Source organism: Streptomyces sp. NPDC056734, assembly GCF_042790455.1.
Classification (GTDB): domain Bacteria; phylum Actinomycetota; class Actinomycetes; order Streptomycetales; family Streptomycetaceae; genus Streptomyces.
In genome coordinates this window covers 1-52468 of sequence record NZ_JBHTZD010000041.1, presented here as the reverse complement: position 1 = coordinate 52468, position 52468 = coordinate 1, and the positions used below count along the sequence as shown (strand labels likewise).

Here is a 52468-nt window from a genome sequence, read left to right as displayed (position 1 = left end):
GAGGCGGCGACCGCGCTGCGGCCCCCGGTCACGGACGAGTCCACCGATCCGCGTGCTCGGGCGCTCATCTCCGCAGGGGCACGCCTGACCGACGACGAGGTACGCTGCGCGCACCGGCAGCGGCTGCGGATCGCGGGTGAACTGCACACCGCGCTCCGCTCGGTCGATGCGATCGCGACTCCCACCGTCGCCGTGACCGCCCCGCCGATCGGCGCCACCGGGACTGTGCTGCCCGACGGGCGCACCCTGCGCTGGCCCGACATCGGCGACCATTTCACCGCCGCCGCCAACAGCACCGGCTTTCCCGCCGTGTCGCTGCCCGCCGGGGAGGTGGACGGCCTGCCCGTCGGCCTCCAGCTGATCGCCGGTCCCTACGAGGACGCCTGGCTGCTGCGGCTCGCCGCACTGCTCGAAACCACCTGGGGGTGACCGGCGGCCACCCCCACCTCACCCAGCCGGGCGAGATCCGGCCGACGGCTCACCCCGACGACAGGACGTGCTGCCCGCACTCATCCGCGGTCAACTCAGTCGCACGGCCTGCCCCTTAGAGGCGACATTCGTGCGAAATTCCCCATCACGGATCGCCTGGCCGGGTAGTGACAGCGACATGGAACAGCGAAACAAGTCCGTGGCCGGCCGCTATCTGGAAGAGACGGACGAACGCAACCGCCTGCCCGCGTACGACCACCTGTGCACCCCGGACTACCGAGAGCACGACCCCGCCATGCCACAGGAGACGGTGGACCTGGCCGAGGCCCGTCGGATCTATCAGGAGCTGTCCGCGGCCTTCGACCTCCGGCACACGGCGGAGAGCATGGTGGCCGAGGACGCCCTCGTGGCCGCGCGGTTCACCGTACGAGGGCGTCACCTCGGCGAGTACGAGGGGTTCCCTCCCACCGGCAGGACCTTCGAGGTGGGCGGCCAGGTCACCCTGCGCTTCACGGAAGGCAAGATCGCGGAAGCCTGGTTCAACTGGGACATGCAGGGTGCTCTGGAGCAGCTCACCCCGCCGGCGGACTCCGTGCCGTAGCGGTGCGGACCGCTCCCCGCCGGATCAGGCCGGACTCACCCGATCTTCTGCAGGGCCCGTTCGCGGCGCGCGGCGATGCTGGAGCCGGATTCCCTGCGTGCCATCCTGCGCAGTACGACCGGCGCCACGAGCAGGCCGAACAGTGCCCAGGCGCCCAGTACGCCGACCGTCTCCAGGTGCCGCCACGACTCGCCGATCTCGATGGCCACGGCGTCGTACGGCAGTAGTGCGGAGCGCATGCCCAGGCCGAGCCAGTAGAGCGGGAACACCTGGGCGACCCACTGGAGCCACTCCGGCAGCGCGGTGACGGGGTAGAAGATGCCCGAGATGGCGATCATCCCGAGGACGGGCAGCTGGATCAGGCCCTGTGAGCGTGCGCTGGTGAACACCGAGCCGAGGATGGCGCCGATCGGCAGGGTGGCGACCATGCCGAGCAGTACGACCCCGGCCAGTCCCAGCCAGGCTTGCGCGCCGAGGTCGAGCCCGTTGATGAGGAACAGCGCGGGGATCAGAAGGATCGCCAGGTCGGCCAGGAGTCCACCGGAGACCGAGAGGACCTTGCCGACGAGGTAGCCGGTCATGCCGTGAGGGGTGGCCTTGGCGCGCAGCAGGGTGCCGTCCTCGCGGTCCGCGGTGAGCAGCTGGCTCATGCTGACCATGCCGAACGAGGCGTTCATGCCCAGGATGCCCGGCAGCGCGAGGGTGCCGAGCAGCAGCCCGGTGCTCCCGAACTCCGCGTCGCGCATGAACCACAGGGCGCCCAGCGTCAGAAGGGGCCAGAGCAGATGGCTGAACAGCTCCGCGCCGTTGGTGAACGACTGCCGCAGCTCGATCAGGCCACGCGTCAGGCCGATGCGCAGCGCACAGGTCATCGTGCAGCCTCCGTCTCGTGCTCCGCTTCGTGCACCAGCGCCAGATACGTCTGCTCCAGCGAGGCGCGGTGGACTTCGAGTTCGCTGATCTCCTCGCCGTACCGCTGGAGGAGTGTGCGTACGAACTCGGTCGAGCGCGGCGTCGACCGGGAGTGCTGCTCCTCGCCGTGCCGCCACCGCACGCGGTCCTCACCGGCGATCTGCCGGGCCAGTTCGTGCGGTGTGCCGTCGGCGATGATCCGGCCGCGGCTGAGGATCACGATCCGGTCGGCGAGCTTCTCCGCCTCGTCCAGATCGTGGGTGGTCAGCAGGACCGTGGTGTCCAGTCGGCGCACCAGCTCGTGGAACTCACGCCTGGCCTCAGGGTCGAAGCCGGTCGTGGGTTCGTCGAGGAACAGCACATCGGGGCGGCCCACGATGCCGAGCGCCACGTCCAGGCGGCGCCGCTGCCCGCCCGACAGCGTTCTGATCTTCTGCTCCGCCTGGGCGGTCAGGCCGACCGCGTCGACGAGTTCGTCCGGCTCCCACGGGGTACGTGCGCAGCAGGCGTAGTAGGAGACCTGGTGGGCGAGGAGTTCCCGGACCCGCCACTTGCCGTGGTCGCGCCAGGACTGGAGCATGACGCCGACCCTGGCACGCCACTGCTCGTCGGCGTGTGCCGGGTCGGTGCCGAGCACCCGCACACGACCGGCCGAGGGCATGCGGAAACCCTCCAGGATCTCGATGGTGGTGGTCTTGCCCGCGCCGTTCGGCCCCAGGAGTGCCACCACCTCGCCCGGCTGCACCCGGAAGGTCACGTCGTGCAGGACGTCGGTGCCGCCGTACCGCATGCGCAGCCCGTCGACGCTCAGGGCGGCCTGTGTCACAGCTCACTCCGTATCCGTGCGATCAGCTCGGCCCGGTCCACGCCCGCGAGGGCCAGGGTGCGCGGGACCGTGCCCACCTCCGCCTGGAGGACTCCGAGCAGCAGGTGGCCGGAGCGCAGGTCCTTCTTGCGGTGCGCGGTGGCCATCCGCTCCATGGCGAGCTTGGACGAGGCGCCCAGCCGGGGGTGGCGTGCGGGATCCTGGGTGGCCCGCGGCAGGTCGAAGTCGCCGAGCGACACTCCGGCCACGGCCAGGCTGTGGGCGAACTCCCGGCGCAGGGCGTCCTTGAGGGCCGCGTGGTCCAGGCCGGCCGCGTGGAGCACGCGCTGTGCGTCGGTGCCGTCCCCGGCCGCCACCGCCAGCAGCAGGTGGTGCGCGTCGATGGTCGCCGAACTGTCCTCCCTGGCCTCGGTCTCGGCCCGGTCCAGGACCGACTGGAGGTATGTGTCGAACCGGCTCATCCCCGCCTCCTCAAGGTGACTCCGGCGGCGATGAGCCGCTTGGCGTGTTTCTTGTAGACCGCTTGGCGCGTGATGCCGAGTGCCTCGGCGACCTGCGGCCAGCCCCAGCCGGAGCGCATCGCCTGTTCGACGGCGGCGTCTTCGAGCTGATCGGCGAGGCGGCGCAGGGCGGCGACGGCCGCGAGTGCGTCCGCGGGATCCTTGCTGGACATGTAAGCAACCGTAGTTGACTAATCGACTCGAAGCAACCTTGGTTGCTAAAGCTGGTCGGGCGGTGCCCGCCGGTGCGGCGCCGGAAGCCTGCCGGACCGTACGGCCGTCGAACGGACCTGTCACCGGCACGGACGGCGGAGCGTGGGAACAGCTCCTCAGGCCGCCTCGGTGAGAGTGGACCTGTCCGTTTCGGGCGTGGGCCGGAGGTGCGTCGCGGGTCGGGCTGCGGCTTGCGGTCCGTCGTGGCGTGGCCACAGGAGGAGGGCGCCGGTGGTGCCCGTCGCGGCGAGGACCGCGAGGACGGACCAGGTGAGGGTGAAGCCGGCGTTCGTGCCGAGCCAGCCCGCGATGGGGTAGGTGATCAGCCAGGCCAGGTGCGACAGGGAGAACTGGGCCGCGAAGGCCCCGGGGATCTCGTGGGGTGCGGCGGAGGCGCGCAGGATGGTGCCGGTCGGTGTGATGATCAACGCCATCCCGGTGCCGATCACGGTCCAGATGATCGCCGTACCGGTCCATGTGGTGAGGCCGGCGGCGGAGAAGGCGGCCGCGGCGATCGTGGCGCCGGTGAGGACTGCGGCGCCGGTCGTCATGACGGTGCGGGCGGCGATCCGGTCGAGTACGCGGGGCAGCGCGAGGGCGGCCAGGAGGGTTCCGCCGCCGGAGGCGGCCAGCATCCACGCGACGTCCGACCGCGAGCCGCCGAGTTCGTCACGGACGTAGTTGACGGTGTTGACGACGACGATCGATCCCGCCGCCGCGACCACGAGGTTGAGCGCCAGGACACCGCGCAGCCGCGGCGTCCTGAGGAACGTCCTGATCCCCGCCGCCGCCTTGTCCCACGCCCGGGTGTGGGCACCGGGACGGGCGTCGGGGATGCGCGTGGGCAGGATGAGCAGGGCGGACAGCAGGAATCCGGCGGAGGTGCCCAGGAACAGCCGGTCGAAGCTGATGAACGCCAGGGCGACCGCCGCCAGTACAGGGCTGAGCAGGGTCTCCATGGTGGCGGCGACCTGGGAGGCGGACAGGGCGCGGGTGTAGTCGGACTCGTCGGTGACGATGTCGGGGATGACGGCCTGGAACGTCGGCGTGAACGCGGCGGACGCGGCCTGGAGCAGGCCGATCAGGACGTAGATGTGCCAGATCTCGGTGACGAGCGGCAGGGCCAGGACCACCGCGGCCCGCACCATGTCGAGAAGGACGAGGAGGGTTCTTCGAGGGAAGCGGGCGACGTACGCGGCGGCCAGGGGCGCGATGACCACGTACATGACCATCTTGACGGTCAGGGCGGTGCCGAGGACGGTGCCGGCGTCCGGCCCGGCGAGGTCGTAGGCGAGCAGTCCGAGGGCCACTGTCGTCAGCCCGGTACCGAACAGGGCGATGATCTGGGCGCTGAACAGGTAGCGGTAGTCGCGGATGGCGAACAGTCGCATGGCGTGTTCCTTCCGTGTCCATGCGGCGGGGCACGGCCCTGGGGCGAGGGCCGTGCCCCGTGACGGGGGGCTGGTGTGGCGCTACGCATCGGTGTCGCTCCCCGGTGTGAGCCCGGCGAGCAGATTGAAGGAGCCGGTGAGGATGTTGAGCGCGACGACGCCCACGACGTCGGCTATCGCACGGTCGCTGTGGCCGTGCTCGCGCAGCGCGGTGACCTGTTCGTCGGTGATCGACGTCGGCTCGCGGTAGATCTGGAGGGCGAGCGCGATGATCGCCGCGGTCGCGGGATCGGCCGAGGTGCCCGCGCGGGCCCGCTCGATCTCCTCCTCGTCCACTCCCATGGCGCGGGCGGCGCTGACATGGGAGTCCAGACAGAGACCGCAGCCCTGTTGCACCTGGATGGCGATCGAGATCCGTTCGCTGGTCGCGCGGCTGAGTTTGGCTCGGCCCATGGCCCGGCTGAGCTGGAGGTAGCCGCCCAGGACAGCGGGCGAGTGGGCCATGGTGGAGACCATGTCGCCGAGTTGGCCGTGCCGGGACGCCAGTTCGGTGAGGAGATCGCGCGAGGCGCCGACCGCTGTGTCGGGCGTGAGTCGGGTCAGACGGGGCATGACGGTCCTTCCGGCGGGGGTGGGGTGAAGGGGCTGGGGTGCGGGTGCGTCGCGGGAGTGCGGGGCCGCGGGCACTGGGCTCGCTGAGCGCCCGCGGCCCGGCCCCTGCCGCTCAGTGATGCGCGTGATGCGCCTGCCGGCCGTGGCGGTGGCCCGTGTGCGCGGGCGCTGCCTGGGGCGTCGCGCCCGCGCGGGGCGGGGTCGCGGTGGCCGGCACCGTGAACTCGGCTGCCCGGACGGCGTCGTCATGCCGGAAGTCCAGGTAGAGGCGGTACGTACCGCCCGACGGCGCGGTGGCCATGAAGGTGATCTCGGGGCCCGGCTCGGTGGTGCCGTCGCCGGGCGCGCCCTCCGGGTGGACGTGGAGGTAGCCCAGGTCGCCGACCCGCAGCGCCACCAGATGCCCGTACGCGCCCAGGTAGGGCTGTAGGTCGGTCACGGGCCGTCCGTCCCGGCTGACGGTGAGCGTCAGGTCGCTCGCCTCGCCGGGGGTGAGTCCGCCGTCGAGGGTGACGGTGTAGGCGCCGACCTGAGCGGTGCGGGTTTCCTCGGGAAGCGGCCGGGGGTCGTACTGTCCGGCGACCGAGGCGTCGATCCCCAGCGTCATGGTCCCGTCGTGGCCGGCGGGGTGGATGTCCGCGAAGAATCTCCAGTCTCCCGGTGCCAGGGCCACTTCGACGCTCCAGGTGCCCTTGCGGTCCATCACCGGGTGTACGTGCTGGAAGCCGGTCGTGTCGCGCCGGACGGCGATGAGGTGCAGTTCCTTCTCGTGCTCGGGCCTGAACCCGGTCACGGGCCGTCCGTCGGGACCGGTCACCCGGAAGGTGACCGTCTGCACCCCGGTGGACAGGATCGTGGAGTCGAACTGGAGGGTGTACCCGCTCTCGGAGACCGACAGCCCGCCAGGCTGGGCTCCACCGTGGCCGCTGTGGCTGGTCAGGTCGTGGCCGGAATTGCTCTTCATGGTGCTCTCCACCCGTGTGATGCGCCGTGCGGCGCTGTCCGTGTTCAAGGAACAGCATACCCCCGGGGGGTATTCCCGCAAGGCGATTCTCCGAGGGACGCATCTCGGGGTGCGGCAGCGGGGTGCCGTCGACGAAGACTCTTGAGGGACCGCCACAACGGCGGAGAGACCACTGCTGGGAAGCGGTTCGTCCTCAGTTGTTGAGCAGTCGCCAGGTGGTGAGGGCGAGTCCGGCTCGTGTCAGGCCGGTGGGCTCGGTGAGTTCGATGCCGAGGATGGTGCCGATCCGTTCGAGTCGGCGGGCGACGGTGCTGTGGTGCAGGTGGAGGAGGTCGGCGGTGCGGCGCAGGGAGCCGGTGGTGCAGTAGGCGTCCAGCGTTTCCAGGTCCAGGCTCTGCGGTGTGTCGGCGATGCGGGCGATCGCGGCCACGTCCGGGTTGTCGCGGGCGGCGTCCTGGGGGACCCGCGCGAGCAGTGCCAGCGCTCCGAGTTCGGCGTGGGGGACGGTCGGGCGGTGCGGGGTGGTGAAGCGGAGGGCTGTCCGCGCCTGGTGCCAGGACAGGTCGGGGCTCGCGGCGGCGCCGATACCCGCCCGTACGCCTGCGGGGAAGCGGCCCGCGTCCACGGTGGTCGCCAGGATGACGCCCACGTCGGCGAGCGGTGCCGCCTTGACCGTGCGGTCGGGGCAGATGAGGGTGGCGACCCGGTCGAGTGGCAGCGGTGAGCGTACGGCGACGGCGTGGACCGGCAGGTCGACGGCGAACCCCAGGAGCCGTAGTGCCCGGGTGCGGGCCGCGTCGTCGCAGTCGGAACTGATCGCGAGTTCGACGAGGGCGGGGTCGGCCATCGTGGTACGCGCCGGGCCGTACCGCTCCATGACCGCGGCCGCTGCGATGGCGAGCCGTTCCAGGAGCACTGCGTCGAGCGGCCCGGGTGGGCCGGGACGTTCCAGTCGTACGGTGCCGATCTCTTCCTCGTCGAGGGTGATCGGCGCTGTGCTGGACGCGGGGTGCGGCGCAGGGGGTGACTGCCGGCCGTCGGGCGAGGTGCGGATCAGTCGCCCCGTGCCGTGCAGCCGGATCCCGACCACGCATCCGGCGAGACCCGCCGAGGCTCGGGCGAGCGCCGGGAGGTCCACCCTCCGGCACATCAGCGTGTCGTAGAAGGCGATGACGCGGATCGCGCCTTGGGCATGCGGGTCCAGATGCGACAGGCGTTCGGCGAGAGCCTCCATGGCGCCAGGATACGGGCCGGCCGGATGGGCCGTTCTGCGCGCCCGAGGGCGCCAATCGGTGCGCAAACCGACCCGCACGCGCGACAACTGGCGGATGAACCCGCGGGGGGTCAACGGTGAGGATGGCCGGTATGGATCCCGAACTCGAAGCGTTTGTCCCCCTGCTGGTGAAAGCCGACCTGACCGATCCGGTAGCCGACCGCGAGCACTACGCCGAGCGGGCCGCCGCGGCACCGGCGCCGGACACCACGGGCCTGGAGATCGAAGACCGTACCGTGCCCGCCGATCCGGACGTGCCGGTGCGGATCTACCGCCCCAACGGCGCGCGGGGCGCCATCGTCTGGCTGCACGGTGGGGCCTGGGTCATGGGCGATCTGGACTCCGATCGCCCCTTCGCCGCCCGGATCGCGGCCGGTGCCGGCACGGTGGTGATCTCGGTGGACTACCGACGCTCTCCCGAGCACCGGTTCCCCGCCGCCCTGGACGACACCTACGCCGTACTGGACTGGGCGGCCGGACACGCGGCCGAGCTGGGCATCGACGCGGACCGGATCGCCGTCGGAGGGCACAGTTGCGGCGCCGGGCTCGCGGCCGCGGTGGCATTGCGGGCGCGCGATCAGCACGGGCCCGCGATCCGCTTCCAGCTGCTCAACCAGCCGCTGCTCGATGACCGTCAGGAGACGTGGTCCCAGCAGCACCTCACCGACACGCCCCTGCACGACCGCGACACACTCGCGGCAGCGTGGCGGCACTACCTCGGCTCCCGACCCGCCACCCCGTACGCCGCCCCGGCCCGCGCCGACGACCTGTCCGGCCTTCCCCCGGCCTACGTGGCCACCGCAGAGTCCGACCCGCTCCGCGACGAAGGCATCACCTACGCGCTGCGCCTGCTCCAGGCGGGCGTCCCGGCCGAACTGCACCACTGGCCCGGCACCTTCCACGGCTCACTGGCGGTCATGTCCGCCGACGTGTCCCAACGGCAGTTCACCGAACTCGGCACCGTCCTGCGGCGCGCGCTGGCCCCGTAGCCGACCGGGCCGGACCCCGAGCCCCACGCCCTGGCCGGCTGAACGACGACCCGCAGACTGGAGACGTACCGGCCTGCCCGTCACCCCGGTCGATCTCTTCGCCTCCTTCCTCCACCTCGACCAGAGCGGCCGGATCCGCGCCGAGCAACCCGTGTTCGACCCCGCGCGGGACGGCTGGCAGCTGATGACCCTCCACGCGAGGACCGACGCCGACGTCCACGCCGACCACTGGGAAGTCCACGCGGCCGCCGACGAGATCGTGTCCTGCCTCAGCGGCGCGATACGCGTCTGCTTGCGCCCGGAACAGCCCGATGACAAGGAGGAGGAGATCAAGCCTGCGGCGGGAACGGCGGCCATCGTCCCGCGCGGGCGATGGCACCGCCTCGCACTCGACGGCCCCAGCGACATCATGTCGGTCACCCTGCCGCGCGGCAGTCGCCTGGAGAGGCGGGACGAAGCCTGGCGGGCATGGCGGCCACCGGACGCGGCGGCGGGTCCAGCGCCCGCGCGGAACGGTCGGCGACCAGCCGCACGACCTCCGGCGGTAGCCAGGCGGGGGAGCCGGACCCGGACCGGGCTCCGTCTCCGTCCTCCGGCGGGCCCGGCCGGGCCCGTCCCCTACGGTCCTCACCCGCGGCGGCGCCCGCCCGTGTCCACGGGTGCGAGCCCGTGTTCGCCGACGGACGACTCGGCGTCGGTCAGGCCGGTGAGGATATGGCCGGGCACGGACCGGGCGCCCGCTCCGGACAGCGGCGGCGGCTGTCCGGCTCCCCCGGGAGAGCACGTCACCCTGTCTCGCGGAGCTGGAGAAGGTACGCGGCGGTCAGTGCGACGCCCCGGTCCTCGTCATCCGACAGCTCCACGAGGGCATGTGACGCCGTCTTCCCCGGAAGGCCCGCCAGCGCCTGGGTCAGGCGCCGACGCGCGGGCGCCGCCACGGTGTCGTGGGTCAGACGGTCGGCGAGCCTGCCCGCGATCTGATCGGCCCTCGCGGTATCCCCGGCCAGCTCGCTCAGCGCGTCGGCCGCGTCGGTGTCGTTCCGGCCCGCCACGATCATGTCGATCAGCGTCGGGACCGCTTCGGCCACCCCACGTGTCCCGAGCGCCAGAGCCGCATGCCCGCGGACCTCGATGTCGGGGTCCGTGAGAGCGCCCCGCAGGTGTGCGGTCGCCGCACCATGGGGCATCTCGGCGAGAGCCTGAACAGCGCGTCTGCGCACCGCGGCCACCGGTGAGCCGAGGCCGTTCGCCAGCAGCGCCGGGCCGTCGTCGCCCGACCGCGCCAGCGCCCAGTGAAGGGCACCGGCGACATTCGGCTCCGTCTCGCTGAGCGCCGCGTCGACCAGGGCCTCCACCGGAACCCTGTCGACCGAGGAGAGTGCCGCGCGCTGGCGGGCGTCGGCGCTCTGCGACCCCAGTGCCTGGAGAAGCGCAACGACCTGGAGGACGTCCTCCCAGCCGGTGGGATCCGCGGCATCGATCCGGCGCAGCCGCGTCAGCAGCTCGGTCTCGGCCGCGATGCGCTCGCGCGTCTGACGGATGAGGTCGTCGACGAGCGCCGAGGGCATGAAACCGGGATCGTCCAGCGCCCGCCCGATCTCACGCAGCGACAGCCCCAGGGACCGCAGGCTCTCGATGTGGAAGATCCGCCGGATGTCCTGCACGGAATACTCCCGGTAGCCGGAACCGGTACGGCCCGAAGGCCGCACCAGACCGAGCGATTCGTAGTGCCGGAGCATGCGGGCACTGACCCCGGACCGTTTCGACACCTCACCGATCAACACGGCTGCCATCGTCCGTCCTCGGGGCGCCGGTGAGGGCTACGACGCGCTTGGCCTCCTCGATCGCCAACGCGAATCCGGCGTCCGGATCGCGCAGCAGCCGCTGTGTCGCGAGCGCGTGCGCCCGTACGCGCGGATCGGCGGCCGTCGTCGCAGTGTGCAGGGCCGGCACGATCACCTCACCCAGTGCGACCAGCGCCTGGCTGAGACTGAGCTGCGTCTGCTGCTCACCGCGCCCGAACTGTGTCGCCAGCACCGTGGCCAAGGCGGTCTCCTCGCCTTCCGGCACGAGCACGACCGCGGCCCGCCAGGCGCTTCTGGCCACCTCGTCGTCGGCGTCGGACAGCAACGCCCGGGTGATCGCCGGCCACGCCCGCCCGTCCCCGATCTTGGACAGTGTGTGCAGCGCCTGACTGCGTGCCTGCGCATGCTCCGAGCGGACTTCGCGGAGCAGCTCGTGCAACGTCAGGGACACCGGCTGACGGGTGAGCGCCCAGGTCAGCATGTCGCGGACGAAGAACTCGGGCTCGCTCGCGCATCGCTCGACAAGCTTGTCGACAAAGCGCGGGTCAGGCACCGTACCGGCCGCCAGGGCAGCCCGCAGCCGTACCGACGGACGACCGTCCTCCAGACCCTGGAGCACCCGTTTCGCCTCCACGTCCCGCCTCGCCATGGTCATCGGGACCACCTCCTTGGCAGCAGTGAAGACCTTGACACGGTGACAAGGTCAAACGAGTCCGGCTACCCGAGCGCCGCATCCGCCGCGCCCGAGTTCAGCGCGCCGCAGTGGCGGACCGGCGGGCGTCGGCGATCCCGCGGATCTCCTCCTCGGTGAGGGCGATCCCGAACACGCCGCGCAGCGTCTCGTCGAGAGCTTTCGAGGGGATACGTCCGAGGGCGCTCGTGCCGTCGGGGCGGGTCGTGACGAGCGTGAGGCCGTCGAGGCTGTGATGGGCCGTCGGGGTCAGACGCTGCACGAAGAGCCGGCTGACGAACGGGGAGCGCGGATGGCTGCCCACGAAGTGGCTGCCGACCACGTAGTCGATCGGATACTGGGCCGTGAGGGTGAAGGTGTGGCGGTCGATCCACTCGGCGCCCCCGCCCGGGTCGCCAAGCGCGCCTTGAGCGCTCTGGTACAGCCACCACTGGTCGATGCCATGGGTGCCGGGACGGCGCTCCAGGCGATGGCGCCAACCGTCGTACTCGACCTGGGCCCCGTCCCTCAGCTCGATCGGCCCCGTCGGCCCGGCGCCGAAACCGACATCGCACAGCCACGTGCGGTCGTCGTCACGGGCGATCACCGCGAGCAGTGCGTGGGTGGGGGGAAGGACCTTCGACGCGCCCAGGCTGATCCGGCCGGTCATGCCGGTGACATGGAAACCGAGGCGTTCCACGGCGGCGGCGAAGAGGATGACGTGCTCGAAGCAGTAGCCGCCGCGCTCGCCGTGGACGAGTCGGGCCTCGATCGAGGGCAGGTCCAGCGGGAGGTGGCGGCCGAGGACCGCGTGGACGTTCTCGAAGGGGATGCCGGTGGTGTGGGCGCGCTGGAGGCCCCGGAGGACCGCCACAGTGGGCTCTCGCGGACCGTCGTACCCGATCCGCTCCAGGTAGGCGTCGAGATCGAGGAGATCGCCGGACCACCGGTCGGGCCGGTGGTCCGTGGGGCGGGGGCCGGGGCGGAGTTCCGAGGGGGCGGTGGTGTCGGCGTTCGGGGCCGGGAGGGCGGCGCCGGTGATGGTGGCGGGCCAGGTGTCCATGACCCCAGCCTCTTCCCTCGACCTAGCTTGAGGTCAAACCGGCGGGCGGCGTGGTGCTTCAGGTTCACCGGCCTGTCTTCGAGCCCGGTCCATGGGCCTGTGCCTGAGTCCGGCCCGTCGGCCTGTGCCTGAGTCCGGCCTACGTGCCCGTGCCTGAGTCCGGCCTACGGGCCCGGGCCCGAGCCCCGGCCCGCCGGCCTGTGCCCGAGCCCCGGCCCAGCGGCCGCCCGAGCCCGGTCCGGCCCACCGGTCAGGCTCAGGCACGGCTGCGACCTAGCCTGCGCTCGCCCGGGAGTGGAGGACCGCCAGTTCACGCCGCTCCGCGCCGCCGCCGTCGGAGAACCCGCCAGCTGCTCGCCCAGTAGGCCACGGACTGGCGGGTCTCCCCGTACCGGCGGATCTCCTCGTGCCCCGCGCGGTCACCCGTCGCCTCGACGGGACACGCACGATCACCGGTCCCCTCGCCTGGACACGAACGGACACCGCTCCCCTCGATCCGGATACGAGCGGCACGGCGGACACCGCTTGGCCGCACCCGCGCCGCGTGGCCCCCCAACCACGACCCCGCTACGGGCCCATGCCCCGGCCTGCGAGGCAGGAGACGCACGCGAGGCAGACGAAGCCGCTCACGCACCACCAGTCGCCGACACCCTCTCCGTCATCGCACCGTGGCTCGGACACGAGTCGCAGCGCACCTCGGTGATCCATCTGCGTGCCGGCTGGCGGACCACCCAGGCCGGAATCGCTGGCCCCCGGGCCAGGGGGGAGCACGTCAGAACTGCCGAATCGCGCCGCCGCCGCCCTACCGCACCGCGCCGGACCCGTCCCCCTCCCGCGCCGAGACCAGGTCGTCGGCGAGGGCGACGAGTGAGGTGCCGGCCAGGTGCGGAAGGCAGTGGCCGCGTATCTGGTCGACCTTCTCGCGCCAGCGCACCGGCAGGGTGCCGGCGCCGTGGAGAGCACCGGCGAGGGCGCCCACCATCGCGGGCATGCTGTCGCTCTGCTTGGCGACCATGCCGGCCAGCGGAAGCGCGGTGACCGGGTTCCCGCCGGTCGACAGGGTGATCGCGAAGGCGGAGGCGAGCGTCTCCGGGGCGACCGTGCCGAAGCTGTAAGAGGCGTTGGCCACCTGGTCGTTGAGATCCGCCACGAGATCCAGGGGAGTGGCGGACGCGGCGGCCAGGTCAAGGGCGCGCGTCACTTGGCGGGAGAGCCAGCTGTCGCGCGGGATCTGGGCGACCCCGACGGCCACCGCCTCGACGGCGTCCGCTCCGGACAGGGCCGCGGAGATACCGGCCGCCATCGCGGCCGCGGCCCACACACCGTCGTCGGCGTGGGTGATCTCCGCGAGACGGGTGGCCACCCGGGCCGCCTGGTCGCAGTGGCCGGCGTGACGGATGCCGACCGGTACCGCGCGGGCCACGGCGCCGTCGTCGTAGCAGGCCGGGTTGTCGTTCCCGGTGGCCGGGGGTGTGAGGCCCGCCTGGGCATTGACGATCGACGAGCGTTCGGCGATCCCCGACCACACCTCGTCGGCCCGGTCCACCACCTGCTGCCGCCAGCCGGTGAAGAGTTCCGCACTCGTCGCGTCGTAGGCGGCGCCGAGGAGGATGTGCGCGGCGACGACGGCGAACTCGGTGTCGTCGGTCCCGGCCAGTTCCAGCGGCTCGGGGCGGCCCAGGGTGAACGGCAGGGGGAAGCGCAGCACCTGGTGGGTGTCGGCCTCGGCGCCGAAGTGCCACAGCCACTGGCGGGGCTCGCCGAGGCGGGCGCCCCGGTGATAGAGGGCGGGCAGTCCGGCCGCGTCGCCGATCGCCAGGCCCAGCAGGGCGCCGCGGGCGCGATCGCGCGGGTCCGGGGCAACGGCGGCGGGTGCGGACATGGCGCGGGACCCTTCCTGGACGGCGTCCTGGACGGCGTCCTTGGCGGTGGGAGAAGTCATGAGCCGGCCTTCCTGGCGAGCAGCGTCGCGTGCAGCGTCCGGGCGAGATCGGCGAGGTCGGTGTCCGCCGTCGAGGCGATGCAGTGGCCCCGGACGACGTTGATCCGTTGACGCCACTGCTCGGGAACGGCCTGCGAACCATGGAGCGCGCCGGCCATGGACCCGGCCATCGCGGCGATGGTGTCGGCGTCGCGGCCGATGTTGGTGCCGCCGAGCACTGCGGGCACGTACTCGCCCCGGGCCGCGACGAATACGCCCATGGCCAGCGCCGTCGCCTCCGGTCCCACATCGGCGAACGGGTAGTGGAAGATCGAGATCCGCGCGTACAGCTCGTCCAGGGCGGCCGGCAGATCCTCGTTCGCGGAGCCGATGTCGACCGCGCGCCGGATGGTCCGCCCCGTCCAGGAGTCGGCGGGTGCGGCAGCGAGCGCGGCCTCCACGACGTCCTGCCAGGAGTCGGTGGTGAGTGCCGCCGCGACACCGGCGGCGATGACCTGGGCGCAGTAGATCCCGTCCTTGGCGTGGGAGACCTGGGCCTCGACGGCGGCCAGCTCGGCCGCCGCGACCGGATCGCCGGCGCAGAGGATGCCGACCGGCGCGATCCGCATCGCGGCCCCGTCGCTCCACATCTCGTGGTTGTCGCTCCCGGTGACAGGCGGCGCCAGCCCGGCGCGGAGGTTGTTGATCGCGGTCATCTCGCTGAACCCGCCGCCGTAGAAACCGCCCACCTGGTTGACCAGGTTGTCGGTCCAGGCGCCGCCCACCTGGGCCGGGGTCGGCTGCGCGTCATGGTCCAGCAGTGTCCGTGCCGTCAGCACGGTGTACTCGGTGTCGTCCGTACCGGCCGGGTCGTCGTCGACGAAGTCGGACACCCACCCGTACCGCTCGATGATCTGCGCCCTGGTGAGGCCCTCGGTCGGAGCCCCGAGCGCGTCACCCACCGCCTGTCCGATGAGCGCGCCGTACACGCGCTCGAACGATGAAATCACTGGCCTCTTCCTTGCTCAGCTTCCCGGAGGATCATGCAAGACGTTCTGTGCATGCAAGACGTTTTGCGCGCCAACTCAAACCGATGCCCGGCACGTCGTCAAGACTCAGCCATGAATTCGCTGGATCGTCTTGAGATTGGCAATTAATGCGCGGTTTACCTCTTGACAACAAGGGTGTGCGGGGTCGAATGTTTCGGCCACGAGACGCAAAACGTTTTGTAAGGAGTTCAGGGTGCCGCAGGTCGGGATGACAGAGGTCGCCGCTCGGGCCGGGGTTTCCGTCACGACGGTGTCCCATGTCCTGTCAGGGCGTCGGCCGGTCGCCGAGCGCACCAGGGCCCGTGTCCTCGCGGTGATCGAGGAGCTGGGGTATCAGCCCAACGCACTCGCCCAGGGACTGCGGACCCGCCGCACGATGACCGTCGGGCTGCTGGTCCCCGACCTGACCAACCCCTTCTATCCGATGGTCCTGCGCGGCATGGACGACGTCCTGGTGCCGGTCGGCTACCGCGTCGTGGCATGCAACACCGACGGGGTCCGCGAGCAGGAGGCGGCGTTCCTGCGGGACATGGCGGGGCGCAGCGTGGACGGGGCCGTGATCGCCGCCTTCCAGCTGCCCCGCAAGGACTTGCTGGACCATCGCAGGACCATGCCGGTGGTCCGGCTCGGCGGCGGCTACTTCGACGCCGATCTCGGCGACCTGGTCCGCAGCGATGACGAGGGCGGCATGGCCCAGGCCGTGCGCTATCTGCTCGAACAAGGGCGGCAGCGCGTCGCGTACATCGGCGGCCCCCGGCACACCGGTCCCAGCGATCTCCGCGAGACGGGCTACCGCCGGGCTCTGGCGGAGGTCGACCGGGTGGTCGACGAGGACCTGGTGCTCCGGGGCGGCTTCACCCGGGACGCGGGCCGGGAGGCGGCGGAGATCCTGCTGGCGAGGGAGGCGCGGCCGGATGCCATCGCCTGCGCCAACGACCTCATCGCGATCGGCGTCCTGGACGCCGCCCGCAAGCTCGGCCTTCGGGTACCGGAGGACCTTGCCGTCACCGGCTACGACGACATCGACGCCGCCTCCCTCGTCACCCCCGCGCTCACGACGGTGGTGAACCCGGCACGTGAGGTGGGACGCGCCTGCGGCGCGGCACTCCTGCGGCAGCTGACGGCGGAGCAAGCCGAACCCGCGCGGGAACTCGTCATCGCCAACGCCCTCGTCCGCCGGGAGTCGGCCTGAGAGCCCGGCCCCAGAGAACCCCTTGTACATGAACCGACAGGAGTAGTGAACGGTGCATCACGACCACCAGCCCCACGATCCGCGTGAACTGCTGCGCTGGGAGCTGGCACAGCGGCGGGAGAGCGGCTTCGCGCTCGGCGATCTCGCCGAAGCCGGGCGGCGAGCCGCCGACGGCGACGACCCGGCAGCGGCCCGCGGGATCCTCGACGAGCTGTACGCGACCAGCCGCGACGAGAGCTGGCCGTACGAGGAGCCCGAGAGCCTTGAGGCCATCCTCGCCACTCTCCCCGACGCCGCTCCGGTGACCACCGTCGGTGGCGCCGAGCTGAGTGACCGGATGCTCGGAGCCTGGCTCGGCCGCTGTGCCGGCTGCAACCTCGGCAAGCCGGTCGAGAGCGGTGACCACTGGACGGCCGGCCATCTGCGTACGTACCTCCAGCTGGCCGGCGCCTACCCGCTGCGCGACTACGTCCCCGTTCTCGACCCCATGCCCGAGGGCTTCGAGCTGCGTGAGTTCTGGCCCTACACCACCCGTGGCCGCATCACGGAGAGCGCCCGGGACGACGACATCGACTACACGATTCTCGGCCTGCACCTCATCGAGGAGTACGGACTGGGCTTCACCACCGCCGACGTGGCCAGGGAGTGGCTCGACCGGCTGCCGTACACACAGACGTTCACCGCCGAGCGGGTCGCCTACCGCAACCTCGCGATCGGGCACGACCCCGGCCGGGCAGGGAAGGTCGACAACCCCTACCGCGAGTGGATAGGCGCCCAGATCCGTGCGGACATCTTCGGCTACGTCCACCCGGGCGACCCGCGAGCGGCAGCCGAACTCGCCTATCGCGACGCGGCGCTCTCGCACTCGGCCAATGGTGTGTACGGGGAGATGTGGTCGGCCGCGCTCGTGGCCGCCGCGTTCACCGGCACCGCGCGCCAGGCCGTCGAGACGTCCCTGACCTGCATTCCGCCCCGCAGCCGCCTGGCCGAAGCCATCCGGTTCGTCCTCGACCGGCATACGGCCGGGGACACCTGGGAGGAGGCACGCGCGGCCATCGGGGAGCGCTACGGCCACTACTCCTGGGTCCACACGGTCAACAACGCGGCCCTCGTCACGGCCGGACTCCTGTGGGGGGACGGTGACTTCACCGCCACCATCGGGCTCACCGTGCAGGGCGGCTGGGACACCGACTCCAACGGCGCCACCGCCGGCAGCGTCGCGGGAATCGTCTGCGGCGCGCGAGGGATTCCGCCGCACTGGGTCGAGCCGTTCCACGACCTCACGCGCAGCGCGATCCGCGGCTTCGACCGCTCCCGTATCTCGGACCTCGCCGAGCGCACCGTACGACTGGTGACGAGCAGATGACTTTCCACCGGCCCCGCCCGTACCACAGCGGACACCAGAATTCGGAGGCTGCTTCCATGTCTGCCCACCTCTCACGCCGCCGGTTCTTGCAGCTCAGCGGCGCCGCCGCCCTCGGCGCGGCGGCTCTGACCGCCTGCGGATCGGGGAGCGGCGCCTCCGGTAGCCAGATCAACTTCTGGGGCGCGTTCGCGAGCAAGGACATCGAGAAGTACTTCCAGCAGCACTTCATCGACGCCTACAACAAGACCGCGACCGGTGCGGACGCCCTCCAGGTCCGCCTGACGGTCAAGCAGATCGACACCATCGACCGGCTCACCCAGACCGCCGTCGCCTCGGGCAGCGGCCCCGATCTCATCACCACCACCGGCCCGGCCCAGACCCTGAGCTACGTCAACAACGGCAACCTGCTGCCGCTGGACGCGTACGTGGACCAGCTCGGCTGGCAGGACGCCTTCCTGCCCTGGGCCCTGGACGCCGCTCGCGTGGACGGCAAGCTGTACTCGCTCCCCGCCAACCTCGAAACGCTGTCCATCTACTACAACCCGGCGACCCTCAGCGAGCACGGGTGGAAGCCGCCGACCACCCGTGCCGAGTTCGAGGACCTGTGCAAGGACGCGAAGGACAAGGGCATCGTGCCCGTCGGCGCGGGCAATGCCGAGTGGAAGCCGGCCACCGAGTGGCATGTGACCTGGGTGTGGAACACCTTCGCCGGGCCCCAGGCCCTCTACGAGGCACTCACCGGGAAGCGCAAGTGGTCCGACCCCGTCTTCGTCGACGCGATCGCCCTGCTCAAGAGCTGGTTCGACAAGGGCTGGTTCGGCGGCAGCACGGACCGCTACTTCACCAACAAGTTCACGACCATCTACGAGCAGCTGGCGGGCGGCGAGACGGCCCTGTTCTTCAATGGCTCGTGGACGTTCAGCGAGATCGGCCCGTACTTCGGCGAGGCGGCCGGCAATGACGCCACCTGGGACTGGGCGCCCCTGCCGTCCCTGAACAGCGGTGTGCCCGCGCAGGTGCAGCCCCTGTCGATCGGCACGGCCTACTCCATCAGCAAGGACTGCCAACACCCTGACCAGGCCGCCGACTGGCTCGACTACGTCCTCACCGACCCCGGCCGTCAGCTGGGCTACCTGTCCTCCACCGGCGTGGCACCCGCGCCCGTCACGATGCCCGAGAACGCCTTCCCCGCGGACATAGACCCCCGGGTGAAGCGGCAGTACCTCTCGCTCAGCCAGGCTCAGCACATCGGCTACACCACCTGGACCTTCTGGCCGCCCAAGTCGGACACCTACATCTACGAGCAGATGGAGAAGGTACTCACCGGCAACCTCAGCCCCAAGGACTACTGCGTCGGGCTCGATGAGCTGTTCCAGCAGGAGCTGAAGGCCGGCGAGCGGCCACCCGTGCCCGTCCCGAAGGGCGCGTGAGCCATGGCCGTCCTGCGCGCCGACCGCCCCAAGGCGTCACAGGTGCCGCCCAGCCCGGGTGCCCGCCGCTCCAAGGTGCGGCGCAATCTCATCGGGTTCGCCTTCATGACGCCGCTGCTCGTGGTGAACATCGTCGTGATCGCGGTGCCCGCGTCCCTCTCCGTCTGGTACTCCTTCACCGACTGGACCGGGCTGGGTCCCGCCAGTTTCGTCGGGCTCGACAACTACACCCGGCTGTTCGGTGACCCGGAGTTCCGCAGCGCGCTGTGGCACAACACCCTGTGGACGGCGTTCTTCCTCACCGTGCCCATGGCGATGGGCCTGTTCGGAGCGTTCCTCCTGACCCGCGTCACACGGTTCCAGATGCTGTTCCGGGTCGCCTACTTCATCCCCTACGTCGTCGCCACCGTCGTCTCCGGCTCCATCTGGGAGAGCCTCCTCGACCCCGACCAGGGCATCGGCAACGGCCTCGCCGGCCTCGGCATCCCCTGGCTCACCGACACCAACTTCCTCGGCGACCCCGACCTCGCCCTGGGCACCGTCGCCTTCGTCAACACCTGGCAGTGGTGGGGCTTCCTCGTCGTCATCTTCCTCGCCTCCATGCAGGCCGTGAACCCCTCGCTGTACGAAGCCGCCCGCCTCGACGGAGCCACCATGTGGCAGGAGTTCTGGCACATCACCCTGCCCGGCATCCGCCCCACCCTCATGTTCCTCGGCCTGATGACCGTCATCTGGTCATTCCTCATCTTCGACTACATCTACATCCTCACCCAGGGCGGCCCCGCCGGCTCCACCGACGTCCTGGGCACCCTCCTCTACCGCACCGCCTTCGCCAACCAGGAAGCCGGCTACGCCGCCTCCATCGGCGTCGTCATGGCCCTCATCAGCGTCATCGCCGTCTCCGGATTCCTGTGGCTGCGCCGCAAAGGCTGGGACATATGAGCCCCTCCAAGACCACCACGAAGTCCCTCCCGACCACCCCCCTCCGCCCGGCCACCGGCCGACGCCGCATGTCCCTGGGCCGCTACACCGTCTACGCCGTCCTGCTGCTCCTCGCGATGTTCGCCGTCGGCCCGATGCTCCTGTTCGCGTTCAACGCCCTCAAGAGCCGCTCCGCCCTCGCCGAGTCACCCCTGGGTGTGCCCACCAGCCCCCGCTGGCACAACTTCCTCGACGCCTGGCAGCAGGCCGGCATGGGCGTCGGCCTGCGCAACAGCCTCATCATCGTCACCGCCACCGCACTCGGCGTCTGCGTCATCGCCTGCACCGCCGCCTACGCGATGAGCCGCCTGCGCGTGGCGGGCTCCACCTTCTTCATCTACTACCTGCTGGTCACCACAGCCCTGCCGATCCAGCTGTTCCTGGTCCCGCTGTTCTACATGTGGACCAAGGCCGGCCTCTACGACAGCCTCCTCGGCCTGATCATCATCTACTGGGCCGTCTTCAGCCCCTTCGCCACCCTCCTCGTCCGCTCCTTCATGGTCGCCCTGCCCAAGGAGTACGAAGAGGCCGCCCGCCTCGACGGGGCGGGGGAATGGCGGGTGTTCTCCCGGGTGGTGCTGCCGATGGTGTGGCCGGGACTGCTGACCGCCGCCCTGGTCTCCGGACTCCAGGCGTACAACGAGTTCCTCCTCGCCGTCACCTTCATCCAGAGCACCGAAAAGATGCCCGTCTCCACCGCCTTCTTCGCCTTCAAATCCGGCTACACCCAGGACTACACCCTCATCAGCGCCGGCGGCCTCATCATGGTCATCCCCGTCCTCATCGCCTTCATCCTGCTCCAACGCCGCTTCATCGAGGGCTACACCTCCTCCGGCATGACCGGCTGAACCCATCCCACCTCCCTCCAGGAGATTCGTATGGCACGCTCCAGACGCACCCTCGCGCTGTCCGGAATGCTAGGGCTTGCCCTGGTACTTCCGTCAGCGTTGCCGGCCGGCGCCACCCAGGCGCGGGAGACCCGGCAGAGCACCGACTTCCAGAACCTCAACGGGTTCATGTGGTTCTACAACACGTACTTCGACTACAAGTTCAAGGACATCGAGAAGGACCTGGACGACCTCAAGCGCAGCGGGGTCCGGGTGCTCGGGTTCTTCAGCCCGTACAACGGCGACAAGAACACCTGTGACGGCTGCTCCCCGCTGGACTTCTACTCGGTGCCGCCGCAGAACGGCACGATGAAGGACTGGGAGAAGCTGGTCGACGCGGCCCACCGCAAGGGCATGAAGGTCGTCACCTACTTCGTCAACATCTACCTGGACGAGCGCTCCGAGTACTTCCAGAAGGCCGAGGAGCAGTACGCGGCGGGCGACCGCACCTCGCGCGAGGTCAGCTCCTTCCACTGGACGACCGACCCGACCGAGCCGCTGCCCGATCTGCGGATGGGCCCGCCCTGGGCGAGCACCTGGGAGTACAGCGAGACGGCCAAGGCTTACTACTGGAAGCTGTGGTTCGGCCCCGGATTCGACTACAACCTGGCGGGCAACACCGCCGAGGTCGCCCGGATCGAGAAATTCTGGCTGGACACCGGGATCGACGGGTTCATGTGGGACGTGGGGACGACGGACCCGCGCTGGAAGCCGTACGCGGTGGACATCCCCACCACCTACACCAGCAATGACAAGTGGCTCACCCATGAGCGGGCCAACGCCGCCACCGCCGAGGCCAACATCGACTTCGGCCTCACCTCCTGGTTCAACTACCAGGACTCCGACACCGTCAACGACTACTCCCGGATCGTAGACGGCACCATCGACCCCGACGGCCTGGAAGCCGCCCTGCACAACACGGACATCGCGCGGGAGGCCGGGGCCACGACGTACACCTGGAGCATCTGGGGCGACGACCCGGTCGCGAACCTCGAACCGCACATCTACCCCACGTACCCGAAGGACGACGTCATGCGCGTCCAGGAGGCGGCGCTGCTCGCCGGGTCCGGGATTCTCTACGGCGCGGGCATGTACGACCAGTACATCCGCTGGTCGCCGAAGCTGAAGTCGAACTGGGAGAAGGTCCTGCGGACCGTCAACGCCAACAAGGCACTGCTCCCGGCCGCGGACCGCACCCGGGTCCCCGTCGGGGACGACCCGCAGGCGTACGCCATGCGGCGCACGAGCGAGAACGGCAAGCAGACCGCCCTGCTGGTCTACAACTTCGACGACGCCCCGAAGAAGGTGACGGTGGACCTCAAGGGCACCGGCATCGACACCACCCAGACGCCGAAGGACCTCTACAACGGGGGCAAGGCGCCCGCCATCAAGGGCAACAAGTACACCGTCACCCTCCCGGCCTACGGCTTCACCATCCTCGACGTGAAGTCCCGCTAGCGGCCGGAATCTCCCGGACTCGGTCATGGGGCGGAGCGGTGCGCACCACCGCTCCGCCCCCCGGACGTACCGATCGACCAACCGGGGAACGGCCGCGACTGCCGCTCACAGTCAGTCTCCCGCGCCGGAAGGAGACACCGACACCGCCGGGCCACCTCGGCTGGAGGCGTACGTGAAGCGCGCTCGCGGCTCTCAAGAAGGCCGCCGAGACCCGGTGGGGGGGCCTCGCGCTTCTCCCGTGTGAGGTCATGAGCGCGGACGTGAACAGCCACCCGTCGCATCGGGAAGCGGCCCTGCCGAGGGCGGGCGTCGAGTGCCCGGCTCCGATGAGCGGGACCCGCTGCGCGGGCGTCGGCTTCATGGAGACATCGTGTAACTGGTAGAACTCACCGTCGTAGTCGACGTGCTCGCCGGACCACAGAGGCTGGAGCACGTCCAGCATCCTCGAACCCCTCGCCGGGGCAATCGAGTTCGTCGCCGACGGCGACGAACTCGCCCCGGGGGTCAGCGTGGTGTCGCTACCGGGTCACACTCCCGGAGACATCGGGGTCACCGTGCGGACCCGGCCGGCGACTCAGCCGAGTCGGTGATTATCGTCGGTGACGTCCTGCATTCGACCGCACAGATCAGCGACCCCGACCTGTCGTTCGCGACAGACATTGACCGCGCCCAGGCCCGTACCAGCCGAGATCACGTCCTGACCCGGTCGGCCACCGTCATCGCCGCCGGTCTCACAGGTACCGTGTTCGGCGGAAGGGCCCCGGCAGCCCCGGGACCGGTCGAGGCTACCCAGGGCTCTGAGAGTCTGGTCCGTCGTCGATTCGTACGGTGATGCCGGACGGGTGGGTCACATTCCCGTAGTGGACGGCCTGGTCAGCCGCGGTCATGGCGATCGCGTGGGGCAGGTCCTCGCCGGTGCCGAGGTTGCGGGCGTAGAACGGGTGGGCTCCGCTGGCGAGCTGTAGGCGCAGCCGATGGGCCGGTGCCAGACGATGGGCGACGGGTCCCAGGTCCAAGGTGATGTGCAGCGGTGTGCTCGGATCGGTCAGCTTGTGCGTGCTGAGGCGTCGCAGGGTCTGGGCGATGGCCAGGGAGCGGCCGTCGGGGTGCACATCGGTGATGCGGGCGTAGAAGTCCGTGTGAGGTGTCGACGAGGTGACCCATAGATCGGCGGTCACCGGACCGATGAGAGTCACCGGCCTCTCGAACTCATCGCTGGTGTAGGTCAGTACGTCCGCACGTGCCTCCAGTTCGCGGTTGTCGGTCTGGGTCAGAGTGTCGACGGGGGCGAAGCTGGACAGGGCAACGGCCGGCGTCGGGTCCGCGGGGTCGTAGGTGTACCGGTCGGTGCGTCGCTCGGGTGAGTCCGTCGGCCGGGGTCGCTCCAGTGTGCCGCCGGGGCCGAGGTACCAGCGTTGGGTCTTGGAGCCAGGGGCGGGCCAGGTGGGGAGTTCTCGCCAGCCGACGTCGGGGTTGATGTGGACGGACACGGGTGCCGTCGCGGTGCCGACGTGATCGGTGGTGTGGCGCAGATGGCGCTCGAACCACGAGAGGGTTTCGAGGTTGCTGCGGACCGGGTCGATGTGGTGGCTCCACGGCCCGGCCACGATCCGGTCGCACCGGCGGCGCGCGTGCAACCGGAGGAAGTCCGCCCACAGGTAGGGACGGTGGTAGTCGTTCCATCCGTCGATCAGCAAGGTGGGAGGGAGCCCGTCCTCGGACAACAGGTGGCTGAAGTCGAGAGGTGCCCAGTGCGGGCTGGCTCCGCCGAAGCGCAAGCGCTCCTGGTAGAAGGGGAGTTCCTGAGCGCAGTAGAGCTGGTCGGCGGCTGGCAGCGGCAGGGCGAGGAACGCCGAGTCGTCGACCCCGGGGCCTTCTCCGGGCGGGTCGGCCTCGGGTGTGGCCTGGGCCGCCGCCCAGGGGAGCGCCAGGTCGAGTCCGAAGGAGCCGCCCGGATACCAGGCGGAGGTCCGGTCCGCGCTGTAGGCGCTCACGGCGAGCGCACGCAGCCCCGCGGGTCGGGTGGCGGCCGTGGCGTAGGCGGTGAAGCCCATGTAGCTGGTTCCGAAGAGTCCGAGGTTGCCGTCGTACCAAGGCTGCTGTGCGATCCATGCCGCAGCCGCACCCCCGTCGGACTCCTCGTGGAAGTAGGAGGAGGGGCCGCGGGTGTCCTGAAGGACGCAGTGGTATCCGTGCGAGGCGAAGTAGATGCCCTGGTGGCTGAACCCGCCTCGGCCGTAGGCGGTGCGCATCAGCAGCACCGGGCCCTGCCGGTCGTCGGCCGGATGGAACACATCGGCGTCGAGCGGATCGCCGTCACCGGAAGGGATACGGGCGCTCTGCCGGGTAACCCCGTACGGGCCGAGGGTGCCGCAGGTCGTGGCAGCGGCGCCCAGTTCCTCCGGGCTGACAGCCTTGAGGCTGATGGACATGCGATCTCCGCCTGTGAGGGAACGCCCGGAGGGTGCCCGGTGGTAGGTCGGCCAGGGCCAACCGTAGCACCGGGCAGTTCTATAAGGGTATGGTTGAACGCTAATAGCGTTCATGTGGTGGGAGGGTGGGCGGATGCGGTCTACGCAACCGGCGGTACGGAGGGTCGAGCAGCGGGGATTGTGGTTCGAGGAGTTCGATCTGGACTGTGTGTACTCCCACCGTCCCGGTCGGACCCTCACCGAGGCGGACAACGTCCTGTTCACGACCATGACCATGAACACCCAGTCACTCCATCTGGACGCGGCTTGGAGCGAGGGGCAGCCCTTCGGACAGCGGCTGGTCAACAGCATGTTCACCCTTGCCACGCTCGTCGGGCTGTCGGTCGCGCAACTGACCGAGGGCACCATCAGCGCCAATCTGAGCCTTGAACGGGTCGCCTTTCCCAGGCCGGTCTTTCACGGCGATACGCTCTACGCCGAGACCCGAGTGCTCGACAAACGCCTTTCCCGGTCGCGGCCGGGCGAAGGTGTGGTGCGTTTCGCGCACACCGGCCGCAATCAGCACGGTGACGTGGTGGTGGAAGCGGCACGCGTGACGTTGGTGCGGCAGCGTCCCCAGGAGCAGGGATGATCGCCGACATGTTCGCCCGGGGCCCGGCATGGCTGTTCTGTCCGGCCGATCGGCCCGACCGCTACGCCAAGGCGGCGGTCGCCGCCGACGTCGTCATCCTCGACCTCGAAGACGGCGTTTCCGCCTCCCGGCGCGCATACGCCCGCAACTGCCTCCGGGAGGCCGTCGGCAGCCTCGACCCTGCCACCACTGTGCTGCGCATCAGCCCCGTCGGCACGGCCGAACACGACAGAGATCTCGAACTTCTCGCCGACCTGCCCGTGCGGGTGGTGATGCTGGCCAAGGCCGAACATCCCCACCAACTCGACCCACTGCGCGCCCGGCAGGTGATCGCACTGTGCGAGACACCGACAGGCATCCTGAACGCTGCCGCGATCGCGCGGCACGCGACCTGTGCGGGACTGATGTGGGGCACGGAGGACCTCATCGTGGGGATCGGCGGAACCTCCAGCAGGCATGGGGACGGCCGCTATCGCGATGTGGCCGTGCACGCACGTTCCAGCGTGCTCCTGGCCGCTGCGGCGGCCGGCAAACCCGCGCTCGACTCCGTGGTTCTCGACATCTCCGATACCGCCGGTCTGACGGAGGAGGCCACTGACGCGGCGGCCTGCGGATTCGCTGGAAAGGCATGCGTCCACCCGCACCAGGTGCCACTCGTGCGCACAGCCTTCCGTCCCGAAGCCGGCCAGCGAGAATGGGCGAGTGCCGTGCTGGAAGCGGCGGAACGCGAAGGCACCGGAGGCGGCGCCTTCGCCTTCCGCGGGCAGATGGTGGACGAACCCGTGCTGCGCCGCGCCCGTGGCATCCTCTCCCGCGCACATGCCGACCGGCCCGGCCAATACCCTGGCCACGAACAGGGCACGGCTGGTGGAAGACGCCACCAGAGGGTCCTGGCGTCGAGAACAGAGGGGCTGGACCACGTGGGCGAACAGCAGCCGACAGCAAAACGCGAGCGCAGTCCCATGCGAGCCCTGACCCGGGTGCTCGCGGCCCTCGCCGAGATGGACGAGCCCTCCGTCGGCATGCGCGAACTCGCGCGACGCCTCGATACACCGCCCAGTTCCCTTCAGCGCACCCTGGAAGCCGCCTTCGAGACGAGCCTCGTTGCCCTCGCAGCCCCCGGACAGTGGGAACTGGGCTGGGAGTTCCACCGACTCGCCGCGCTGGCCCAGCGCAAGCAGCCATTTCGCGCCGCCACCGAAATCCTCGAAGAGCTGCGCGACGCCACCGGTGAGACCGCGCTGCTCACCGTCTACGATCCCTACCGCAAGACCCGGATGTTCGTGGCCGCCGCCGAATCCCACCACGCCGTACGCTTCGTGCCGGACCTCTTCTCGTGGATGCCCGCCCACGCGGGCGCCAGCGCCCTGGCGATTCTCGCCTTCCGCCCCGAAGACGAGCGCCGGGCCCTGTACGCCGACGGACTGACGGCACTGACGAAGACGACCGCCACCAGCGCCGAGGATCTGGAAGCCCGTCTGGCCAAGATCCGACAGGACGGCTACGCCTTCAGCTACGACGAGGTCAACCTCGCGGCTGCCGGGGTAGCAGCTCCCGTGCGCCTCACCGAGGTCACCAGCAGCGTCGCTGTCATCGCTCCTCGCCAGCGGCTGGACGAGGTGCCTGATGCCGAGCTGGCCGGATTGACAGTCCGAGCCGCCCGCCGCCTCACCCAGCGCCTGGGTGACGCCGGCGCCGCGCTCGCGGCCACCATCACGCCTTGACCCCCCCCGTCCTGGGACACGCCGCGCCGGGCGCTCCTCCGCTTGGTGCCAAGTGAAGCAGCGGACGGAGTGACCTCGCGAAGGGCACGTCTGGTCAAGCCACGGAGAGCGTTCGCTCAGCGGGTGGGGGACTAGTCAGTCACGTCATCAGCGCGTACGCTTATCGCGTGAAGGTTAACGCTTGTGGCGGAGAAGTTCACCTTGCTGGCTTCTCCCCTCGAAGTGAACCCCCGTCACCGCGACTGCCGGGTGCGCCCGAGCGGCAACTCTTCCTTCGATCTCGACCCAGCACCCCGTTCGCCAGCCGAACTGCGATAGGACCAACATGACCGGGCCGTTGGCGGGGCTCCGCATTCTCGACATCACCTCGGTGATCATGGGCCCCTATGCCACATCGATCCTCGGAGATCTCGGGGCTGATGTGGTCAAGCTGGAAACAGCGGAGGGCGACGTCGGGCGCGGCCTCGGCCCGTCCCGCAACGATGGCATGAGCGCCCTGGCGCTCACCCTGCACCGCAACAAGTCGAGCGTCGTCATCGACCCCAAGCTCCCCGAAGGCCGAGAGCGATTGGGTGAACTCCTTCGGGAGTGCGACGCGGTGGTGACAAACCTGCGTCCGGCATCCAGGGAACGGCTGGGGTTGACCTATGAACAGGTGAGCAAGCTCAACCCTTCGATCGTCCTGTGCACGGCCCAGGCGTTCGGCTCGAACTCCGCCCTGCGCGACGCACCCGCCTATGACGACACCGTCCAGGCGGCCTCAGGGCTGTGCGACATCTATCGGCGGGCCGACGGAGAACCACGGTTCGCGCCCTATGTGGTCGCTGACAAGGTTTGCGGGCTCACCATGGTCTACTCTCTGCTGGCCGCGATGCTGCACAGGGAGAAGACGGGCGAAGGCCAGTGGGTCGATGTTCCGATGGTGGACACGATGCTGTCGTTCAACCTCGTCGAACATCTGGCAGGGCACACCTTTGTCCCCCCGGAATCCCCCTTGGGCTGGGCCCGCACACTGGTGCCGGAGCGTCGACCGCACCGGGCAAAGGACGGCTGGATCTGCATCATGCCGTACTCCGACCGCAACTGGCGGGACTTCTTCGTCCTTGTGGGACGAGAGGAACTGATCGGGGACGAGCGGTTCGGGACGAACGGCGCACGGCACAACCACGCCGGCGAACTCCAGCAGCTTCTGGCGCACTGTGTTTCTTCCCGCACGGTCGCAGAGTGGAAGGAGTCCTGCGAGCGGCACGAGATCCCCGTGCAGGAAGTGCTCGACCTGGACCGACTTGATACCCCCTATCTCGCCGAGCGTGGATTCCTGCGGCGGAGAATCCACCCCTCCGAAGGGGCGTACGTGACGGTCCGGTTTCCAGTGGACTTCTCTTTGACCCCCGTGGCGGAACCACGACCGGCCCCCCGCCTAGGTGAACATGACACCAGAACCTGGACAGGAGAAGAAGAATGACCGCAGTGGTCCGTCGGTTCGCATCCATCGAGTCGTATTCCCCGCCCCACCACCTCCGAACAACCAACCGGCGAATCTTCGGTCCGGACGACGGCGTGGGAGATCTCGTCCTGGTTCACGGCACGCTCGACCCCGGCGGACGTGCCGACCCCCACTATCACGAACACTGCGATCAGCTGATCTTCGTCATCGCCGGGAGCTGCCGAGTACGCGCGGGGGAGGCCGACGAAGTGCTCAACGCCAACGACACCGCCTTCCTTCCACGCCAACTCCCGCATGTCGTTGATGTTGTGGGCGACGTACCACTCGAACTGCTCATCACCTATCTGCCGGCACTGAGGCATGGCGACACCCATCCGCTGGAGGCCAGCGCAATGGGAATGCCCAAGGACTGACCCGGCGCTGTTCTTCGGGTCCTGCCCCACTCGCTGCCCGCCGGGCGACCCCGGATACCTCGCTCATGGCTGCGGTCAACTCTGCGACACGCCATAATCTTGGTCTCCCGGTGGCCGAGGAAGGCGAGGCGCGGTGTCGTATGACGGTGGGGCGCGGGTGCAGGACATCACTCCGGCGGCCTGGAAACGAGTGGACGAGGATGTGCGGGCCAACGCCGTGGCGCTGATCGCGCTGGGGGACGGGCGGCACGTACTCGCTTCGGGCGGCGACGACGGCACCGCCCATGTGTGGAACACCCACGGCGGTCAGATCGTGCGGAGCGTGCACGGGCACAGTGAGTGGGTGTTGTCGGTGGCGTTGACGGTGCTCATGGGTGGGGCCGTCCTCCTGGCCACCGGTGGGAAGGACGGCCTCGCCTCGGTCTGGGGCGCGAGGACCGGCACCGCGATGCAGACGCTGACCGGGCATGGCCGCGCGGTCAACTCCGTTGCCTGGGCCGGCCCATCGGGCCGGTCGGCGCCGTGGCTGGTGACCGGAGGTGACGATGCGACCGTGCGGGTCTGGGACGCGGAGACCGGGGCGGCGGAGCATGTCTTCTCGGTCGGGACCCCGAGCGTTGATCTGGTTACGTCGGTCGCCGCGGCAGTGTCACCCGCCGGTGAAGTGCATCTCGTCGCAGCCAGCGACGACTCCGACGTGACCACCGTACACATCTGGAACGCGACGACGGGCACGAAGGCACACACCCTGCCCCTCGCACGCGGCGGACTCGGGTTGGTCATGCCGTCGGTCGCGGCGGTGGCCCTGCCGGACGGTTCATTGCGCGTCGCCGCCATCTCCGGCGCGGCCCTGCACATCTGGGACGGCCGTACCGGCCGCATGGTACGCACCCTGTCCGCGGCCGACGGCGCCGGAGGGGACGTGGCCCTGGCATGGGTGCCCGACGGGCGGGTGTTCGTCGCCGCCTCGCGTGGCGAGGAGACTCGGATCTGGGACGCCGACACCGGCGTCCTGCACGCCACGCTCGGCCACGGCGGTGGCTACACCTGCTCCGTCGACATGGTGGCGCTGTCCGATGGCACGCTGCTGCTGGCCATCGCGCGGGACGGGGACACGCCGGCTCGTCTGTGGCACGTCGACCTGTCCTGACGCCTGGCACGACTCCCCAGGAGAGGAAGCGAAGTGAGGGACGTACAGGGGTCCGGAACGGGGTTCAGGGCCAGCCGAGTTCGGTGAAGGGCCGGCCCGCCCGGATTCCTTCGATCGCCGAGCGGGTGTACGGCACGATCGGCTCGGGCAGCGCGTCCAGCGGCCACCAGTCCCAGCTGACACACCGGTCCGGTTCACGGACCACCGCCTCCCCCTCCCAGGCGCGGGCCCGGAAGACGAGCTGCACACGCGGCAGGCCGCCGGACCGGTCGGGGCAGTGCACGACATGGACGAGGTCGAGGTCTTCGGGCCGGATGCCTAGACCCGCCTCCTCCCACGCCTCGCGCACCATCGCGTCGGTCGCGGACTCCTGCTCGCAATGCCCGGCCAGAAAATGATGGACGGACCCGGCGAACGACGAGTCCGGGTGACGCAGCCCCAGCAGCACCCGCCCGTCCCGCTCCAGATGGAGATGGACACCCACGATGTGCGGCCGGGTCAGGTTCACCGGGGCCGTCGCCACAGCGACGACGGCCCGCGCCGACGGGAGGGGCTGCCGGACCTGGTGAAGGTCGATGACGCGCTGGGTCCATGGGCACATCGTCAGATACGCGATGGTGGCCGCGTCGAACCACCGGTACATGATCCCCTCGGTCACCGGCAGAGCATCGGCGTCACCGTCCCAGGCGCCGAGATAGACCTGGATGCTTCCCTTGCGCCCGTCCGGCCCGAGAGAGTCGACGACGGTGAAGGGCGCCAGATCCGGAATGGTCAGCCCGGTTTCCTCCAGCAGCTCGCGCTCGGCGGCCCGCCGAGCGGGCTCCCCGGCCTTCCGGCCGCCTCCCGGGATGCTCCATGTACCCGGGTCACAGATGTGTGGTTTGTTCGCGTCGCGGAGGTGGAGCAAGTACTGGCCGGCCGGGTTGACCAGCAGCACCGCGGTTCCTTGTGGCTCGGAGGGATCGGGCATGAGGACCGCCTTTTCGTCGGGGGACAGCACGGTAGGCACGGCGAGGCCATCGCGACCTGGGCAGGCGTGATCCGCGGGTGGAGAATGGCGGACTATGGTGGGGCGATGGCGGACACCGCGCTCGCGGGGAGGTTCACGGACTCGTCCCAGAGACAGCGCCGTATCCGCCGATGATGGGCCGCCCGGGCTCACTGGCCGGTTCCTTCCGGAGTCGTCGGCCCACGGCGGGGGGCATCGGCGACTCCGGGTCACGCCTCCTCCGGCGTCCTGGTCGGAGCCTCGTGGTACCCGGCCGCCTGAAGGGCGAACATCTCCGCGTACTCGCCCTGCTTGTCTATGAGTTCCTGGTGCGAGCCGGACTCGGTGATCTTCCCGCCGTCGAAGACGTAGATGCGGTCGCACTCGACGACGGAGGCGAGGCGGTGGGAGATGAGGACGGTGATCTGGCCGGGTCGGCGGGCGCCGCGCAGAACGGCTTGGTAGACGGCGTGCTCGGCCTTCGGGTCCATGCTCGCGGTCGGCTCGTCCAGGAGGAGGACAGGCGCCTGTTTGTAGAGGCCGCGGGCGACCGCCACTTTGGCCCATTGCCCGGCGGACAGTTCCTGTCCGCCCGCGAACCGCTTGGACAGCAGGGCCCGCCAGGTCGCGGGGAGGCCCGCGATGACGGTGTCGGCACCGGAGGCCACGGCTGCCGCATGGGCCTCCTCGGGGACGGACTCGGTCAACGACCCCCGGGAAACAGTGATGTTCGCCAGCGCGGTGAAGGGATAGTGCACCGGATCCTGGAGCACCATCGCCACGCGCTGCTGGAGCGAGAGGGGGTCGAGGGTCCGAGCGTCGGCACCGTTCCAGGACACGATGCCGGCCGTCGGGTCGTACAGGCCCGCGATCAGCTTGGAGCAGGTGGACTTGCCGCTGCCGTTGATGCCGACGAACGCCACGGTCTCCCCGGCCCTGACCCTGAGACTGATGCCGTCGAGTGCGGGGGTGGACTTGTCCGGATAGGTGAAGGAGACATCGTCGAGACGGATCTCCTTCACCACCTCGGGAGCCGGGGCACCGCCCGAGCGGGGCAACAGGCCCCGGCAGCGGGCCTGCACCGCCAGCAGGTCCCCGACCCACAGGGCGTGCTCGTAGACCATGTGTGCCGTGGTGACGAACGAGGTCAGGGAGCGGTGGCTCGACTGGATCGCCAGTACGGCCCCGGCGCCGACGGCGAGGGGAATCCAGCCGGCGATCAGCATCGCGCACAGCGCCGCGTAGGTGATGCCGGTGCCCAGGCCACCGGCCGCCCGTCCGGCGAGGTGGGTCCGCGCCGCGCGGACACCGAGCCGGGTGTCCTCCACGGCGATCCTCTCGGTGAGCCGCCGGTGCTCGGCGAGCAGCGCCCCCTGGGTGGTGTTGGAGCGGATCTCGGCGGCGGAGTCCTGGTCGAGGAGGATCCAGCTGAACGTCCTGACACGGCGTTGGAGAGCGTTCCACCGCATGTACGAGTGGAAGCGCTCCCTCGCCGCGCGGACGGCGGCGGCGCCGACCGGCAGCACGGACAACGGCAGCATGACGATCAGAAGCGGATGGAGCACGGTGAGGACGGCCGCGGTGGCGACGAGGTCGAGGAGGGCGGCGGCCAGAGCGACGATCTGGCCGACGACCTGCCGCGCGAAGTACAGGCCCCGGTCCGAGGCCCGGTGGATGTCGTCGTGCCAGTTCGCGTCGTCGACCGCTTCGAGCCGTACGTGCGCGACCAGCCGGTAGAACTCCACTTCCAGGGCGGTGCGGATCTTCGGCGTGAGACGGGCCTCGGCGGTGGAGACCGCGGCCGCCAGAGCGGCCCGCAGTGACAGCAGCACCACGACCAGGGCCAGTTCGGGCAGCGCGGAGCGGATCTTGTCCGGAGTCGGCCCGGACGCGAACAGCGTATGCAGGACAGCGACCGAGGCCACCAGACCGAAGGCGTTCATCGCCGCGGACGCCAACTGGAGTACGGCGACCGCGACGGTGCCCCGCCGGTCCGCCCGCCACGCCAGCGCCCCGACCTGCCGCACGATCTGCGGCAGCCGGGCGAGGATCTCCCGCACGCTCGCCTTCGCCGACGCCCCGTCATGGACCGCCCAGTACGCCGTCTCCAGCCCGCCGGTGATGTCGTCGCCGTCGTCGGGCCCGGCCTGCACCCGCGCCGGGGGAAGCTCCAGCCCGGGTGCCGTACGGGCCGGTGGGACGCGCCCCCTTCCGGTGCGGGCGGTCCCGCTCGTCGCCTCGGTCATCCGTGCCTCCCCATCGACGGCTGCGGGCGCCGGGCCGCCCGGCGTCTCACGCCGGACCCGATCTCGATGGGCGGAGCCGCGGTGCGGGTCGTCAACGTCATGTGCGCTCTCCTTGTCTGTGCGCCGGGGCGCAGTGGGACCGTCATCGGCCCGGTGGTCACTGGCCGGGTGCTCACTCGCTGGGCGAGGGGCGGAGCGATGTCGGCCGCTGGTGTCGCGGTATCCGGGACAACGAGACGGCGGGCCGTCTCGAACACACATCTTTCAGTCGCGCCGGGAACCGCATGAAGAAGCGAATTCCAGAGGCTGTAGCGGCCATCGACCCGTTCCGGACGGGGGATGGTCTCCGCGTACGCGGTGGCCGAATCGCCGGGGCCGATAGCCCTGTGGCGGGTGGGGTCTACCGCGCTTGTGAATTCGACTCCCTTACGGCTGATGCAGGCGTCGAGAAATAGTTCTCCCGGTGGCGCATTGGTTTTGCTGTGGTGGATGTTTCTGGTGACGGTGAATGCGATAGTACTTTTCGGTGGCGGACAGTGCTCGCGCCAGGACGCCTATTGGCAAAATTCTGAACTCTGCCAGCCGGTCCCTCCGGGCGAGCAGGACATGATCAGCGCAGGCCCTGGTTCCCGCGACCCATTGACCGAACAATAGTGCGGGAGGTAATTCATTTGAGTGGTGGGCGAGCCCGGTCAATAGCCATGGTCCCTTCGGTCGCCCGCCGCCTGCGTTTCGCCAATCTCCCAGCCCTTCGCCTCCCTCGCTCCACGGAGCGAGGCTTTTTCCTTGAGGGAGAACCGCCGGGCGACAGTTGCGGATGAGGCATCCACGAAATGTATTTGAAAAGTGAGCTGTTGACGGAGAACTTTTCATCATGTGACCGTTGCTCGGAACAGCCCACCCAAGAAGGGGATTTCCATGGAGAACAACGAGACCCGCGAGGACTCCGCCACCGTACTCGACGAGCTGGAGAGCCTTGAGGTCGTCGAGGCATCGGAGCTTGAGGAGGGCGCCGCCTTCCACGCGTTCCGCTTCGCCATCTGACCTACGTCGGACGGGTCGGCCGACGGCCTCCTCGGGGCGCCGTCGGCCGGGCACACCTCATGCCTCACGGAGGCGAACATGACGCAACCCTCCAGGACCGACGTGCACATGGTCTTCCCCGGGGTCACGGAAGCCAGGCTGTTCCCCTACCTCAGTCTGCCCATGCTCGTCTCCTACCTGCGCGATCACGGTGTCACGGCGACGCAGACCGACCTGAACATCACGCTCACCCACCGGCTGCTGCGACCCGACGCCCTGCGGGAGCACCTCGCCGACAACGACTTCGACCGCACCCTCCTCTCGTTCGCCGTCGAGCAGCATGAACTGCTGTGGCGCACGGTCGTGGAGAAAGCGGACACCGGCCTGCCGTTCGACGTCGGATTCCGGCTGGTCAGCAATCTGATGGACGTCATGCTCGGAAAGACGGCGCTCACCCCGCCGCTGACGAGCCTGTCCGGAGCGCTGACCTCGGCCGCCGCGCCCGCGAACGACGTCGCCACCCGGTACCACGACCAGCTCGCCCAGACCGTCGTCGCCGATACGGCGGCCAGGGTGCTCGGCATCTCGGTCGCGTTCCCCAGCCAGCTCGTGCCCGCGTTCCGGCTCGCCCGAATCGCCAAGCGGGTCGCGCCGGACACGACGGTGGTGCTCGGCGGACAGCAGCTGATGCTGCGCGGAGCCGCACTGGCCGCGCAGCCGGGCACCTTCGAGTACGTCGACGCCCTCGCGACCGGCCAGGGTGAACCCGTACTGCTGGACCTGGGCAAGGGCACTCCGCTGCACAGCGTGCCGGGGCTGCTCACCGCCGAAGGCCCCACCGGCGGCGCGATCCCCCACCATCTGTCGCGCAACCCCCCGCCCGAGTTCGACGGGCTGCCGTTCACCTCCTACCTGAGCCCGGCGCCGCAGCTTCCGCTGATCTCCTGCGTCGGGTGCTACTGGGGCCGCTGCACCTTCTGCTCGTACGGCAACCGCAGCCGCAAGGGCGCGTACCAGCAGCTCACCCAGCAGGAGCTGGCCGACCATGTCGAGGCGACCCTGTGCACCACCGGGTCGTCGTTCGTCGCGTTCGTCGACGAGAACTGCAATCTGCGGCTCGTGCTGGGCGCGGTGGAGCTGGTCAGGGCGCGCGGACACGCGTTCACCTGGTCGACCCGCAACCGGCTGGAGCCGCTGCTCACCGACCGCTCCTTCGTGCACCGGATGTACGCGGCGGGATGCCGGCTGATGAGCGTCGGATACGAGACCAACGCGCAGCGGCTGCTGGACGCCGTGGACAAAGGGGTGCGGGCCGACCAGTACGAGGAGATCGTCGCCCTCCTCGACGAGGCGGGCATCGTGCTGCGGCTCAGCGTGATGGGCGGACTGCCGGACGAGACCGAGCGGGAGGCCAGGGAGAGCCGCGAGTTCCTCATCCGCAACGCGCACCGGCTCGGCATCGACGCGGCCCAGATGATGATCGCCGAACCGACCGCGCTGCTCGTCGAGCAGGCCGAGCACCAAGGGGGACTGACCGTGCTGGGAGCGGAAGCCGGCCTCCAGTCGAATCAGGGCTTCAGCTATCTGTCCGGACGGCACGGGCACATCATCGAGTACGCGGGTGCGTCACGGGAGGAGCGGGCGGCCTGGCTGCGTGAGACGGTACGAACCGTCCTGCCAGGGAAGAACGACGAGAAGCACCCCCGGTGGAAGCAGAGGTCGGCGACGGCGACCGCGGCCCGGCTGGCCCTGCACCCCTGGGTCGTACAGATCGAGGACACGCTCATCGACCTGCGGTGGCGGCTGCGCTACCGGGTGAGGCGGGAGCACATGACAGTGGAGCCGCCGGGACTGGTGGCCCGTTCGGAGCTGGGCCGACGCATGCTGGGCCTGTTCGAGGAGGCCGGACTTGGCAACTCGTGAACCGACGCGCACCCGACGGGGGCTCGGCGTCGGCATGGACCTTCCCTGGGGAGCCCCCATCGGGTTCGACCCGGCGGACCCCGGGCCGAACAGCAGGGTCCGGGCCTTCCTCGCCCGGCACGCCGCCGAGTACGCGTACTTCGTGTTCGCCTTCCAGCCGCGCGGTCCGGTCCCGCTCCAGGCGAGCCGCTACCTGGAGCCGTACCGGCGGCTGGTGGAACAGCTGCCGCGGGACATGCCGATCGGCCTGCACCAGACGATGCTGAACCTCGGCACGGTGGAGACGTACGACCGCGAGCCGATCTACGAGTTCACGAACGAACTCCACCGGCATTTCGACTTCGCCTGGGTCGTCGAGGACCTCGGAATGTGGTCCCTCGGCGGAATTCCGATGCCCTACCCCCTGCCGCCCTACCTGATCGCGGAGAACGTGCCGAACGTGGCCGCGAACATGGCCGAGGCGAACGAGCGGCTCGCTCCGCGACTGCGCGTGGAGTTCCCCGGCTTCACCGACGGCGTCACCGTGGCGGTCGGCGACATCGACGCGTACGAATTCTTCCGCCGGGTCGCCGTGGCCGGCGGCGTCGAGGTGACACTCGACGTGGGACACCTGCTGAGCTGGCGATGGTGGCGCGGCGAACGGGGAGCCGGTCTCTACGGCGACCTGCATCTGCTGCCGCTGGAGCAGTGCCGGGAACTGCACCTGTCCGGCTCGGCGATCAGCCGGGGGCGGTTCCTCGATCTGCACCACGGCGTCCTCCTCGAAGAGCAACTGGTGCTGACGGAACTCCTGTTGGAACGGTGTCCGAACCTCGAAGCGGTGACGTACGAGGACCCCAACTACGACCGCGACGGCGTGCTGGTGCCCAAGAGCACCGACGGCCTCCTCAGGCTCCGGGAGATGGTGGATCAGTGGGCACGCCCGAACTGACCCTGCTGAACGACGCGTTCAAGCACCGGCTGACCTATCCGCGCTCCCGCGGCCGGCGGGGAGCGACCGAGGTTGCGGAGGGCCCGTACGGGACGCCGCCGGCGCTGCGTGATGTCGACGCCGAGCAGGTGGCGCGGGTCGCGCACGAACTCACCCAGGGCATCGCGATCGGCGCCATCGGCGGGATGCCGCTGCGGACCCTGTTCGCCGGCAGCATCGCCGCACTCTACGGCGACCGGCACAATGCGGCCCAGTGGGCCGTCGCCGAGTTCCTGCGCACCGGGCACCGCACCGGCGTGGACATGCTGGGGCTGCGGGCGGGTGTATCGGTCATCGAGGGGTTCGGCCGGTTCCTGCTGGAGCGCGGGGAGCAAGTGGCGTTAGTACAGGGTGAGTTACTGGCCGGACTGCTGAAGACGCTGGCCCGTCATCCCGAGCCGGGGTTCCTCGTCGGCCACCCCTTCGTCTGGCGCACCGGACCGGGCGCGTGGGCCGGCTACACCTCCGCGGAGGGGCTGCTCGCGTCGCCGGACGTGCCGCCCGGCCGGGCGATCGCCCATGTGGCCTGCCGGGGCAGGTACTTCAGTGGTGCGCTCGGCGCCACACTGCTCTCGGGTCTGCTCGCCGACGTGTCGCCCAGGCCCGCCTGGGTGAGCGCACAGCCCGACGCCACTTCGGCCCTGCGCGGAAAGGGACTGCTGCCGTGATCGCACTGCACGAGGAGCACGGCGAGGCCGTGGCGACCTGGGCACGGCAGGGCTACCGCGACGAGAAGGTCGTCTGCTTCGACCGGCACCTGGACCTCAAGCCGCTGCCCACGGGCGCGACGGCACGACTCCTCGGGCTGGACGGCGGGCCCGATGCGCTGGCCGAGGAGAACCGCAAGCTGCCCATCCGGGAGGCGGCCGGCAGCTACGGCCTGGACGACTTCTACGCGGCGGGCGCGGTACTCGGCCAGGTGGCCGAGATGACCTGGGTACGAGCCACCGACGAACCCGACTCGCCCACCACCCGGCAGCGTCTGCTGACCGCCCTGAGCGTGATCGTGGCCGAGCCCGACGCACTGGAGCACACCTCCTTCGGCGGCGACGGCTCGCTGCGGTCGCGCACCTGCGGCCTGGAGCTGACCGTGCACACACCCCGCACGTTCGCCCGGTCCCGCCCGGACCCGCGCAGCCGGGTCGACATCGACCTGGACTGGTTCGCCGACATCCACACCGGATCCGACCACCAACCGGCCGAACTGCTCGACCTGTTGCGGGAACACGGCCTCGACCGCAACGTGGACTCGATGACCTTCTCCGTCCGCAGCGGCTTCCTGCCCGAGTCATGCCGGGGACTGGCCGCCGAACTGGCGAACAAGCTGGGCCGCACGACCGACCGGCGCGAGCGCGACGCGGTCGCGCTGCCCACAGCCACCTTCGCCGCGCTGCGCGGTCAGCGGGGCCCGGACGACCTCGCTCTGCACGAGCGGGAACTGGCCCCGCTGGGCCCCATCGGCACCGTACTCCTCGGGCTGCTGAGGCTGCGGGCGCACGGCGACCTCGACGGGGCGGCGCAGGCGTGGCAGGACGCCGACGACGCGGGCTGCCGGTCGTCATGGCTGGCCTACGGGATCGCCCTCGCGCACTACGGGGCCGGCGCTCACGGGGCGGCGCTGCGGTGGTTCACCCGGGCCACCGGCGCACAGGCCGACACCATCGAGGTCCGGTCCCGGTTCATGACGGCCCTGTGCTTGCTCCGGACCGGTGACATCGACGCCGCGCACGCCGCGCTGCTCGACTTCTCGACGGAGTATCCGCTGCACCTCCGCGCGGCCACCCTGGCGGCCGAGACCGGCGCCCGGATCGGCGCACCGCAGCCACCGTGGCTCGTGGAGCGGACGCGCGCCCATCACCTTCTGATCCATGGGAGTGGCCGACGATGACCACGAAGCCGACAGCGGGCCCCGGCATGCCGGTCAGGCGGCCGCTGGAGGTCCTCGACGCCGGATTCTTCACGGACCACTGGCGCAGAAAGCCCGTGGTGTTCCGCGGCGCGGCCGGTTCGTTCCTCCGGCAGCGGCCCACCCGTACCGAGGTCAAGGCACTGACCTCGGGCACGGGCGAGGTGAAGACCGACGGACGGACGATCTGGTTCCTGGAGTCGCTGACGGACACGGTGTCCGGCGTCGCCGGAATGTGCGCCGACGCGCGGGCCGCCTTCGAGTGGGACGACGTGTGGTGCGACGTGTTCCTCACCGAGGGAAGCTCGTCGATCGGCGCGCACATCGACGACAGCGACAACTTCACCGTCCAACTGGAGGGCACCAAACGGTGGCGGCTCGGCTCCCCTGACACCCTGTCCGTACGGCAGCGACGACTGCGGCTGCTCGGCGAGCCGGACGCGGGTGACTCACACATCACCGACGACTGCGCGGAGTTCACGCTTCAGCCGGGGGACGTCCTGTACATCCCCCTGCTGTGGCGGCACTGGGGCGTGTCCCACGGCGACAGCCTGAGCATCAGCCTGGTGGTCAACTCGCGCTCGGTGTGGCACGCCCTGCACGGGGTGCTGACCGACGAGTTGCGCCGCGACGCCCGCTGGTGGGATCCCGTGGAGATCGGCCCGGGCACGGGCCCACGACGCAGAGCACAGCTCGACGGCGCGCTCACCGCACTCGACATGAGCGAAGCGATCGGACGGACACGGAAGAGGGCAGTCAGAGAAGTGGCCGAGCACACCGGGACGAAGACGGCCGAACGGCTGTACGTGGACATGGAGTGGGTACGGGGGTTCATCGGGTCGGCGCCGCAACCGCCGCGGTCGGATCTCGTACTGCCGGGACCCGCGACCGAGGCGCTGAACTCACTGCTGGCCCGCAAGAACCTCAAGGACCTGCTGAAGCTGGTGGTCACCAGGTTCGGGCAGACGACCGCAACGGCCGAGCGCGAGCTGTACCGGGCCACGCTCGACGCGTTGACGGCGCAGGACGCGGCAACGCTGGAGCGGGTCCTCACCGGACCGGACGTCACCTCGTGGATCGCCGTCGCCAAACTCGGTCCCGCCGAGCTGCCGGTGCGGCGCAGGGAGGACACGCTGGCACATCAGCTCGCGTTCTTCCTGCTGCCCGAACTCGCCGGCCGGGCCGATCGGCTCGTACCGGCCTTACGGGTCGACGCCGACCGCACGGGCGGGCTCGCCCTTCCCCGTCTCGGACTGGCCGCGTCCACGGTGTCCGCGAGCGGCTCCTGGCAGGTGACCGTCGGACCGGACGGGCCCCGTCTGGATGCCGGAGACGGCAGGGACGTGCCGCCCTCGCGGAAGCTGGAGCGGATCGCGGATGGGCCCGTCGTCGTCGAGCACCCGTCGGCGTGGCTCGACGAGCACCTGCCGCCGACCGAGGTGCTTCCCACGGCCGCGCCCGCCGACGTGGAGCGATTCCGGCGCGACTTCGGCGACGCGGCGGACCTGCTGCGGGAGGTGTGGCCGCAGGTCTGGGACGAGATCGTCGCGTGTGTGGAGCGGCTCGTGCCCATGCCGTTCGCCGGGCTGAGGCCGCACAACTACAGCGTGCACGCGTTTCGCGGGCTGATCGTCAGCAGTCCGCGGCCGGCCGTCATGGCCGCCCAGACCCTGGTGCACGAGACCGGTCACCATCGGATGAGCACCATCATCGACCTGCTGCCCCTGTGCACGAACCCCACCGACCGCGCGATCAGCCCGGTCGTCAACGCCGACCGCCCGCTCACCGCCGTGTTCCACGGCTGCTACTCGTTCGCCCGTGAGGTGCAGCTCACCAGGATGCTGATCGAGCGGGGAATCCCGAGCGTGCCCGCCACGGACATGGGCCGCTATCTGGCGGAGCGGGCCACGATCGTCAGGGCGGCGTGGGAAGTACTGCGCGACCGCGCCGATCTCCTCCCCGCGGGCGAGGCGATCATGACCGAGGTGTCCGAGATCCTCGACAGGACCGGCTGCTGATGCCGATCGTCCGCAACGGACCGTTCGCTCATGCCGGGTACCGCTGGCTCTGGTCGGGGCAGGTGGTCAGCATCATCGGCGATCAGCTGTTTCCGATGGCCGTGGTGAGCATCGCGCTCGGCCGCGCCGAACCCGTCCTCTCCCTCGGTGTGGTGTTCGGGGCCCGGTTCCTGGCGCTGGCGCTCCTCATCGTGGTCGGCGGAGTACTGGCCGACCGGATGGACAAGCTCCGGCTGATGATCAGCAGCGACGTGATCAGGATGGCCGCGGTGCTGCTGCTGATCGGGATCGGACCGGCCGCACCGATCTGGGTGCTGGCCGCGATCACCTTCCTGATGGGTGCGGGCGAGTCGCTGTTCCAGCCGTCGTACGACGCGGTCGTGCCCTCCACCGTGCCCGCGGACCAACTGGAGAAGGCCAACGCGGCGACCAACATGCTCAAGAACATCGGCCAGGTGGTCGGACCCGGCGGGGCCGGCCTGATGGTCGCCTGGGTCGGACCCACCCCCGCACTGTGGCTGGACGCGGGCACGTTCGCCGTCTCGACGTGCACCCTGCTGGTGGTGCGCAGAAAACTGCCCCTGGGCTCGACCCGCACCGAGCACGACGGCGGCTCGATGCTCGCCGACGCCGCGGCCGGCATCAGGGTCGTCCTGAAGATGCGCTGGCTGATGGCGCTGGAGGCGATGGCCGTCGTACATGTGCTGCTCGCGGTGGGCCCGTGGTTCGTCCTGGTCCCCGTCATCGCGCAGGACCGGCTGAACGGCCCCGTCGGCTACGGCTTCGTACTGTCCGCGTTCGCGCTCGGCGGGATCGGCGGGGCGGCGCTCGCCGGCTGGGCGCAGAAGCACTTCCAGCGTCTCGGGCTGTGGGCGCTCGGCGGGCTCGGCTTCTTCGGGGTGGCCTGCCTGGCGTTCCTGGTGACCACCTCGACTCCGGTGCTGGCCCTGCTGTTCGCCGTCGCCGGCGCGGGCACACAGTTCTTCGACGTGGTGAAGACGACGGCGATCCAGGTACATGTGCCGCGCAACCTGCTGGGCAGGGTGTTCGCCCTCGACTTCTTCGCGTCGTTCGTGACCATGCCCGCCGGTCAGATGCTGGCGGGACTGTTCATCGCGGGCGCGAGCCAGGCGGTGACCGCGATGGCGGTCGCGGGAGTGATCGTCATCGCGACCACGCTGCTGCCGCTGCTGGTGCCCGGGGTGGCCACGTTCGGCGGGAAGCGGGAGCCGGTCGAGCCCGTGGAGGCGAAAGCATGAACGCGCCGACGGCAACCGTCGAGTCGATCGCCGTGGACCTCGCCGCACTCTGCGCGGGCCTGCCGGACCTGGACATCCGGGTGGAGCGCGACGGCGAGGGCCACTGGGGCGCCCTGCTGCACCTCGACCGATTCGTGCAGTGGGGCGTACGCGCGCCGACAGCGGCGGGCCTGACGTCGGCGCTGCGATCCGAGGGACTGGCGTCCCTGCGCACGGACCTGGAGGCACGGCGGACCGGGCGCCCCTTGCCCGGACGGATCGCGGGACCGGTGGTCATGGAGCCGATGCTGGCCGCGGTCGCCCTCCACGAGTGCGTCGGTCACACCAGTGAGGCCGACAACTTCGCCGAGTACGGCGGCCGCCTCGGGATGTCACTGGGCGACAGATGGACCGATCTCCCCCTGACCGTGATCGACGACCCCACTCTGCCCGGCCACTGCGGCTCCTACGACACCGACGACGAAGGCACGGCCGCCGAGCCCGTCACCCTCGTCGAGGACGGACGGTGGACCGGGCTGCTGACCAGCGGACGGTACGGCTCCCGCAGCAACGGCCACGGCAGGGGCGCGGGAGATCCCGTGCCGCGCATGGGCGTCCTCGTCGCCTCCGGAGGCACCGCCACCGCGTCGGACCTGATCGGCTCGGTACCCGACGGGTTCTTCCTCGGCGCCCTCCGCGAGGGCGGCTCCGTACGGGAATTCGTCCTGCTCAAACCCGCCTGGGCACGCCGCATCCGGCACGGCCGCCTCACCGACGAGATCTACACCGACCTCGTGCTGCGCGGACGCAAGACCCAGTTCATGCGCAGACTGCGCGGCATCGCCTCGGACGTGACCGTCGCGGACCCCTACCACCGTTGCGAGAAGTACGGCCGGGGGGTGCCGGTCTCGCTGGGGGCGCCGCACTTGATGTTCGAGGGGCTTTGGCTTTATCCGGATGGGAAGTGACAGTGTCTTGCTGGGGGCGTGGGTTACGGGGAGTTCCTCACCGAGTACGGGCGTGGCTGGCCGTTGTTCGTCCGGGGTGGGGTGGGCTGCTGACTCTGTCGGTGGGTGCGGGTGAGATGGCTGGCTGGGGAAGGCGGTGTTGTTCTGACTGTCGTCGAATCAATCTGCACCTGCTCCACATGGCCCTTCCTCCCCGGCTGGAGCGCAGCTCAACGCGCAGCGGCGTCGGCGAGGATCGCTTGAAGTCGTGCCCGGCATTCCGCCACGAAGGCGGGGAAGGTGTGCCAGTAGTAGGAGATCCCGCTGACTCCCACCGCGATCGCCCAGGCGCGGGCGCGAGCCCAGGTCACATCGTCGAGGTGCAAGGCGTCCCAGTAGGTCCGGCGTGCCTGTGGCGGCAGGTCCCAGAGCGTGGAGTGCTCCGCGTCGGGAAAGCCGACCGAGAGTCCACCGAAGTCGATCACCGCGTGGAACTTGCCTTCCCGGACCAAGAGGTTGGTCGGCTTGAGGTCGCCATGGAGCCACACCTGAGGTCCAGAGGGCTCGGGCAGCGCGAGTGCCGCTCGCCACAACTGCTCCAGGGCGTCGACGTCCAGCTCGGAACCCACGATGGTTCGGCAGTCATCGAGACACCTGCTGACCCACTGGTCGCAGGGACCCAGGCTGCCTCCGCGATACCAGCTGAGGCTGTCTCTGCGAGTCGCCCCCATGAGGTCGATGCAGTGCAGCTCCCTCACGACCGCCGCCAGGTCGGCTCCGAAGGCGGCCCAGTCCCGGACGGTGCCCGGGCCGGCCTCGTCACCGTCGATCCAGCGGTAGACCGACCAGACCAGTGGGAAGGCGTCGGTGGGCGTCCCAGCGTGGACGGGCTCGGGAATCGGACAAGAAAGGAGGGGCGCCAGGCGAGGGAGCCATTCCTGCTCCTTCCGTACGGCCTGTCCGTTGCCGACGGTTCGTGGAAGGCGCACGAGCAGGTCATCGCCCAGCCGATACATGGTGTTGTCCGTGCCTGCGCCTGCGGGCGACAACGGTAGGGCGGCCCACTCCGGGCGCTGTGCCTTCAGCAGTGATCGGACGAGCGTCTCGTCGACTGGGATCTCATTCTCGTGAAGCGTCACGTCGGGAGTCTCGACGCTGGTCGGGACGGGAAGCCAGTGATTATTCGTCAGCCTTGATCGTGACCTCGAAGATTTCGGGTTGCTGACGCCAGGAGGCGTACGGGGAAGGGGCGAAGCCGGGTCATGCCCGCCCGCGCGGCGCATCACCCGCCAGCAGTCCCACCAAGCGGCCTCCTACACCGGATTCGACGTCGAGGTCGCCCGGTACGTGGCCGAGGAACTCGGCTACATCACCGTTCAGTTCAAGGAGGCCGCCTTCGCCCAGCGTGAGACGATGCTCCAGAGCGACGAGGTGAAGCTGGTCCTCGGTGCGTACGCCATCACCGAGGACCGGGCCAAGAAGATCTCCTTCGCGGGGCCGTACTTCGTCGGGGGCCAGGATCTGCTGGTCCGCGCCGACACCACCGACATCACCGGGCCCGAGGGCCTCCAGGACAAGAAGCTGTGCTCGGTGACCGGCTCGGTGTCGGCCAAGTCCATCAAGGACGACCACTCCGCGGGGGTCCGGCTCCAGGAGTACGACACCTGCTCCAAGTGTGTCGAGGCCCTCAACACGGGCAGCGTCGACGCTCACTGATGGGCGGGGAGCATCGCCTCGATGAGATGCGGGCCCGGTTCGGCGAGTGCCTTGGTGAACTGCTCGGCGAGTTCGGCGGCGGTCCCTACGCGGACCGCCGGTACGCCCATGCCGTCGGCGATGGCCACGAAGTCGAGGTCGGGCCGGGTGAGGTCCAGGAGCAGGTTCGCTCTGGCGCCGCCCGCCACCGCGCCCACCTGCCCGAGTTCCATGCGCAGTGCGGCGTAGGAGGAGTTGTTGAGCAGGACGGTCGTCACGTTCAGGTGCTCGCGGGCCTGTGTCCACAGCGCGGAGATGGTGTACATCGCGCTGCCGTCCGCCTCCAGGCAGATCACCGGACGATCGGGGCACGCGATCGCCGCGCCGGTGGCCACCGGCAGCCCCTGGCCGATCGAGCCTCCGGTGATCGGCAGCAGATCGTGCGGCGCGGCTCCCGCGGTCGCTGCCGGGAGGGTGAACATTCCCGCGGTCATCGACTCATCGGAGATGATCGCGTCCTGCGGCAGCAGTGCGCCGATCACCTTCACCCAGTTCTCCACGGTCAGTTCGCCCGTGGGCAGTTCGCCCGTGGGCAGTTCGGGCCGTGCGGCGGGGGCCGGTACGGGCTCCGCGCCGGGCGCGACCAGATCCGCGAGGCGCCGCAGCGCGTCCAGGACGTCCACGCCCTCGTCCTCCGCCAGCGTGTGCACGCTCGTCCCCGCCGGAACCAGGTCGCTCGCGGCCCCGGGATAGGCGAAGAAGGTCACCGGAGACCGCGCCCCGGCGAGCAGCAGCCGCCTCGCTCCCCGGAGCTGGGCGGACGCCGCCTCGCCCCGGTAGGCGAGCCGTTCGACGGCGGGCACTCCGGCCCCGCGCCTGATCCGGGCCGGAAAGGGCTCGGCGAGCAGGGCGCACCCGGTGGCCCGGGCGATCCGGCTCGCGGCGTTCAGCCCGTCCTCGGACAGCGCGGCGCCGCCGAGGAGCAGGGTGACCGGGTCGCCCGCGCGCAGCAGACCGGCCAGGGACGCGATGACCGGGCCGGGGACCGCGGCCTGCGGATCGGGCAGCCGGGGCCCGGAGGGCAGGCCCCCCGCCGACCACGAGACGTCGGCGGGCAGGATCAAGGTGACCGGTCCCGGTCGGGCACCGATCGAGGCGGCCACCGCCTCCGCCGCGTCCAGGCCGACATCGGCGCCGCGCTCGCTGCGCCGCACCCAGCCGGAGACGGCACCGGCGAGGGCGTCGATGTCCGACTCCAGCGGGGCGTCGTACCGCTTGTGGTAGGTCGCGTGGTCGCCCACCACGTTCACCACGGGTGTGTGCGCCCGGCGGGCGTTGTGCAGATTCGCCAGGCCGTTGCTCAGCCCCGGGCCGAGGTGCAGCAAGGTCACGGCCGGTTTCCCGGCCATCCGGCCATAGCCGTCCGCGGCGCCGGTGACCACGCCCTCGAACAGTCCGAGCACGCCCCGCATCTCGGGTACGGAATCCAGCGCGGCGACGAAGTGCATCTCCGAGGTGCCCGGGTTGGCGAAGCAGACGTCCACACCGCTGTCGACGAGTGTGCGTATGAGCGCGTGGGCGCCATTCTCCGCCATGATCGGCTCTCCATTTCAGCTGGACTCGCAGTCGCGGACACCTTGAGCGGGCCCGCGATCGCACTGGAATTCCGTCAACGTATCGGGGGGCCTGGACCTCCTCATCGATCTCGGTCCAGGGAATGGACCGTCGTTTCCGGGAACCGCTGGATTCTCCGAAGAGATCCTGGACGCGTCCCTGAGGCCCTGCTTAAGCTCGCGGCCACCCCCCCCGGGCATCGTCCTCGATCTTTCAATTGACAAGGAAGTCAACTGTGGATGCCAGAGAGATCATTGACAGATCGCCGATGTCGGCGTTCCAAATGCGTGTGGTGGCCATTTGTCTGCTGGTGAACATGGCCGACGGTTACGACGTGCTCATCATGTCCTTCACTTCGATCGGCGTCTCGGACGAATGGGGGCTCAACGCGAGCCGGCTCGGGCTGCTGCTCAGCGCCGGCCTCGTCGGCATGGCGATCGGTTCGCTGTTCATCGCCCCGCTGGCCGACCGGGTCGGGCGCAGACGGCTGACGATCGGCTGTGTGGTGCTCACCGCCGTCGGGCTGCTGCTGTCGGCGGTGGCCGCCAACGACGTCCAGCTCGGCCTCTACCGCGTGCTCACCGGCGTGGGTATCGGCGGCATGATGGCCAGCATCAATGTCATCGTCGCCGAGTTCTGCCCGGCCCGGCGCCGCTCGACGGCGATCGGCGTCTACGCCGCCGGCTACCCGATCGGCGGCACGGTCGGCGGCGCCATCGGTGCCGTGCTCATCGCGAACTACGGCTGGCGCTCCGCGTTCGTGTTCGGCGCCGTACTGACCGCGGCGCTGGCCGTCCTGGTGTACCTCTGGGTCCCGGAGTCCCTCGAATTCCTCACCGCCCGCCGGAAAGCGGATGCGCTCACGAGGGTGAACGACATCATGCGCCGGATGGGTCACGACGAGCTGACCGCCCTGCCGCCCGTCGCGGTCCGGGAGCAGGCAGCGCCCCGCGACCTGCTGCGGGGCGCGACCGCGTGGCGCACCACCGCGCTGTGCCTGGGATTCGGCCTGATCACCGCCGGGTTCTACTTCGTCAACACCTGGACGCCGAAGCTGCTGCTGGAGAGCGGGCTGTCCGCGTCGCAGGGCCTCAGCGGCGCGGTGCTCATCAGCCTCGGCGGCATCGTCGGCTGCGCCGCCTTCAGCCTCATCGCCGTCCGGGTCAAGACGGTGCCGCTCACCATGGGCTTCGTGGTGGCGTCCGCGGTCATGCTCGCGGTGTTCGCCGTCTCCGTCGGAAATCTGGTCCCCGCGTTCATCGCCGCCGCCTTCCTGGGCTTCACCCTGACCGGCGCGGTCGCCGGCTTCTACGCCATCGTGCCGGTCCAGTACCCGCCCTCCATCCGGGCCACCGCGATCGGCCTGGTGATCGGCGTGGGGCGCATCGGCTCGATCGTGGCTCCGCTGGTGGTCGGCGCCCTGGTCGACGGCGGCTGGCAGGGGTCCGACCTGTATCTCCTGTTCACCGTCCCCGTCCTCGTGGCCGCCCTCGCCCTCACCGCTATTCGCACCAATCCCGTCGGATTTCCCAGCGGTGCCGCACCGGCACTGAAGAAGGAGGCCGCGTAATCGGCACCCACCGCGGTGCCGCCTGGCCGATCCGCCTGCTGGCCGATCCGCCTGAGGGCGGGCCGGGAATTCCGGGAATTCGAGGAATTTCATTTGGGGGTGAAGTGTGGACCGGGGACGCCGTTAATGCCTTTCGGTAGTTTCTCCTGTGTGAGTTCTCGTGTGCGAGATCTCGTGTGTTCCCAGGTGTTTCCGTCGGAGCACGGGCTCGGGGAAAGCGGGGAGCACCTTCCCCGAGCCCGCGGTGATTCGGCCGGTCCGGCGTCCGGCCACCGGCCGTGCCTCGTCCGCCGGTCACTCCTCGCGCTGCGGAACCTCGATCAGCCGGGGCTCCGTCGCACTCATGCCCACCTTCACCAACTCGGTCAGCTCGTCCAGCGACTCGACGCGCTGGGCCGCCACGCCGTACCCCTCGGCGATCTTGACGATGTCCACGTCGGGGACGTCGAGATACGAGCCCTCCGGGACGCCGAGCAGTCGGGAGAAGCCGCTCAGTGCCCCGTAGCGCCGGTTGTTGGCGACGATGAAGGTCACCGGCACCCGGTAGCGGGCCGCGGTCCACAGTGCCGAGGTCGTGTACTGCATGGCGCCGTCCCCGATCAGCGCCAGCACCGGACGGTCGGGGCGGGCGAGCCGCAGGCCGATGGCGGCGGGCATGCCCCACCCCAGTCCACCGGCCGCGGGGAAGAAGCGGGACTGTGGATGGGTCGTCATGAGCCGGTCGATACTGCCTGTCCCGGAGGTCCATTCGAAGCTGATCACGGCGTCGTCGGTCTTGCCGCGATCGATCGCGTCGGCGATCGCCTCGGCGGTGAACGCGGGACCGGAGGTGTCGGCCACAGGCAGCGCCTGCGCCTCGGGCCGCGGCCGGGTACTGACCGGGACGGTCGCGACGAGCCGTGCCAGGGCGGCGGCCGGGTCGCCGATCACGACGTGTCCGAAGGGGGCGCGCGCGGCTTCGTCGGGATCGTCGGTCACCCCGTGCACCGCCACCCCGGCGGGGAGGAAGTCGTCCTTGCTGGGGGCGTGGTAGCGGAAGAGCGGCGCGCCGAACACGAGGATCAGGTCATGGCCGTCCAGTGCCTTGGCCAAGTCACCTGCGGCGGAGGGGAGTTGGCCCCAGTAGTAGGGGTGCGTGGTCGGGAAGGGCGCCCGGGGCGCGCTGGGGGCGTTCCACACCGGTAGCCGTGAGCGCTGCGCGAACGCGATCGCGGCGGGGTAGCCGATCGGTGTGTCCACGCCGGGGCCCAGCACGAGGACGGGGGCGGACGCCTCGGCGAGGGCCTGGACCAGCGGCTCCAGCGCCGAGTCAGGGGCGACGGGGTGCCCGTGGACCGAGCGGTCCAGGAGCTGGCGCTGTGTGGCGGCGTCGGCGGGCCGGTCCCAGTCGTCCAGCGGAACGGAGAGATAGACCGGGCCCGCCGGCGCGCTCTGGGCGAGCAGCAGCGCCTTCGACGCCAGCAGCGGAGCGTCCTCGGGCCGCAACGGCTCCCCGGACCACTTCACCAGCGGATCGCACAGCTTCGTCGCGTCGACGTTGGTCAGCAGCGCGTTGACCGGGTGGTAGCGACGGGACTGCTGCCCGGCGGTGATCAGCAAAGGCGTGTGACTGCTCGCGGTGTTGGTGAGACAGCCCATGGCGTTGCCCGTGCCGGAGGCCGCGTGGAGATTGACGAAACCGACCGTGCCGGAGGCCTGGGCGTAGCCGTCGGCCATGGCGATCGCCGCGCCTTCCTGAAGAGCCAGGTAGTACGGCAGCTCGTCGGGGAGATGGCGCAGGAAGGGCAGCTCGTTGGAGCCCGGATTGCCGAAGACCGCGCCCACCCGGTGCTTGAGCAGGACTTCGCAGAACGCCTCACCGACCGTTGCCATGGTTCCTCGTCTCTCACCGGGAGTCCGGTGCCTTGCGTCTCCGGTGGCGGGACGACTTACGTGCACGCCACACCTTCCAATCCCTGGAACACTAGGTCACCTATAAACTAGAGGTCAATATGGCTTATCGGTCCTGCCCGCCCTGGCGTCCGGGAGGCTCCTTGCCCGGTCGCGTGCTCGGACTTCGCAGCTGGTGGCGGGGGCGACATGGGACGCATCGCCCGCGCGGTCCATGGACTTACCTTGACTCTAGGTCTCTAGAGGATTAGGTTGCGGATATGAGTGTGGATGCCGGGGCCAGGAAGTTCGCCCGTGAGAGGGTCTCGGACCTGATCTATGAGGACCTGCGTGACCGGATCCTGAGCGGCGCTCTTCCCCACGGCGCGAGACTGCCCGCGGAGCGGGACCTGGCCGCCGAGTACGGCGTGAGCGGGCAGACGGTCCGCGAATCGATCCGGGCGCTCACGGCCATGGGCCTGGTGTCCTCGAAGCAGGGGCGTGGCGCCTTTGTGACGGCCCGCAGCGACAGTCTGACGGCGTTCTCCCTGGCCTCCGTCATCCAGCTGGACAAGCTGGGGGTGGCCGATGTCCTCGGTGTCCTCGGCGCGCTGCTGACCCACGCGACGGCGCTCGGCGTCACCCGCGCCTCGGACGAGGACCTCGCCCAGCTCCGCGAGAGCGCGGAGAACATGCTCGTACCCAGCCCGGAGAAGTCCGCGGAGAACCTGAGCGTCTTCCTGCGCCGGCTGGCCGCGGTCGGTCACAACCCGCTGCTGGCCGTGCTGTGCGGGTTCCTGATCGATGTTCAGGTACGTCTCGCGCTGGAACTGGGCACCAAGAGGCCCACCGCGTGGAAGAAGGCGGCCGGTGCGCTCCAGGACGACCGAATGGCCCTCGTGGCGGCCCTGGAGGCCCGTGACGCGGAACGGGCGGTCATGTGCCTGGAGACGTACTCCGACCGGATGCGCGAGCTGATCGACACGGCGTCACAGTCGAAGCGGTTCCGGCTCACCGACACCGATTTCGCCCGGCTCGTCTCCCAGCTGTCGGCGGATCAGAAGAAGCTGCTCGACTGAGCCGGACCGCCGGTCACCGCGACACCCGTCACCACCGCCGGTGGCCGGTCGCGGGAAGGCCGGCGACCGGTTCGCACCGGAGGTGACCGGTCCATGCAGACACCCCACAGCGAATCGGTGCTCTCCCGGACCGTGCGGATCATCGAGGCGTTCAGCCCCGATGACCCGGCCCTGACCGTGTCCGAGATCGCCCGGCGGGCGGACCTGCATGTGGCGACCGCCTCCCGGCTCGTCGGTGAACTGGTGGCGCACGGGCTGCTGAGCCGGGACACCGACCGCAAGGTGCGCCTGGGCGTACGGCTGTGGGAACTCGTCACCCGCGCGTCCCCGGCCCTCTCCCTGCGCAACACCGCCCTGCCTTTCATGGAGGGCGTGCACGACGTCGTGGGCCACCACGTCCAGCTCGGTGTGCTGGACGGCGAGGAAGTGCTGTTCCTGGAGCGGCTCACCGCTCCCGGCGCCGTCATCAACTACACCCGGGTCGCCGGACGGCTGCCTTTGCACGCCTCCTCCAGCGGACTGGTCCTGCTCGCGCACAGCACCCCGGACCTCAAGGAACGCGTCCTCGCCAGGCCGCTCACCGGCTACACCCCGGGCACCCCGGCCACCCCCGCCAGGCTGCGGTCCCTCCTCGCGGACGTACGGCTCAGGGGGTACGCGTACTGCCCCGGCTTCGTCCATGAGGAGGCACTGGGCATAGCGGCGCCCGTCCGCGCGGCGAAGGGCGGTGTCGTGGCCGCGCTGTCCGTGATCGTCCCCAACGACGAGACGGGCCGCACGGTCGTCCCCGTCGTGCAGACAGCGGCTCGCGGCCTGTCCCGCGCCCTGGGTGGCTGACCATGAAGGCACCGAGGGCGACGCGAAGGCCGGGAGAGAGTGACGTCCGGGCAAACGCAAAGTGTCCTCCGGATGTCGGTCGGGCTGGGAGGGATCGCCGGAAGCGGCGGGAAATCCCTCTCGTTGAGTGAGAAGCCCGTCGCGCCCCACCCCCACCCCCACGCATCCTTCCTGCATTCCTCAGACGGGAGGCGACATCGTGGTCGCAGACAATCG

46 protein-coding genes are annotated in these 52468 nt (G+C 70.1%); 26 read left to right on the top strand and 20 right to left on the bottom strand.

From position 1 onward, the window contains the following. The coding region (locus tag ACFRFC_RS36855) for an amidase family protein (RefSeq protein ID WP_383112693.1) at positions 1-429 on the top strand (429 nt) is incomplete at its 5' end. A gap of 178 nt (positions 430-607) precedes the next feature. Further along, complete coding sequence (locus ACFRFC_RS36850; protein WP_382693655.1) at positions 608-1030, top strand: ester cyclase; 423 nt, start codon at positions 608-610, stop codon at positions 1028-1030. Between the two features lie 35 nt (positions 1031-1065). Here the strand turns inward: ACFRFC_RS36850 and ACFRFC_RS36845 are convergent, their stop codons facing one another. From ACFRFC_RS36845 to ACFRFC_RS36810, 8 genes are all read right to left on the bottom strand, one after another. Next, complete coding sequence (locus tag ACFRFC_RS36845) at positions 1066-1902, bottom strand: ABC transporter permease (RefSeq protein WP_382693653.1); 837 nt, start codon at positions 1900-1902, stop codon at positions 1066-1068. Next, the gene (locus tag ACFRFC_RS36840) at positions 1899-2732 is read right to left on the bottom strand and encodes an ABC transporter ATP-binding protein (protein ID WP_382693662.1); all 834 of its coding nucleotides are present in this window, start codon (positions 2730-2732) and stop codon (positions 1899-1901) included. The genes ACFRFC_RS36845 and ACFRFC_RS36840 overlap by 4 nt, the downstream gene beginning before the upstream one ends. A 32-nt stretch (positions 2733-2764) precedes the next feature. Next, on the bottom strand, positions 2765-3229 hold the full coding sequence (locus ACFRFC_RS36835; protein WP_382693651.1) for a Clp protease N-terminal domain-containing protein: 465 nt from the start codon (positions 3227-3229) through the stop codon (positions 2765-2767). Further along, a complete protein-coding gene (locus ACFRFC_RS36830; protein WP_382693649.1) occupies positions 3226-3441 on the bottom strand; it encodes a hypothetical protein in 216 nt (71 codons plus the stop codon). Before ACFRFC_RS36830 ends, ACFRFC_RS36835 begins: the two co-directional genes overlap by 4 nt. A 156-nt stretch (positions 3442-3597) precedes the next feature. Continuing rightward, positions 3598-4872: an MFS transporter gene (locus tag ACFRFC_RS36825; RefSeq protein WP_382693647.1), complete on the bottom strand. Its 1275-nt coding sequence runs from the start codon at positions 4870-4872 to the stop codon at positions 3598-3600. An 81-nt stretch (positions 4873-4953) separates the two neighbouring features. Further along, positions 4954-5484: a carboxymuconolactone decarboxylase family protein gene (locus ACFRFC_RS36820; protein ID WP_382693645.1), complete on the bottom strand. Its 531-nt coding sequence runs from the start codon at positions 5482-5484 to the stop codon at positions 4954-4956. A gap of 112 nt (positions 5485-5596) precedes the next feature. Beyond that, positions 5597-6448 carry a hypothetical protein gene (locus ACFRFC_RS36815; RefSeq protein WP_382693643.1) on the bottom strand — a complete coding sequence of 284 codons (852 nt, stop codon included), beginning with the start codon at positions 6446-6448 and terminating at the stop codon, positions 5597-5599. A gap of 193 nt (positions 6449-6641) precedes the next feature. Continuing rightward, positions 6642-7682: a helix-turn-helix domain-containing protein gene (locus ACFRFC_RS36810; protein WP_382693641.1), complete on the bottom strand. Its 1041-nt coding sequence runs from the start codon at positions 7680-7682 to the stop codon at positions 6642-6644. Positions 7683-7813: 131 nt separating this feature from the next. Here ACFRFC_RS36810 and ACFRFC_RS36805 point away from each other — a divergent pair, with 131 nt between their 5' ends. After that, positions 7814-8710, top strand: a complete 897-nt coding sequence (locus tag ACFRFC_RS36805) for an alpha/beta hydrolase (RefSeq protein WP_382693639.1) — start codon at positions 7814-7816, stop codon at positions 8708-8710. A gap of 785 nt (positions 8711-9495) precedes the next feature. On the opposite strand, the gene ACFRFC_RS36800 is transcribed toward ACFRFC_RS36805, so the two are convergent. From ACFRFC_RS36800 to ACFRFC_RS36780, 5 genes are all read right to left on the bottom strand, one after another. Further along, complete coding sequence (locus tag ACFRFC_RS36800; protein WP_382693660.1) at positions 9496-10494, bottom strand: MerR family transcriptional regulator; 999 nt, start codon at positions 10492-10494, stop codon at positions 9496-9498. Beyond that, positions 10481-11170 carry a HEAT repeat domain-containing protein gene (locus ACFRFC_RS36795; protein ID WP_382693637.1) on the bottom strand — a complete coding sequence of 230 codons (690 nt, stop codon included), beginning with the start codon at positions 11168-11170 and terminating at the stop codon, positions 10481-10483. Before ACFRFC_RS36795 ends, ACFRFC_RS36800 begins: the two co-directional genes overlap by 14 nt. Before the next feature lie 94 nt (positions 11171-11264). Next, the gene (locus ACFRFC_RS36790; RefSeq protein WP_382693635.1) at positions 11265-12248 is read right to left on the bottom strand and encodes an arylamine N-acetyltransferase; all 984 of its coding nucleotides are present in this window, start codon (positions 12246-12248) and stop codon (positions 11265-11267) included. 802 nt (positions 12249-13050) lie between these two features. Further along, complete coding sequence (locus tag ACFRFC_RS36785) at positions 13051-14190, bottom strand: ADP-ribosylglycohydrolase family protein (protein WP_382693633.1); 1140 nt, start codon at positions 14188-14190, stop codon at positions 13051-13053. Then, on the bottom strand, positions 14187-15179 hold the full coding sequence (locus ACFRFC_RS36780; protein WP_382693631.1) for an ADP-ribosylglycohydrolase family protein: 993 nt from the start codon (positions 15177-15179) through the stop codon (positions 14187-14189). Before ACFRFC_RS36780 ends, ACFRFC_RS36785 begins: the two co-directional genes overlap by 4 nt. Before the next feature lie 232 nt (positions 15180-15411). On the opposite strand from ACFRFC_RS36780, the gene ACFRFC_RS36775 reads away from it, so the two are divergent. The 6 genes from ACFRFC_RS36775 (at position 15412) to ACFRFC_RS36750 (ending at position 22532) form a co-directional block, all read left to right on the top strand. Then, a complete protein-coding gene (locus ACFRFC_RS36775) occupies positions 15412-16410 on the top strand; it encodes a LacI family DNA-binding transcriptional regulator (RefSeq protein WP_382693629.1) in 999 nt (332 codons plus the stop codon). Between the two features lie 337 nt (positions 16411-16747). Further along, the gene (locus ACFRFC_RS36770; protein ID WP_382693658.1) at positions 16748-17776 is read left to right on the top strand and encodes an ADP-ribosylglycohydrolase family protein; all 1029 of its coding nucleotides are present in this window, start codon (positions 16748-16750) and stop codon (positions 17774-17776) included. Between the two features lie 56 nt (positions 17777-17832). Then, on the top strand, positions 17833-19206 hold the full coding sequence (locus ACFRFC_RS36765; protein WP_382693627.1) for an ABC transporter substrate-binding protein: 1374 nt from the start codon (positions 17833-17835) through the stop codon (positions 19204-19206). A 3-nt stretch (positions 19207-19209) separates the two neighbouring features. Then, entirely contained in the window at positions 19210-20148 is a 939-nt protein-coding gene (locus tag ACFRFC_RS36760) for a carbohydrate ABC transporter permease (RefSeq protein WP_383112692.1), read from the top strand. After that, positions 20145-21035 carry a carbohydrate ABC transporter permease gene (locus tag ACFRFC_RS36755; RefSeq protein ID WP_383112691.1) on the top strand — a complete coding sequence of 297 codons (891 nt, stop codon included), beginning with the start codon at positions 20145-20147 and terminating at the stop codon, positions 21033-21035. Before ACFRFC_RS36760 ends, ACFRFC_RS36755 begins: the two co-directional genes overlap by 4 nt. 30 nt (positions 21036-21065) lie before the next feature. After that, positions 21066-22532 carry an alpha-amylase family glycosyl hydrolase gene (locus ACFRFC_RS36750; RefSeq protein ID WP_382693572.1) on the top strand — a complete coding sequence of 489 codons (1467 nt, stop codon included), beginning with the start codon at positions 21066-21068 and terminating at the stop codon, positions 22530-22532. Here the strand turns inward: ACFRFC_RS36750 and ACFRFC_RS36745 are convergent. Both ACFRFC_RS36745 and ACFRFC_RS36740 read right to left on the bottom strand, forming a co-directional pair. Continuing rightward, positions 22504-22974 (bottom strand): LLM class flavin-dependent oxidoreductase, encoded by a 471-nt coding sequence (locus ACFRFC_RS36745; RefSeq protein ID WP_382693569.1) that lies wholly within the window; start codon positions 22972-22974, stop codon positions 22504-22506. The two genes, ACFRFC_RS36750 and ACFRFC_RS36745, sit on opposite strands and share 29 nt — an antisense overlap. Positions 22975-23317: 343 nt before the next feature. Next, the gene (locus tag ACFRFC_RS36740) at positions 23318-24964 is read right to left on the bottom strand and encodes a CocE/NonD family hydrolase (protein WP_382693566.1); all 1647 of its coding nucleotides are present in this window, start codon (positions 24962-24964) and stop codon (positions 23318-23320) included. A gap of 178 nt (positions 24965-25142) precedes the next feature. On the opposite strand from ACFRFC_RS36740, the gene ACFRFC_RS36735 reads away from it, so the two are divergent. The 5 genes from ACFRFC_RS36735 (at position 25143) to ACFRFC_RS36715 (ending at position 30329) form a co-directional block, all read left to right on the top strand. Then, complete coding sequence (locus ACFRFC_RS36735) at positions 25143-25595, top strand: MaoC family dehydratase (protein ID WP_382693563.1); 453 nt, start codon at positions 25143-25145, stop codon at positions 25593-25595. Then, positions 25592-27319 (top strand): aldolase/citrate lyase family protein, encoded by a 1728-nt coding sequence (locus tag ACFRFC_RS36730; RefSeq protein ID WP_382693560.1) that lies wholly within the window; start codon positions 25592-25594, stop codon positions 27317-27319. Before ACFRFC_RS36735 ends, ACFRFC_RS36730 begins: the two co-directional genes overlap by 4 nt. A 325-nt stretch (positions 27320-27644) precedes the next feature. Next, on the top strand, positions 27645-28784 hold the full coding sequence (locus tag ACFRFC_RS36725; RefSeq protein ID WP_382693557.1) for a CaiB/BaiF CoA transferase family protein: 1140 nt from the start codon (positions 27645-27647) through the stop codon (positions 28782-28784). Next, positions 28781-29179, top strand: coding sequence for a cupin domain-containing protein (locus ACFRFC_RS36720; RefSeq protein ID WP_382693555.1), 399 nt, complete (start codon positions 28781-28783; stop codon positions 29177-29179). The genes ACFRFC_RS36725 and ACFRFC_RS36720 overlap by 4 nt, the downstream gene beginning before the upstream one ends. A gap of 133 nt (positions 29180-29312) precedes the next feature. Next, entirely contained in the window at positions 29313-30329 is a 1017-nt protein-coding gene (locus tag ACFRFC_RS36715; RefSeq protein ID WP_382693552.1) for a WD40 repeat domain-containing protein, read from the top strand. A 64-nt stretch (positions 30330-30393) separates the two neighbouring features. Here the strand turns inward: ACFRFC_RS36715 and ACFRFC_RS36710 are convergent, their stop codons facing one another. Together ACFRFC_RS36710 and ACFRFC_RS36705 are read right to left on the bottom strand one after the other, a co-directional pair. Next, positions 30394-31299: an NUDIX domain-containing protein gene (locus tag ACFRFC_RS36710; protein WP_382693549.1), complete on the bottom strand. Its 906-nt coding sequence runs from the start codon at positions 31297-31299 to the stop codon at positions 30394-30396. Between the two features lie 248 nt (positions 31300-31547). Further along, positions 31548-33563, bottom strand: coding sequence for an ATP-binding cassette domain-containing protein (locus ACFRFC_RS36705; RefSeq protein ID WP_382693546.1), 2016 nt, complete (start codon positions 33561-33563; stop codon positions 31548-31550). A gap of 918 nt (positions 33564-34481) precedes the next feature. Between ACFRFC_RS36705 and ACFRFC_RS36700 the strand changes: the two genes are divergently transcribed. The 8 genes from ACFRFC_RS36700 to ACFRFC_RS36665 all read left to right on the top strand — a co-directional run bounded on the left by ACFRFC_RS36700 (position 34482) and on the right by ACFRFC_RS36665 (position 43609). Next, the gene (locus ACFRFC_RS36700) at positions 34482-34607 is read left to right on the top strand and encodes a hypothetical protein (protein WP_382693543.1); all 126 of its coding nucleotides are present in this window, start codon (positions 34482-34484) and stop codon (positions 34605-34607) included. Positions 34608-34685: 78 nt separating this feature from the next. Next, positions 34686-36509 carry a B12-binding domain-containing radical SAM protein gene (locus ACFRFC_RS36695; protein WP_382693541.1) on the top strand — a complete coding sequence of 608 codons (1824 nt, stop codon included), beginning with the start codon at positions 34686-34688 and terminating at the stop codon, positions 36507-36509. Then, a complete protein-coding gene (locus ACFRFC_RS36690) occupies positions 36496-37440 on the top strand; it encodes a DUF692 family multinuclear iron-containing protein (protein WP_382693540.1) in 945 nt (314 codons plus the stop codon). The genes ACFRFC_RS36695 and ACFRFC_RS36690 overlap by 14 nt, the downstream gene beginning before the upstream one ends. Further along, positions 37422-38147, top strand: a complete 726-nt coding sequence (locus tag ACFRFC_RS36685) for a hypothetical protein (protein WP_382693538.1) — start codon at positions 37422-37424, stop codon at positions 38145-38147. The genes ACFRFC_RS36690 and ACFRFC_RS36685 overlap by 19 nt, the downstream gene beginning before the upstream one ends. Next, positions 38144-39367: a tol-pal system YbgF family protein gene (locus ACFRFC_RS36680; RefSeq protein WP_382693537.1), complete on the top strand. Its 1224-nt coding sequence runs from the start codon at positions 38144-38146 to the stop codon at positions 39365-39367. Before ACFRFC_RS36685 ends, ACFRFC_RS36680 begins: the two co-directional genes overlap by 4 nt. Next, entirely contained in the window at positions 39364-41403 is a 2040-nt protein-coding gene (locus tag ACFRFC_RS36675) for an aKG-HExxH-type peptide beta-hydroxylase (protein WP_382693536.1), read from the top strand. Before ACFRFC_RS36680 ends, ACFRFC_RS36675 begins: the two co-directional genes overlap by 4 nt. Continuing rightward, positions 41403-42662, top strand: a complete 1260-nt coding sequence (locus ACFRFC_RS36670) for an MFS transporter (RefSeq protein WP_382693533.1) — start codon at positions 41403-41405, stop codon at positions 42660-42662. Before ACFRFC_RS36675 ends, ACFRFC_RS36670 begins: the two co-directional genes overlap by 1 nt. Beyond that, positions 42659-43609, top strand: a complete 951-nt coding sequence (locus ACFRFC_RS36665; protein WP_382693532.1) for a metallopeptidase TldD-related protein — start codon at positions 42659-42661, stop codon at positions 43607-43609. The genes ACFRFC_RS36670 and ACFRFC_RS36665 overlap by 4 nt, the downstream gene beginning before the upstream one ends. 209 nt (positions 43610-43818) lie before the next feature. On the opposite strand, the gene ACFRFC_RS36660 is transcribed toward ACFRFC_RS36665, so the two are convergent. Further along, positions 43819-44727 (bottom strand): aminoglycoside phosphotransferase family protein, encoded by a 909-nt coding sequence (locus tag ACFRFC_RS36660; RefSeq protein ID WP_382693530.1) that lies wholly within the window; start codon positions 44725-44727, stop codon positions 43819-43821. Positions 44728-44806: 79 nt separating this feature from the next. On the opposite strand from ACFRFC_RS36660, the gene ACFRFC_RS36655 reads away from it, so the two are divergent. Beyond that, entirely contained in the window at positions 44807-45304 is a 498-nt protein-coding gene (locus tag ACFRFC_RS36655; RefSeq protein ID WP_382693529.1) for a transporter substrate-binding domain-containing protein, read from the top strand. Here ACFRFC_RS36655 and ACFRFC_RS36650 read toward each other — a convergent pair. Continuing rightward, the gene (locus ACFRFC_RS36650; protein ID WP_382693527.1) at positions 45298-46878 is read right to left on the bottom strand and encodes an acetolactate synthase large subunit; all 1581 of its coding nucleotides are present in this window, start codon (positions 46876-46878) and stop codon (positions 45298-45300) included. The two genes, ACFRFC_RS36655 and ACFRFC_RS36650, sit on opposite strands and share 7 nt — an antisense overlap. Before the next feature lie 287 nt (positions 46879-47165). Here ACFRFC_RS36650 and ACFRFC_RS36645 point away from each other — a divergent pair, with 287 nt between their 5' ends. Next, positions 47166-48467, top strand: coding sequence for an MFS transporter (locus ACFRFC_RS36645; protein WP_382693525.1), 1302 nt, complete (start codon positions 47166-47168; stop codon positions 48465-48467). Positions 48468-48761: 294 nt separating this feature from the next. Here the strand turns inward: ACFRFC_RS36645 and mdlC are convergent, their stop codons facing one another. Then, the gene (gene mdlC, locus ACFRFC_RS36640) at positions 48762-50339 is read right to left on the bottom strand and encodes a benzoylformate decarboxylase (protein ID WP_383112690.1); all 1578 of its coding nucleotides are present in this window, start codon (positions 50337-50339) and stop codon (positions 48762-48764) included. Positions 50340-50617: 278 nt separating this feature from the next. On the opposite strand from mdlC, the gene ACFRFC_RS36635 reads away from it, so the two are divergent. Further along, the gene (locus tag ACFRFC_RS36635) at positions 50618-51415 is read left to right on the top strand and encodes a FadR/GntR family transcriptional regulator (protein ID WP_383112689.1); all 798 of its coding nucleotides are present in this window, start codon (positions 50618-50620) and stop codon (positions 51413-51415) included. A 93-nt stretch (positions 51416-51508) separates the two neighbouring features. After that, on the top strand, positions 51509-52252 hold the full coding sequence (locus ACFRFC_RS36630; RefSeq protein ID WP_382693939.1) for an IclR family transcriptional regulator: 744 nt from the start codon (positions 51509-51511) through the stop codon (positions 52250-52252). The last annotated feature ends 216 nt before the right edge of the window (positions 52253-52468 follow it).

Excerpts from the sequence above, each read along its gene's own strand:
- ACFRFC_RS36700 (WP_382693543.1), top strand. The coding sequence starts at position 34,482 with ATGGAGAACAACGAGACCCGCGAGGACTCCGCCACCGTACTCGACGAG.
- mdlC (WP_383112690.1), bottom strand. The coding sequence starts at position 50,339 with ATGGCAACGGTCGGTGAGGCGTTCTGCGAAGTCCTGCTCAAGCACCGG.
- ACFRFC_RS36850 (WP_382693655.1), top strand. The coding sequence starts at position 608 with ATGGAACAGCGAAACAAGTCCGTGGCCGGCCGCTATCTGGAAGAGACG.
- ACFRFC_RS36650 (WP_382693527.1), bottom strand. The coding sequence starts at position 46,878 with ATGGCGGAGAATGGCGCCCACGCGCTCATACGCACACTCGTCGACAGC.
- ACFRFC_RS36825 (WP_382693647.1), bottom strand. The coding sequence starts at position 4,872 with ATGCGACTGTTCGCCATCCGCGACTACCGCTACCTGTTCAGCGCCCAG.
- ACFRFC_RS36705 (WP_382693546.1), bottom strand. The coding sequence starts at position 33,563 with ATGACCGAGGCGACGAGCGGGACCGCCCGCACCGGAAGGGGGCGCGTC.
- ACFRFC_RS36790 (WP_382693635.1), bottom strand. The coding sequence starts at position 12,248 with ATGGACACCTGGCCCGCCACCATCACCGGCGCCGCCCTCCCGGCCCCG.
- ACFRFC_RS36720 (WP_382693555.1), top strand. The coding sequence starts at position 28,781 with ATGACCGCAGTGGTCCGTCGGTTCGCATCCATCGAGTCGTATTCCCCG.
- ACFRFC_RS36750 (WP_382693572.1), top strand. The coding sequence starts at position 21,066 with ATGGCACGCTCCAGACGCACCCTCGCGCTGTCCGGAATGCTAGGGCTT.
- ACFRFC_RS36765 (WP_382693627.1), top strand. The coding sequence starts at position 17,833 with ATGTCTGCCCACCTCTCACGCCGCCGGTTCTTGCAGCTCAGCGGCGCC.
- ACFRFC_RS36840 (WP_382693662.1), bottom strand. The coding sequence starts at position 2,732 with ATGCGGTACGGCGGCACCGACGTCCTGCACGACGTGACCTTCCGGGTG.
- ACFRFC_RS36665 (WP_382693532.1), top strand. The coding sequence starts at position 42,659 with ATGAACGCGCCGACGGCAACCGTCGAGTCGATCGCCGTGGACCTCGCC.
- ACFRFC_RS36785 (WP_382693633.1), bottom strand. The coding sequence starts at position 14,190 with ATGACTTCTCCCACCGCCAAGGACGCCGTCCAGGACGCCGTCCAGGAA.
- ACFRFC_RS36725 (WP_382693557.1), top strand. The coding sequence starts at position 27,645 with ATGACCGGGCCGTTGGCGGGGCTCCGCATTCTCGACATCACCTCGGTG.
- ACFRFC_RS36675 (WP_382693536.1), top strand. The coding sequence starts at position 39,364 with ATGACCACGAAGCCGACAGCGGGCCCCGGCATGCCGGTCAGGCGGCCG.
- ACFRFC_RS36805 (WP_382693639.1), top strand. The coding sequence starts at position 7,814 with ATGGATCCCGAACTCGAAGCGTTTGTCCCCCTGCTGGTGAAAGCCGAC.
- ACFRFC_RS36670 (WP_382693533.1), top strand. The coding sequence starts at position 41,403 with ATGCCGATCGTCCGCAACGGACCGTTCGCTCATGCCGGGTACCGCTGG.
- ACFRFC_RS36770 (WP_382693658.1), top strand. The coding sequence starts at position 16,748 with ATGCTCGGAGCCTGGCTCGGCCGCTGTGCCGGCTGCAACCTCGGCAAG.
- ACFRFC_RS36810 (WP_382693641.1), bottom strand. The coding sequence starts at position 7,682 with ATGGAGGCTCTCGCCGAACGCCTGTCGCATCTGGACCCGCATGCCCAA.
- ACFRFC_RS36815 (WP_382693643.1), bottom strand. The coding sequence starts at position 6,448 with ATGAAGAGCAATTCCGGCCACGACCTGACCAGCCACAGCGGCCACGGT.
- ACFRFC_RS36730 (WP_382693560.1), top strand. The coding sequence starts at position 25,592 with ATGATCGCCGACATGTTCGCCCGGGGCCCGGCATGGCTGTTCTGTCCG.
- ACFRFC_RS36835 (WP_382693651.1), bottom strand. The coding sequence starts at position 3,229 with ATGAGCCGGTTCGACACATACCTCCAGTCGGTCCTGGACCGGGCCGAG.
- ACFRFC_RS36645 (WP_382693525.1), top strand. The coding sequence starts at position 47,166 with ATGTCGGCGTTCCAAATGCGTGTGGTGGCCATTTGTCTGCTGGTGAAC.
- ACFRFC_RS36820 (WP_382693645.1), bottom strand. The coding sequence starts at position 5,484 with ATGCCCCGTCTGACCCGACTCACGCCCGACACAGCGGTCGGCGCCTCG.
- ACFRFC_RS36695 (WP_382693541.1), top strand. The coding sequence starts at position 34,686 with ATGACGCAACCCTCCAGGACCGACGTGCACATGGTCTTCCCCGGGGTC.
- ACFRFC_RS36710 (WP_382693549.1), bottom strand. The coding sequence starts at position 31,299 with ATGCCCGATCCCTCCGAGCCACAAGGAACCGCGGTGCTGCTGGTCAAC.
- ACFRFC_RS36740 (WP_382693566.1), bottom strand. The coding sequence starts at position 24,964 with ATGTCCATCAGCCTCAAGGCTGTCAGCCCGGAGGAACTGGGCGCCGCT.
- ACFRFC_RS36745 (WP_382693569.1), bottom strand. The coding sequence starts at position 22,974 with ATGCTGGACGTGCTCCAGCCTCTGTGGTCCGGCGAGCACGTCGACTAC.
- ACFRFC_RS36755 (WP_383112691.1), top strand. The coding sequence starts at position 20,145 with ATGAGCCCCTCCAAGACCACCACGAAGTCCCTCCCGACCACCCCCCTC.
- ACFRFC_RS36635 (WP_383112689.1), top strand. The coding sequence starts at position 50,618 with ATGAGTGTGGATGCCGGGGCCAGGAAGTTCGCCCGTGAGAGGGTCTCG.
- ACFRFC_RS36760 (WP_383112692.1), top strand. The coding sequence starts at position 19,210 with ATGGCCGTCCTGCGCGCCGACCGCCCCAAGGCGTCACAGGTGCCGCCC.
- ACFRFC_RS36795 (WP_382693637.1), bottom strand. The coding sequence starts at position 11,170 with ATGACCATGGCGAGGCGGGACGTGGAGGCGAAACGGGTGCTCCAGGGT.
- ACFRFC_RS36830 (WP_382693649.1), bottom strand. The coding sequence starts at position 3,441 with ATGTCCAGCAAGGATCCCGCGGACGCACTCGCGGCCGTCGCCGCCCTG.
- ACFRFC_RS36630 (WP_382693939.1), top strand. The coding sequence starts at position 51,509 with ATGCAGACACCCCACAGCGAATCGGTGCTCTCCCGGACCGTGCGGATC.
- ACFRFC_RS36845 (WP_382693653.1), bottom strand. The coding sequence starts at position 1,902 with ATGACCTGTGCGCTGCGCATCGGCCTGACGCGTGGCCTGATCGAGCTG.